55 protein-coding genes, 1 tRNA gene and 1 pseudogene (2 of these 57 running past the window's edge) are annotated in these 55,936 nt (G+C 56.2%); 20 read left to right on the top strand and 37 right to left on the bottom strand.

Going from position 1 to position 55,936, the window contains the following annotated elements; translation table 11 throughout:
• Positions 1 to 270, top strand: the 3' portion of a protein-coding gene (locus ACR0B0_RS02240) for a M56 family metallopeptidase (protein ID WP_480646239.1). The gene continues 828 nt to the left of window position 1, outside the view; the window shows 270 of its 1,098 coding nt (coding positions 829-1,098); its start codon lies off the left edge, out of view; it ends in the stop codon at positions 268 to 270.
• A 5-nt stretch (positions 271 to 275) separates the two neighbouring features.
• On the opposite strand, the gene ACR0B0_RS02235 is transcribed toward ACR0B0_RS02240, so the two are convergent.
• Complete coding sequence (locus ACR0B0_RS02235) at positions 276 to 1,679, bottom strand: MATE family efflux transporter (protein WP_480646237.1); 1,404 nt, start codon at positions 1,677 to 1,679, stop codon at positions 276 to 278.
• Positions 1,680 to 1,990: 311 nt separating this feature from the next.
• Between ACR0B0_RS02235 and ACR0B0_RS02230 the strand changes: the two genes are divergently transcribed.
• A complete protein-coding gene (locus ACR0B0_RS02230) occupies positions 1,991 to 2,455 on the top strand; it encodes a putative molybdenum carrier protein (RefSeq protein ID WP_480646235.1) in 465 nt (154 codons plus the stop codon).
• A gap of 29 nt (positions 2,456 to 2,484) precedes the next feature.
• Here ACR0B0_RS02230 and ACR0B0_RS02225 read toward each other — a convergent pair whose 3' ends face one another.
• Positions 2,485 to 4,020 (bottom strand): trimethylamine methyltransferase family protein, encoded by a 1,536-nt coding sequence (locus ACR0B0_RS02225; protein ID WP_480646233.1) that lies wholly within the window; start codon positions 4,018 to 4,020, stop codon positions 2,485 to 2,487.
• Positions 4,017 to 5,369: an MmgE/PrpD family protein gene (locus ACR0B0_RS02220; RefSeq protein WP_480646231.1), complete on the bottom strand. Its 1,353-nt coding sequence runs from the start codon at positions 5,367 to 5,369 to the stop codon at positions 4,017 to 4,019. The genes ACR0B0_RS02225 and ACR0B0_RS02220 overlap by 4 nt, the downstream gene beginning before the upstream one ends.
• 247 nt (positions 5,370 to 5,616) lie before the next feature.
• On the opposite strand from ACR0B0_RS02220, the gene ACR0B0_RS02215 reads away from it, so the two are divergent.
• Positions 5,617 to 6,495 (top strand): LysR substrate-binding domain-containing protein, encoded by an 879-nt coding sequence (locus ACR0B0_RS02215; RefSeq protein WP_480646229.1) that lies wholly within the window; start codon positions 5,617 to 5,619, stop codon positions 6,493 to 6,495.
• A 13-nt stretch (positions 6,496 to 6,508) separates the two neighbouring features.
• Here ACR0B0_RS02215 and ACR0B0_RS02210 read toward each other — a convergent pair whose 3' ends face one another.
• The 6 genes from ACR0B0_RS02210 to ACR0B0_RS02185 all read right to left on the bottom strand — a co-directional run bounded on the left by ACR0B0_RS02210 (position 6,509) and on the right by ACR0B0_RS02185 (position 13,705).
• Positions 6,509 to 7,528: a D-cysteine desulfhydrase family protein gene (locus ACR0B0_RS02210; protein ID WP_480646228.1), complete on the bottom strand. Its 1,020-nt coding sequence runs from the start codon at positions 7,526 to 7,528 to the stop codon at positions 6,509 to 6,511.
• A gap of 7 nt (positions 7,529 to 7,535) precedes the next feature.
• A complete protein-coding gene (locus ACR0B0_RS02205) occupies positions 7,536 to 8,270 on the bottom strand; it encodes a TSUP family transporter (RefSeq protein ID WP_170348220.1) in 735 nt (244 codons plus the stop codon).
• A 111-nt stretch (positions 8,271 to 8,381) separates the two neighbouring features.
• Positions 8,382 to 9,122: an aspartate/glutamate racemase family protein gene (locus ACR0B0_RS02200; RefSeq protein WP_480646226.1), complete on the bottom strand. Its 741-nt coding sequence runs from the start codon at positions 9,120 to 9,122 to the stop codon at positions 8,382 to 8,384.
• Between the two features lie 37 nt (positions 9,123 to 9,159).
• The gene (locus ACR0B0_RS02195) at positions 9,160 to 10,398 is read right to left on the bottom strand and encodes an NAD(P)/FAD-dependent oxidoreductase (protein WP_170348218.1); all 1,239 of its coding nucleotides are present in this window, start codon (positions 10,396 to 10,398) and stop codon (positions 9,160 to 9,162) included.
• Positions 10,399 to 10,402: 4 nt separating this feature from the next.
• Positions 10,403 to 12,616, bottom strand: coding sequence for a TRAP transporter permease (locus tag ACR0B0_RS02190; protein WP_170348217.1), 2,214 nt, complete (start codon positions 12,614 to 12,616; stop codon positions 10,403 to 10,405).
• An 81-nt stretch (positions 12,617 to 12,697) separates the two neighbouring features.
• Positions 12,698 to 13,705: a TAXI family TRAP transporter solute-binding subunit gene (locus tag ACR0B0_RS02185; RefSeq protein ID WP_170348216.1), complete on the bottom strand. Its 1,008-nt coding sequence runs from the start codon at positions 13,703 to 13,705 to the stop codon at positions 12,698 to 12,700.
• Positions 13,706 to 13,832: 127 nt separating this feature from the next.
• Between ACR0B0_RS02185 and ACR0B0_RS02180 the strand changes: the two genes are divergently transcribed.
• Positions 13,833 to 14,801 (top strand): LysR family transcriptional regulator, encoded by a 969-nt coding sequence (locus tag ACR0B0_RS02180; protein WP_480646224.1) that lies wholly within the window; start codon positions 13,833 to 13,835, stop codon positions 14,799 to 14,801.
• 110 nt (positions 14,802 to 14,911) lie between these two features.
• Here the strand turns inward: ACR0B0_RS02180 and ACR0B0_RS02175 are convergent, their stop codons facing one another.
• From ACR0B0_RS02175 to ACR0B0_RS02130, 10 genes are all read right to left on the bottom strand, one after another.
• Entirely contained in the window at positions 14,912 to 15,667 is a 756-nt protein-coding gene (locus tag ACR0B0_RS02175) for an ABC transporter ATP-binding protein (protein ID WP_480646222.1), read from the bottom strand.
• Positions 15,668 to 15,676: 9 nt separating this feature from the next.
• Positions 15,677 to 16,432, bottom strand: coding sequence for an ABC transporter ATP-binding protein (locus ACR0B0_RS02170; RefSeq protein WP_170348213.1), 756 nt, complete (start codon positions 16,430 to 16,432; stop codon positions 15,677 to 15,679).
• 10 nt (positions 16,433 to 16,442) lie between these two features.
• The gene (locus ACR0B0_RS02165; protein ID WP_480646220.1) at positions 16,443 to 17,648 is read right to left on the bottom strand and encodes a branched-chain amino acid ABC transporter permease; all 1,206 of its coding nucleotides are present in this window, start codon (positions 17,646 to 17,648) and stop codon (positions 16,443 to 16,445) included.
• A 4-nt stretch (positions 17,649 to 17,652) separates the two neighbouring features.
• Complete coding sequence (locus ACR0B0_RS02160; protein ID WP_425080889.1) at positions 17,653 to 18,684, bottom strand: branched-chain amino acid ABC transporter permease; 1,032 nt, start codon at positions 18,682 to 18,684, stop codon at positions 17,653 to 17,655.
• A 112-nt stretch (positions 18,685 to 18,796) separates the two neighbouring features.
• Positions 18,797 to 20,143: a substrate-binding protein gene (locus ACR0B0_RS02155; RefSeq protein WP_170348210.1), complete on the bottom strand. Its 1,347-nt coding sequence runs from the start codon at positions 20,141 to 20,143 to the stop codon at positions 18,797 to 18,799.
• Between the two features lie 512 nt (positions 20,144 to 20,655).
• Positions 20,656 to 21,030 (bottom strand): nuclear transport factor 2 family protein, encoded by a 375-nt coding sequence (locus ACR0B0_RS02150; RefSeq protein ID WP_170348209.1) that lies wholly within the window; start codon positions 21,028 to 21,030, stop codon positions 20,656 to 20,658.
• Positions 21,027 to 21,923, bottom strand: a complete 897-nt coding sequence (locus tag ACR0B0_RS02145; RefSeq protein ID WP_170374673.1) for an alpha/beta hydrolase — start codon at positions 21,921 to 21,923, stop codon at positions 21,027 to 21,029. The genes ACR0B0_RS02150 and ACR0B0_RS02145 overlap by 4 nt, the downstream gene beginning before the upstream one ends.
• Complete coding sequence (locus ACR0B0_RS02140; RefSeq protein ID WP_170348207.1) at positions 21,920 to 22,405, bottom strand: flavin reductase family protein; 486 nt, start codon at positions 22,403 to 22,405, stop codon at positions 21,920 to 21,922. The genes ACR0B0_RS02145 and ACR0B0_RS02140 overlap by 4 nt, the downstream gene beginning before the upstream one ends.
• Positions 22,402 to 23,079 carry a glutathione S-transferase family protein gene (locus ACR0B0_RS02135; protein ID WP_170348206.1) on the bottom strand — a complete coding sequence of 226 codons (678 nt, stop codon included), beginning with the start codon at positions 23,077 to 23,079 and terminating at the stop codon, positions 22,402 to 22,404. The genes ACR0B0_RS02140 and ACR0B0_RS02135 overlap by 4 nt, the downstream gene beginning before the upstream one ends.
• Complete coding sequence (locus tag ACR0B0_RS02130; protein ID WP_170348205.1) at positions 23,072 to 24,262, bottom strand: LLM class flavin-dependent oxidoreductase; 1,191 nt, start codon at positions 24,260 to 24,262, stop codon at positions 23,072 to 23,074. Before ACR0B0_RS02130 ends, ACR0B0_RS02135 begins: the two co-directional genes overlap by 8 nt.
• A 114-nt stretch (positions 24,263 to 24,376) precedes the next feature.
• Between ACR0B0_RS02130 and ACR0B0_RS02125 the strand changes: the two genes are divergently transcribed.
• Positions 24,377 to 24,982, top strand: coding sequence for a helix-turn-helix domain-containing protein (locus tag ACR0B0_RS02125; protein ID WP_170374670.1), 606 nt, complete (start codon positions 24,377 to 24,379; stop codon positions 24,980 to 24,982).
• A 166-nt stretch (positions 24,983 to 25,148) separates the two neighbouring features.
• Here ACR0B0_RS02125 and ACR0B0_RS02120 read toward each other — a convergent pair whose 3' ends face one another.
• Entirely contained in the window at positions 25,149 to 25,856 is a 708-nt protein-coding gene (locus tag ACR0B0_RS02120) for an IS6 family transposase (protein ID WP_480646218.1), read from the bottom strand.
• A 263-nt stretch (positions 25,857 to 26,119) separates the two neighbouring features.
• Positions 26,120 to 26,707, bottom strand: a complete 588-nt coding sequence (locus tag ACR0B0_RS02115) for a TetR/AcrR family transcriptional regulator (RefSeq protein WP_480646216.1) — start codon at positions 26,705 to 26,707, stop codon at positions 26,120 to 26,122.
• Positions 26,708 to 26,794: 87 nt separating this feature from the next.
• Here ACR0B0_RS02115 and ACR0B0_RS02110 point away from each other — a divergent pair, with 87 nt between their 5' ends.
• From ACR0B0_RS02110 to ACR0B0_RS02100, 3 genes are read left to right on the top strand one after another with little or no spacing between them, the layout of a single operon-like run.
• Positions 26,795 to 27,901, top strand: a complete 1,107-nt coding sequence (locus tag ACR0B0_RS02110) for an NmrA family NAD(P)-binding protein (protein ID WP_480646214.1) — start codon at positions 26,795 to 26,797, stop codon at positions 27,899 to 27,901.
• Between the two features lie 47 nt (positions 27,902 to 27,948).
• Positions 27,949 to 28,521 carry a carbonic anhydrase gene (locus tag ACR0B0_RS02105; protein WP_170415104.1) on the top strand — a complete coding sequence of 191 codons (573 nt, stop codon included), beginning with the start codon at positions 27,949 to 27,951 and terminating at the stop codon, positions 28,519 to 28,521.
• A 55-nt stretch (positions 28,522 to 28,576) separates the two neighbouring features.
• Positions 28,577 to 29,065, top strand: a complete 489-nt coding sequence (locus ACR0B0_RS02100) for a hypothetical protein (RefSeq protein WP_170357719.1) — start codon at positions 28,577 to 28,579, stop codon at positions 29,063 to 29,065.
• Positions 29,066 to 29,312: 247 nt separating this feature from the next.
• Here ACR0B0_RS02100 and ACR0B0_RS02095 read toward each other — a convergent pair whose 3' ends face one another.
• The 8 genes from ACR0B0_RS02095 to ACR0B0_RS02060 form a co-directional block, all read right to left on the bottom strand.
• Entirely contained in the window at positions 29,313 to 30,983 is a 1,671-nt protein-coding gene (locus tag ACR0B0_RS02095; RefSeq protein WP_480646211.1) for a GMC family oxidoreductase, read from the bottom strand.
• Positions 30,984 to 31,150: 167 nt separating this feature from the next.
• Positions 31,151 to 31,858 carry an IS6 family transposase gene (locus tag ACR0B0_RS02090; protein ID WP_480646209.1) on the bottom strand — a complete coding sequence of 236 codons (708 nt, stop codon included), beginning with the start codon at positions 31,856 to 31,858 and terminating at the stop codon, positions 31,151 to 31,153.
• 296 nt (positions 31,859 to 32,154) lie between these two features.
• Complete coding sequence (locus ACR0B0_RS02085) at positions 32,155 to 32,724, bottom strand: hypothetical protein (protein WP_480646207.1); 570 nt, start codon at positions 32,722 to 32,724, stop codon at positions 32,155 to 32,157.
• A gap of 153 nt (positions 32,725 to 32,877) precedes the next feature.
• Positions 32,878 to 32,979 (bottom strand): DUF2474 family protein, encoded by a 102-nt coding sequence (locus ACR0B0_RS02080; protein ID WP_170348197.1) that lies wholly within the window; start codon positions 32,977 to 32,979, stop codon positions 32,878 to 32,880.
• Entirely contained in the window at positions 32,976 to 33,977 is a 1,002-nt protein-coding gene (cydB, locus tag ACR0B0_RS02075) for a cytochrome d ubiquinol oxidase subunit II (protein WP_480646205.1), read from the bottom strand. The genes ACR0B0_RS02080 and cydB overlap by 4 nt, the downstream gene beginning before the upstream one ends.
• Positions 33,977 to 35,359, bottom strand: a complete 1,383-nt coding sequence (locus ACR0B0_RS02070; RefSeq protein WP_480646203.1) for a cytochrome ubiquinol oxidase subunit I — start codon at positions 35,357 to 35,359, stop codon at positions 33,977 to 33,979. Before ACR0B0_RS02070 ends, cydB begins: the two co-directional genes overlap by 1 nt.
• A gap of 403 nt (positions 35,360 to 35,762) precedes the next feature.
• Positions 35,763 to 36,053: a glycine zipper domain-containing protein gene (locus ACR0B0_RS02065; protein ID WP_058283947.1), complete on the bottom strand. Its 291-nt coding sequence runs from the start codon at positions 36,051 to 36,053 to the stop codon at positions 35,763 to 35,765.
• 143 nt (positions 36,054 to 36,196) lie between these two features.
• The gene (locus tag ACR0B0_RS02060; protein ID WP_480646201.1) at positions 36,197 to 37,204 is read right to left on the bottom strand and encodes a helix-turn-helix domain-containing protein; all 1,008 of its coding nucleotides are present in this window, start codon (positions 37,202 to 37,204) and stop codon (positions 36,197 to 36,199) included.
• Positions 37,205 to 37,600: 396 nt separating this feature from the next.
• On the opposite strand from ACR0B0_RS02060, the gene ACR0B0_RS02055 reads away from it, so the two are divergent.
• Both ACR0B0_RS02055 and ACR0B0_RS02050 read left to right on the top strand, forming a co-directional pair.
• Entirely contained in the window at positions 37,601 to 37,981 is a 381-nt protein-coding gene (locus tag ACR0B0_RS02055; protein WP_480646199.1) for a hypothetical protein, read from the top strand.
• Positions 37,978 to 39,195, top strand: coding sequence for an HlyD family secretion protein (locus ACR0B0_RS02050; RefSeq protein ID WP_170349366.1), 1,218 nt, complete (start codon positions 37,978 to 37,980; stop codon positions 39,193 to 39,195). The genes ACR0B0_RS02055 and ACR0B0_RS02050 overlap by 4 nt, the downstream gene beginning before the upstream one ends.
• Before the next feature lie 394 nt (positions 39,196 to 39,589).
• Here ACR0B0_RS02050 and ACR0B0_RS02045 read toward each other — a convergent pair whose 3' ends face one another.
• Together ACR0B0_RS02045 and ACR0B0_RS02040 are read right to left on the bottom strand one after the other, a co-directional pair.
• The gene (locus ACR0B0_RS02045; protein ID WP_480646197.1) at positions 39,590 to 41,329 is read right to left on the bottom strand and encodes an adenylate/guanylate cyclase domain-containing protein; all 1,740 of its coding nucleotides are present in this window, start codon (positions 41,327 to 41,329) and stop codon (positions 39,590 to 39,592) included.
• A 163-nt stretch (positions 41,330 to 41,492) separates the two neighbouring features.
• Positions 41,493 to 42,205: pseudogene (locus ACR0B0_RS02040) on the bottom strand (IS6 family transposase).
• Positions 42,206 to 42,315: 110 nt separating this feature from the next.
• Here ACR0B0_RS02040 and ACR0B0_RS02035 point away from each other — a divergent pair.
• Positions 42,316 to 42,549, top strand: a complete 234-nt coding sequence (locus ACR0B0_RS02035; protein ID WP_368039709.1) for a tyrosine-type recombinase/integrase — start codon at positions 42,316 to 42,318, stop codon at positions 42,547 to 42,549.
• A 65-nt stretch (positions 42,550 to 42,614) separates the two neighbouring features.
• On the opposite strand, the gene ACR0B0_RS02030 is transcribed toward ACR0B0_RS02035, so the two are convergent.
• Positions 42,615 to 42,704, bottom strand: a tRNA-Ser gene (locus ACR0B0_RS02030).
• 202 nt (positions 42,705 to 42,906) lie between these two features.
• On the opposite strand from ACR0B0_RS02030, the gene ACR0B0_RS02025 reads away from it, so the two are divergent.
• The 8 genes from ACR0B0_RS02025 (at position 42,907) to ACR0B0_RS01990 (ending at position 50,546) form a co-directional block, all read left to right on the top strand.
• On the top strand, positions 42,907 to 44,274 hold the full coding sequence (locus ACR0B0_RS02025) for an SPOR domain-containing protein (protein WP_480646195.1): 1,368 nt from the start codon (positions 42,907 to 42,909) through the stop codon (positions 44,272 to 44,274).
• Positions 44,275 to 44,291: 17 nt separating this feature from the next.
• Positions 44,292 to 45,458, top strand: coding sequence for a D-alanyl-D-alanine carboxypeptidase family protein (locus ACR0B0_RS02020; protein ID WP_480646192.1), 1,167 nt, complete (start codon positions 44,292 to 44,294; stop codon positions 45,456 to 45,458).
• Complete coding sequence (gene tmk / locus ACR0B0_RS02015) at positions 45,455 to 46,078, top strand: dTMP kinase (protein WP_480646190.1); 624 nt, start codon at positions 45,455 to 45,457, stop codon at positions 46,076 to 46,078. Before ACR0B0_RS02020 ends, tmk begins: the two co-directional genes overlap by 4 nt.
• A 10-nt stretch (positions 46,079 to 46,088) precedes the next feature.
• The gene (locus ACR0B0_RS02010) at positions 46,089 to 47,210 is read left to right on the top strand and encodes a DNA polymerase III subunit delta' (protein WP_480646188.1); all 1,122 of its coding nucleotides are present in this window, start codon (positions 46,089 to 46,091) and stop codon (positions 47,208 to 47,210) included.
• Positions 47,207 to 48,013: a TatD family hydrolase gene (locus ACR0B0_RS02005; protein ID WP_170348188.1), complete on the top strand. Its 807-nt coding sequence runs from the start codon at positions 47,207 to 47,209 to the stop codon at positions 48,011 to 48,013. The genes ACR0B0_RS02010 and ACR0B0_RS02005 overlap by 4 nt, the downstream gene beginning before the upstream one ends.
• The gene (locus ACR0B0_RS02000; protein ID WP_170348187.1) at positions 48,010 to 48,807 is read left to right on the top strand and encodes an MBL fold metallo-hydrolase; all 798 of its coding nucleotides are present in this window, start codon (positions 48,010 to 48,012) and stop codon (positions 48,805 to 48,807) included. Before ACR0B0_RS02005 ends, ACR0B0_RS02000 begins: the two co-directional genes overlap by 4 nt.
• A gap of 42 nt (positions 48,808 to 48,849) precedes the next feature.
• Entirely contained in the window at positions 48,850 to 49,782 is a 933-nt protein-coding gene (locus ACR0B0_RS01995) for an AEC family transporter (protein WP_170348186.1), read from the top strand.
• 71 nt (positions 49,783 to 49,853) lie between these two features.
• On the top strand, positions 49,854 to 50,546 hold the full coding sequence (locus tag ACR0B0_RS01990) for a CbiX/SirB N-terminal domain-containing protein (protein WP_170348185.1): 693 nt from the start codon (positions 49,854 to 49,856) through the stop codon (positions 50,544 to 50,546).
• A 33-nt stretch (positions 50,547 to 50,579) separates the two neighbouring features.
• Here the strand turns inward: ACR0B0_RS01990 and ACR0B0_RS01985 are convergent, their stop codons facing one another.
• From ACR0B0_RS01985 to ACR0B0_RS01965, 5 genes are all read right to left on the bottom strand, one after another.
• Positions 50,580 to 51,602, bottom strand: coding sequence for a GGDEF domain-containing protein (locus tag ACR0B0_RS01985; RefSeq protein WP_170348184.1), 1,023 nt, complete (start codon positions 51,600 to 51,602; stop codon positions 50,580 to 50,582).
• A complete protein-coding gene (locus tag ACR0B0_RS01980) occupies positions 51,599 to 52,186 on the bottom strand; it encodes a heme NO-binding domain-containing protein (RefSeq protein ID WP_480646186.1) in 588 nt (195 codons plus the stop codon). Before ACR0B0_RS01980 ends, ACR0B0_RS01985 begins: the two co-directional genes overlap by 4 nt.
• A gap of 121 nt (positions 52,187 to 52,307) precedes the next feature.
• Positions 52,308 to 53,867, bottom strand: a complete 1,560-nt coding sequence (locus ACR0B0_RS01975) for a trimethylamine methyltransferase family protein (RefSeq protein WP_480646184.1) — start codon at positions 53,865 to 53,867, stop codon at positions 52,308 to 52,310.
• Between the two features lie 120 nt (positions 53,868 to 53,987).
• Positions 53,988 to 54,680 (bottom strand): HAD family hydrolase, encoded by a 693-nt coding sequence (locus tag ACR0B0_RS01970; protein WP_480646182.1) that lies wholly within the window; start codon positions 54,678 to 54,680, stop codon positions 53,988 to 53,990.
• 24 nt (positions 54,681 to 54,704) lie between these two features.
• Positions 54,705 to 54,989, bottom strand: coding sequence for a DUF3572 domain-containing protein (locus ACR0B0_RS01965; RefSeq protein WP_480646180.1), 285 nt, complete (start codon positions 54,987 to 54,989; stop codon positions 54,705 to 54,707).
• Between the two features lie 87 nt (positions 54,990 to 55,076).
• Between ACR0B0_RS01965 and ACR0B0_RS01960 the strand changes: the two genes are divergently transcribed.
• On the top strand, positions 55,077 to 55,936 hold the 5' portion of the coding sequence (locus ACR0B0_RS01960; protein WP_480646178.1) for a diguanylate cyclase. It continues 541 nt past the right edge of the window; only the first 860 of its 1,401 coding nucleotides appear in the window; its start codon is at positions 55,077 to 55,079; the stop codon falls past the right edge of the window.

Here is a 55,936-nt window from a genome sequence, read left to right as displayed (position 1 = left end):
CGCGGCAGCCCGCGTGTGCTGAATGTTGCTCTGGTTACGGGAGGCAAAGCTAAGCGGGTTCTGCGGCAACGCGTAATCGCACTGGCCGATGCGCCTTCGGTTAACTCATCTATGCCGTTCATGTTCCTAGGCCTGACAATCTTGTTTGCACTGGTTCTAGGCCTCGGTGCCGCTTCGATCCAACAGACCGAGGATTGGAGCCACGATCGGCTGATGCTGTCGACTGTCGTCAACCTGGAACGGCTAGAGGCGCGCAATCAGGGCAACTGATTGATCTACCAACCTCGCCGCCCAAACAGCGCCTGCAATCGGGTCTGCCCGGCAAACGGGTCCATCGGTTGCGGCGTAGCCAGTTTTGATACGACCCGGCGGACCAGAACCCAGCAGACCCCCGCAAAGATCACGCCGCCCAGGGCCTGCCCCAGCAGAACGCCGGGTGCCCCCGCGATATAGGCGCCCGCTACAGCAAAGGGCCATGTGCCCAAGGTATGCCGCCCCCAGTTCACCCAGGTCGAATACACGGGGTGACCCAGATTGTTGAAACTGGCATTCGCAACAAAAACCACACCGTTAAAGAACGATGCCAAGGCCAGCGGCCCACAAAACAGGTAAATCAGTGCGCGCGTTTCCCCCTGCGCCTGAAACAGATCGGCAATCGGCGCGCGCAACAAGTATAAGGTGGCGGCCATCAGGCAGACATAAACAGCGGTGAATTTGACCCCGGCCAGAAAACTCTGCTTTACACGGTCGAACTGCCCCGCCCCGAAATTCTGCCCGACAATAGGTCCAATGGCCCCGGACAGGGCAAAAATGACCGAAAATGCCACGGGCAATAGCCGCCCGATCACGGCCATGCCAGCCACCGCATCCGTTCCGAACTGTGCAATCTCGCGAATGACGATGGCATTGCCGATGGGGGTGGCGATATTGGTCAGAACGGCAGGTACGGCAATTGCGCTGACCGGACGAATATCCGCCCCAAGCTGCTGCAAAGAGGGCCGACCAAACCCGCGGTGTACCCGCACCGCCGGTCTGACCGTCGCGATCAACATGCAAATACGCGCAATCACCGATGCGATGGCCGCCCCATCCAGCCCCAGCCCGACAGCAAAAATTAGGATCGGGTCCAGCACGGCGTTTGCCACACCGCCATAAATCGTGGCCAACATCGAACGCCGAGCATCTCCGTAAGCGCGCAGAACCGCCATACCGGTCATCGCCACAGCCATCACCCACATGGTTGGCAAAATGATCGAGGTATAGCGGGCAGCCAACCGCAGCACCTCGCCTTCTGCGCCCAGAAGCGACAGAAAGAACGTCAGATTGAACAGGACGATTACAGACACGATCAACCCGACGACGGCCCCCAGAACAGCCACACTGGTGCCGAATTGGCGGGCTTGTTCGTGCCGCCCGGCGCCAAGTTCCCTAGCGACCAGGGCCCCTGCCGCAATCGAAAGGCCAACATTGACCGAGTTGGTGAAGAACAAAAGCGTCCCGGCATAGCCAACAGCTGCGGCCAGCGCATCGTTTCCCAACATCGAGATGAAAATCATGTCGACGAAATCAACGGCGAAAATTGCCATAAGACCAATACTGGTGGTCAAGGACATCCGGGTCACGTGCCCCATCAGGCTGCCCGTCAGAAAGACCGCCTTGCTGTCAGATTGTGTCGCCATGCCTTATTAGCCTTTTTGAATGCGGGCACTTCTCTGGTTCTGTTGGGGGAACTGCCCGGTAAGCCCCCAGTTCCTCTTGCACTACCTGAGAGCCGTACAGGAACTACAGGACAAATTCGGACCACTCTGACCGTACGGCAATTGCGTCCAAGGCGACAAACCGACCTTCAGGTGACAGTTTGACGATCCCATGAACCGCTCAAAATCCGTTTCGCGCAAGGGGTGAATACCTCCAGCCCTTTGAATTTCGCCGGTTTGCGGTACCCCGGCAACCTGACTAATCTAGACCACAACAAATAGGGGCGTGAGTCATGAAAATTGTCTCAGGTGGACAGACTGGCGTAGATATGGCTGCTTTGGAGTTCGCACGCCAAAACGGTTTTGCATACGGTGGCTGGGTCCCCAAAGGGCGCATGAACGAGGATGGAAGGATTCCGGCCCAATTCGACGGTCTGACCGAAACGCAATCCGAAGACGTTGTGGAACGCACTCGCTGCAATGTCTTATCGAGCGATGCTACCTTGATCTTTGTGGATGGCTCAATCAGCCCCGGCACGCAGCAAACTATTGTTTTCGCAGAAGAAGCTGGAAAGTTACATCTGACCGTCGACGTCAGAAAAGGAATAGCGACCAGTGCCGCGCATGTCAGTGAGTGGCTGCAGGCAAACCCGGTGTCGGTTCTGAACATCGCCGGCCCTCGCGCCTCGGAAGCACCACAAATCGGGGCGCAGGTCCGGGCGGTGCTGGATCGGATTTTGAGTGAACTTAAGAAGTGAAATCCAAGGTTTAGTTTCGTCGCCCATTCTCATGGAAAATACCTGCCAATCTCGGGAAATCGCTGCGCGATGTCGGTTGCTGTTTTTGCCCCGAACACGGGCGTTGAATCACCGGCAAGAATCGCGTCGGTCCGGGCGCGTGCAGAAGCGATCAGACTGGGTGATCCTGCATCGGACCACGCCTGTGGTGTCGTCCGATCCGCAAGTGCGGGATAGTAATAGTCGCTTTGCATGCGGCCCAGGGTTTGACTCGCGCCCAGAAAATGCCCCGGACCGTTCAGGCACATGTCGCGGATCACATCGAAGGCGAGCGCATCCTCGGTGATCTCAAACCCGCGCGTCGCACGCATCACCGATCCAATTAGGTCGTTATCCAGGACAAAACTTTCCTTGCTCGCCGCCAGAAGCGAGCCGTACATGCCAGCGGCTTCGTAAATCAGATTGGCCCCGGCCAACGCGCTGAGCAATTCGGTGATGCCCTTTTCATACCCTGCCTGAAAGTCTGGCAGCTTGCTGTCCGTCATCCCCGCGCTCACCGCACAGGGAATGCCATAATATTGCGCCATCTGCGCACAGGCCGCCATCAGCACGCCCTGCTCGGCACTGCCACCGGACATCGCGCCGGTGCGTAGGTCGCTGACAAAGGGCAAGGCACCAAATAATGCCGGGTGCCCGGGATTCAGCAGGTTCAGATAGACCAACCCGGCCAGAACTTCGGCTGTTTGCTGAGCAACGGCGCCCGCCAAAGGCGCGGGGCTTGTCGCACCCGCCTGCCCTGCCGACACCAGTTTTAACGGTGTCCCGGTCTCGGCTGCGCATTCGATTATTCGCAGTGCTTCGGCAGCAAAAGTCAGGGGCGGCACGACAAAACACGTGGAAACACAGCAGAACGGCCTTGCCCGCCAAGCCGCTTCGCCGCCCGCAATCATATGGAACATCTCAATCGCCGCACGCATTGTTTCGACAGAGCTGAAGGACGTTCCGATTGGCTTGGCGGTACCCGCTGCGCAGGCGAAGGCCGTGCTCATCTCCATTGCATGCGTGTCAGGAATATCCCGGGCGACCACGGTGCGCTGAAACATGTGAATGTTGGGCAGCGCTTCGGCCAACCGCGCCATGTCGTGCAGGTCCTTCAGCGTGCTGTCGCGCACCTCACCTGTCGCGCTGTCGACGATATGGACCGCCGCGCCCGAGGTACCAAGGTGGATGCGCGTACCGCTTGGATCAAGGTCGTATTCCGGCCGTTGACCGTACAACGTGAAACCCCGGCCAACCGTTGTTAACACTTGCTCCACCAACTTGGACGGAAACAAAAGCCGACCAGCATCCGAAACCAATCCCCCGGCAGCAACGACGGTGTCGACACAGCGGGGCGTCGCGTTGGCCATGCCAATCTCGGCCAGAATGCGAAGTGTGGTTTTGTGGATGGCCGCAATCCCCTCAGTTGAGATTGGGCGATATCGCCCACCTTCGATGCCCGGCCAGATCGCGGTGGTTAAGCCAGTTCCCGCCCCACCCTTTCGCTGAGCCTTGCGGGCGGCCCGTCCTGATCTTACGCGGCTCATGCGTATTCTCCCTGACGGCAGAACAACGAGGACACGGCAGGTAGCTCGGGCCAAATCCGCAACTTTTCGACCCAGCTTTCGGGCACTGGCCCGGTATTGGCCGCAAACTTCTCCCAAAGCTGTGATTGTGACATCGGCGACTGCGGCGCACCTGTGGGAAAGCTGCAGCTTTCCTCGATGATCTGCCCATCTTGGAACGTCACCACAAGCCGGTCTGGGTCCTTGGCCGAATAGTTTTGACCGGACTGATTGGGCGCAAAAGCATGCACGCGAGACTTGCCAATCAGGCGTTCAATCATCGGTTTCTTCCACGCCTGCTGCGTGAGATCGGCAAGCGTCAAATTACCATTTACCAACCCCATAGCCGCTACAAATGGCAGGCTGAACAGAGCCTCTGGGATGGACCTGGGTTGCACGAATGGTAGCACGGCGGCGTGAAAATCGGGCACATAAAGGTCAATCGCGGTGATCTTCGTCGGATCAATCCGGTCACAAAGGCGACGTGCGCAGGTCATGATCCGATGGGTATACCCGCAGCTTGGCCAGGGTTTCAGAACCAGCCCGTATTCGACCAGAGCGTATCCCGTTCCCAGTTTGCCCAGCGCCGCCTGCAACCGATCAGGCACAAGCCCGCCCATCAAAACCGCCTGCCCCCGCTCATGATCCAGCACATGTGCTTGACCGGTGACACCGGCGCGAGCCAAACAGGCGGCCTCGACCCCTGCTCGCGCAGCGAACCCCGCCTGAACCGGCTTGGCATTAGAGCCGAACTGACAGGTATATCCACCAATCGCACTGATTGAGAGAGACATCGCATGGGTCGTTTCCGATGCGTCCAGCCCCATCAATCGCGCGCAAGCTGCAGCAGCGGCCGGAGCCCCAAAAGTCGCGGTAGAATGCCAGCCAGCGTCGTAATGTTCGAAATTCAACGCCTCACCCAGACGTGCGATGACTTCAAACCCCGCCAAATAAGCTTGCGTCAGATCACGACCCGTTGCCTTTGACCCCATAACAGCCAGCATCGCGGGAAGCAAAACAACGGTCGGATGCGTATTGCCGGGCAATTCCCAATCGTCAAAGTCCAGCGCGTGTCCCGCAACTGCATTCAGAAACGCGGCATGCGGGCGCGAGGTTTTCATTTTGGCACCCAGCACCTCAGCCCCGCCTTCCACTGACATAGCCTGCACTGCTGCGCGTGCTTTGAAGGCCACTTCGGTTCTTACACCTGCCAGAATGCAGCCCAGCGTATCGATCACCCCATCGCGCAGCACGGCCAGGGTATCCGGGTCGGGCGTAAGCGGATCGTCGACCACAAAGCGGGCCAACCGACAAAGGGCGGGTCGGGTCATGGCACACCTTTGTTTAACAGGATGATACCCGTGGTTTTCATTCAGAAAAACCTTCATCCGGCGCCTGGTACGGCGGATCCAATGCTTCGGCCCGCATCCGTGATTGCGGATCACAATGAACTGCTATTTGCACTTTCATAATGCACCTCATTCTTGGAATGCTGTTATTCTTCAAGAATGCTAATTCCGCTTGTTTTTTCCGGAAAGATCGAAAAACCTTATACTCGACATTCCATTGAGGAATGATATGGCCGCGCCAAATTGGAAACTACTTACCGCTTTTGAGGCAGCTGCACGACACCGCAGCTTTACGCGTGCCGCGCAAGAACTGAATGTTCAGCAACCGGCAATCAGCCGCCGCGTTGCCGCGCTTGAAACGGAACTTGGCGTCAGACTGTTAAATCGGACCCGCCCCAACGTCTCATTAACACGCGAAGGCGAAGTTCTGTTCCGCGCCGTTGCCAGCAGCATTCTACAAGTTAGCAGCGCGGCAGAACAGATTTGCCGCCGTCCGGACAAAGATGTTATCACCGTCAACACCACCATTGGCTTCGCCAGCTGTTACTTGATGCAGCGCCTGCCTGCCTTTCGTACCGCGCATCCCGAAATCTCAGTCGAGTTGATTTCCCGGGACCAAAACAACGCATATGGGTCTGGTGCCGACATCATCATTGCGTTTGACCACCCGGACAGGTTGCCGGGGATCAGGCACCGCCTGATCTTTCAGGAAACCATGGTTGCAGTGGCGCATCCTGAAGTCGCGAACACCATCCCTGACACCCTGGCGGCCCTGGCGCAAAGCCCGCTTCTCCACCTTACAATGGGCAATCACACCGACGACTGGAATACGTTCTTCGCAGATACTGGCCTTACACCGCCCCCGCCAGTGTCCGAGCGGAAATTTACCAGTTTCATGGTCTACCTGCAGGCTGCTTTGAACGGGGATGGTGTGATCCTGGGATGGCAAACACTGTTGCAGGACCATTTTGACCTTGGGCAATTGACGCCGGTGACCTCACGGCGCCTAAATACTGAACGGGGGTACTTCGTGTGCCTGACAGAGCGCGCGCAAAGCAATGCGGCTGCTTTGAATATTATGGATTGGCTTGCAGACGCCACCCCATAAGCAGCAGGCCGTCTTACTGCAGGCTGCCCAACAACTCGCTTTGGTAACCAAACAGCGCAGGCAATCCTCCGGTATGCAGCATGACAACCTTCTGTCCTTGTTGAATTTTCCCTGTTTCAACCAAATGCAACAACCCCGCAAAGGTCTTTGCGGTATAAACGGGATCAAGGAATATTCCTTCTGTCCGGGCCATCTTTTGCAATGCGGCTTGTGTCTTAGCGCTCAACTTGCCGTAACCCGGGGGCAAGGCCTCGTCCATAACCTCAATTCTGTCTTTCAGAGGGTCCGCTTCGATGCCCAGCAAATCTGCCAGCTTTTGCAGGACAGTTTCCATGCGCGCATGCTGTTGGGTTTTGCCGCGACGCACGCAGACACCGAAGACCGGCGCGGACACCTCTGACAGCGCGACGCCGGTTAGCAAGCCACCATGTGTCGCCCCACTGCCCGACGGCACGACAACCGCATCAAAATCACGCATCTGCTGGCACAGTTCCTGACCCGCTGCGACATACCCCAAAGCACCCAACGGAGGGTGATGTAGCCCCAGATGAATGACGTAAGGCTTGCGCCCCTGTGCCTTTAACTCATCCGCGCGCGCATGCAGGGCTGCATCTGCGCCGGCTTCGTCCTCACCCAGAGGATAGCTCATGTGTTCCGCGCCGAGTATTTTGGCCAACAGAACATTCCCCGAGGTGTAATAGTCGGGGGCCATGTCTGGCACACGCTCTTCCAGTTGCAGGACCGACTGCATGCCCAACCGTGCAGCTGCTGCGGCGGCGGAACGCACATAGTTGGATTGGACCGCACCTGTGATCAGAACAGTATCAGCGCCTTGCTGTATGGCGTCACCGAAATAGAATTCGAGCTGCCGTGTCTTGTTTCCCCCAAAACCAAGCCCCGTCAGGTCATCGCGTTTCAGCCACAGATCAATGCCCAGTTCGTTGGACATTTTGTTCAGGCGCTCCAGCGGCGTTGGGCCGGACATAAGCTTAGCGCGTGGGAATTGGGCCAGTATATCAGTGCGTGTCATCATTTGCCCCTCAGAGATAAGCCATCGCATAGGCACGTTGAAAGAGAACACAGCAGGCAATCAGCGAAACCAGCCGAATTGCAGCAGTGATAAGTGGTTGCGGCAAGTACGGGCCGATGGCGCGGCCGATCAGGCTACCGACCAAAGTAACCGAAGCGAACGCCCATAACTGCGGCCCGAACGGGTTTGTCTGCACCGAAGACAAACTATGCAGCAAAAACGCGGTGCCATAGGCGACCAGAGCAATGGGTTGGACCAGCTTCGCGACTTCCTTGGCCTGATGACCTTTCGCAATCAGACCGAACACCATCAGGGGCCCGGGCGTCGCTGCCCAAACGGTTGCAAGCCCGGATAACCCTGACACGGCTGAGAAACCCGCCGTACCAATGGCGCGGTGAAACGGGATAAGGGTTGTAATCAACCCGATCAGTAGCAAGCAGGCCGTCAGGGTCAGAACGAACACGTCGCTTAGAAACGGGTAGATTGCCAGGCCAGCGATCACACCGACAAGGCAACCGGCAATGCCGATGAGGGTTGTCTTTCGTTCGATCGCAAGGATGCGCCGGTCAGTGGCGACCACGGACACAATGGTGTTCAACAGCAATAAAACGGGCACAGCTGTCGATGTACCCAACATGATCATCATTGGCGGGCCTGCAATGATGCTGAACCCGATCCCTACCCCGACCTGAAGTACTGCGCCTAAGCAGATGGCGACCATCAGGATGGATAGTTCGACAGACACTTCCACACCCCCTTGGTCATTGTCACCCCTTGCAAGGATTGGCATATCCGCAATTGCGGACCGGGGTCCATGCCTTTCCGATATGGCACGAAGCGCCTGGCCTGCAGATTTTTACGTCCAGGGCATGATCCCGGAATACGCGCTGCGCGTGGCAACGGAATGCGCCATCTGAGCCAATGTCGTCAGATCAAATACTGGCAGCTGAAATTCTTGCTGAATCCGCGCGGCGTAGGGCGGCAGATCGGTGCATTCCAGAACGATGGACCGGATGTCAGGCGACTGCCGCTTCAGGTTGCGCACTGCATCCATCAATTCGGCCTCGATCAGATCGGTGTCCATACGGGTTCTTGTGTTGCGCAGGATCACTTCGGCGAATTCACTGGTGTGCTCCAACCCTTGTACGACCACGGGAATACCAGCCGCTCCGACGCCTTCGAAATGCCGGTCCGTCAGTGCCGATGCATCTGCGGTCACCACGCCCACCGGCGCCTTGGCTCCGGTCATGTGAAAGGCCAGAGGCACCTGGATCAGGCTGGACGCAAATACAGGAACAGACACTGCTGCTGCCAGTTCCTTCTGAAACAGGGCGAGAAAACCACAGCTGCCGGTAATGGCTCGTACGCCTTCAGCTTCTAGCCTCTGCGCACCTTTGATGAATGGGTCAAGCAGCTCGGGTGTGGGGTTGTTCAGCAGGGTCGGGACAGTAACGTCGTCGATCATTTCATAAAGGACCGGAAACGGCAGGCTGGACGGATTCTTGATATGCCCCGGAGGTTTGGGGAAATAGCTCTCAAGACAAAGAACGCCTATTGAGGCCCCACAGATATTCTGACCGCCTTCATAAATCGGCATGGTATTCAAATCCTTTCAAGGTGAGTGTGCCGCAGGTTCAAAACCGGGTCGGTGAAAATGGCGCCAGATCGACGTTGGGCTTGCGTCCCGACACAAGATCGGCAACCAGTTCGCCGGTTTTAGGGGCCATCATCAGGCCATAATGGGAATGCCCGAACGCCGTAAAAAGCCCGGCCTGCCCGTCAAGTTGCCCAATCGCAGGAAGGCTGTCTGGGAATGAAGGCCGCCGACCCATCCAGAACTGTGCCTGGCTGGTATCAAGATCCGGCACCATCGCCTTGGCTTGCTCTGTCAGAATTTTTTCTTTGCGCGGATCGGCCGGTGCGTCGACCTTTGCAAACTCGGCCGTTCCGGCAACCCTAAGCCCATCGACCATCGAGCTGGCAACGACCTTTGCATCCACATCCATGACCGAATTGTTCAGGCTGGCAGCAGGGTTCTGAAACTGAACATGGTATCCCCGCTCAGCGACAAGCGGAACGGTTAGACCCAGCGGTTTCAAAAATTCAGCAGACCATACGCCAGCCGCCAGAATAATGTTGCGCGCGAGCAGCGTTTCTTGCGGTGTGGACAGATGCCATCCGCCACCTTGGACAAAGGTCAGTCCAGTGACCTCGGTCTTTACGATCTCTGCCCCCTGCGTGCGGGCTTTTTCCGCCAGAACCGCGCCAACGCGCCCCGGCGAGGTTAAACGGGCCTGACCTTTGATCAGCACCGCCGCTTTGAATTCGGACGTCAGCGCAGGTTCAAGACGCAGTAGTTCGTGCCCGTCAACACGCTCAAGATCACCACCTTTTTCCTGACGGATAAGATAGTCGAGACCTTCCAAATCAGCCTGTTCGGGGCGACGGAACGCATGAACATAGTAGCTGTCGGTAATCAGATCTTCGCAGCCAGTGCCTTGCAGATGCCGACGGTACAGGTCAATTGACGGGCGACACAAAAGATCCATCGCATCCGACACTTCGCGAACGGTCTTTTCGCCGGAATTGCCCAGAAAACGTAAACCCCAGGGGATCATCTTTGGCCAGAAATTGGGCCGCACCGAAAGCGCGCTTTTCGGATCCAAAAGCATTTGGGGAAGCTTCTTCCAGATCCCCGGCATCGCCTGCGGGATAATCGACCAGGGCGACACCACACCCGCATTCCCGAACGAGGTTTCCTGACCCGGCTCGCCTCTATCGACAAGCCGGACCGGAATGCCACGCTCTTGCAGCGACAAGGCGCAGCAGATGCCGACGATGCCGGCACCGATAATGGTGACTTGTTCTGTCATTTCATCAGGCCGCCGAATGACTGCGATTGCGGGCGATCAACTGCGTGATGATGACTGGCGAAGCCACGGCCAGCGCGACCAGATCGGCAGTCAGGGTCGGCGCCACGAAAATGACCCCGGCGACCGCCATCAGGATACGCGACACCATGTTCAACGGGCTCAGCCAGTATCCCACGACGGCTGCGGACAGGGCGATAACCCCGGCGATACAGCTTGATGCCGTATAGGTGAATTCCCACAGGTCAAACCCGGTCGAAGACACAAACAGAAGAACCGGCGCATAGACAAAAGCCATCGGTGCAATCACCTTACCCAACCCGAGCGTAAAGGCAGATAGCCCGGTACGGAACGGGTTCGAGTTCGCAATGGCCGCCGCCGCATAGGCCGAGGTACAGACTGGCGGCGTGATTTCCGAGACCACCCCATAGTACAGCACAAACAGGTGGCTGGCGATCGGCGGGACGCCAAGCTGCGCCAGCGCGGGCTGCGCGACGGACACCAGCATGATGTACAGCGCCGTGGTGGGGATACCCGCGCCCATCAGGATGCAGACGATGGCGATGAAGACCAGCGAGATGAACAGTTGCAGGTCTTCCATCGCAAACAGTTGGAAGCTGCCAAACGAGATCATGTTGTACAGATCCGATGCCAGATTGCCTGCGCCCTGCGTCACCATAAACCCGATGCGGAACCCGATACCGGTAGTGTTGATCACTCCGACCACAATGCCCACTGCTGCGGCAGCGGCACCCACGGCCAGCGAATATTTCACGCCCAGCTCGACCGCCTGCAGCATTTCGGGCACTTCGATCCGTTTTTGCGGGTTGAGCGTTGCGACAACCGAAAGGCCGCACAGAATGGCCGTCATGGTCAGATCAAATCCGCCATCCGAGAATTTCCAAAGGACAAAGGCCAGGAAGGCGGCTGCGTAGATCAACGTTGGAGGTTGCTTGATCCGCGACATGCCCGCAATCACTGCCAGCGAAATACCACAGAAGGCCGACATGAACGGCGTGTAACCGGTGAACAGGACCACCAGCAGACCGATCAGAGGCACAATGTTCGCCCACCCTTCGGCCCACACAGCCTTGAGCTGCGGCAACTGCTCTTTGGCCAGACCCTGCAGGTTCAGTTTACGCGCCATCAGATGCACAACGGCGAAGACGCCGACATAGTGCAGGATCGCTGGGAAGATCGCCGCAATCACGATGGTGGTGTACGGAACCTCAAGGAACTCGGCCATGATAAACGCCGCAGCGCCCATGATCGGTGGTGTAATTTGACCACCAGCCGAAGACGCGGCCTCGACCCCGCCCGCAAAATGGCCGGGGTATCCTAGGCGCTTCATGTTTGGGATAGTCAGCGCGCCGGTTGATACGGTGTTGGCCACCGAAGAACCCGAGATCGTGCCGAAGAAGGCCGAGGATACCACCGACACTTTTGCCGGACCGCCAGTATAGCGGCCCGCCAAAATCGTCGCGTTATCGATGAAAAGCTGTCCCAGACCTGTACGCTGCGCAATCACGCCGAACAGGACAAAGTGAAACACGATTGTTGAGACAACCCACAGAGTGACGCCATAAATACCCTCTTGCGGGAAATACATCGACGACACGAAAGTTTTGAAGTTCACACCGGGATGTTGCAGCAGACCGGGGAAATACGGCCCCAGCAGCGCGTATGAAATGAATACACAGATGATCAGCGGCAGAACCCAACCCAGCGTGCGGCGCGCGATGTCCAGCACCAGCAGGATGATGACGACGCCCAGGAACACGTCATAGCCGTTTGGGTTGCCCATTCGGAACGTCTGCTCCTCGATCCCCAGAAAGGGAATGCCACGCCAGGCGAAGCCGACGTACAGCGCGGCAATGATACCCAGCGCCATGAAGACCAGATCGTAAAGGGGGATGTTGCCGATGCGGAACCGGCTGACTTTGAGCGCATACAGGCTTTGCGACCCGATAATCGGAATGGTCGCGTAAACCAGAATGAACAGCAGGGCCAGATAGATGCCCATATGCCAGTGGTCGGCAGGCAGGCCGAACCCGGCAGTAAAGAATTCATAGAAAGCAAAGATCAGGGCAACGACGCGCAGGACCTTACCGGTGGTTGGTGTGACCTGACGAACAGCGGCGCCTTCGTCGAACTGTTCTTCGATGGCCGCAAGTTCCTCGGCCGTCAGTTCGTGGTCATCAAGTTTCTGGGTCTCGGTCATGATGGCCCCCTGATTTCGCATAATTCAAGTGTGCGGTGCCCCGAAATGGGGCACCGGACGATAGGTTACGGTGGGATTTGATTACTGAAGAAGCCCAGCTTCTTTATAGAACTTCTCGGCACCCGGATGCAGCGGAACGCCCAGCGCTTCGACGCCGTCCAGCGCGGTATCTGGCGTGATCTGCTTGCCTTTGGCATGGCCATTGTCCAGCAGCTTGCGTGTGTTGTCGTTCCACATTGCCTTGGTCAGTTGATAGACCAGATCATCCGACAGGTCCGAGGACACAACCAGCATCGCGCTGACCGCCGGGGTCTTGGTTTCGCCATCGATACCTTCATAAACACCACCCGGAATGGCCGAGGGGATATAGGCCGGAATGATCTCGTTGATCTTGGCCAGATCTTCGTCGCTGAAGGAATGCAGGTTCATACCCTTGGTCGAGGACAGCTGTACCATCGCGGCAACCGGCCAGCCTGCGGCATAGAAGTAGGCGTCCAGCTGACCATCGGCCAAACGCTCGGCGCTTTGGCTGTTGTTCAGTTCGGCTTCGTCCATGTTGTCACGGTTAACACCCCAGGCGTCCAGCATCTGCAGCACGGCAACCTGCGTGCCGGAGCCAGCCTGCGCGATACCGACGCGCTTGCCTTCCAGATCACCCAGATCGTTGATCGTCGATCCGGCAGGCAGCACCAGGTGCAGGTCTTCGGGGAACAGATTGGCGACAATGCGCAGCTTGGGGTGCGGTTTGCCTTCGAACTTGCCCTCACCCAGATACATCGAGCGGGTGACATCCGCCGCCGCAAGGCCAGCTTCCAACTCACCGTTCTGAACAGCCGCGTTATTGAACACCGACGCGGTGGTCGATTGTGCAATCGCGATCAGACCAGGAACACCGCACTGGCCGCCTTCTTCACAGGGGCGCGAACCCGGAGGGGCCGAGATACCGTTTGCTATGGTGCCGCCGATGGGGAAGTAGGTTCCGCCAGCACCGCCGGTGCCGATGCGGAAAAAGGTCGGGTCCTGCGCCAACGCCGGTGCGGCCAGCGCGCCAGCCAAAGCCAGTCCAGTCAAGCATTTCACTAGTTTCATTGTCATCTCCCAAGTTGGAACGTCGGATTCGGTTCGCCCGACTTCGATCCTGCAAGCGTAAAGGCAATTCTCATAAATACAAATTTGTTATATTTCACAAAATTAAATTTTAACTTATATATTGAGCATGAACCTCACCCAACTCACCGTTTTTCGCGAGGTGATGGAGTCCGGCTCCATCTCTCAGACTGCCAAGAAATTGCATCGGACGCAGCCTGCTATCAGCCTTGCCCTCAAGAACCTCGAAAAATCTTTGGGCCTGACATTGTTTGAACGCAAAGGACGTCGGCTGGTTCCGGTCCCCGAGGCGCATTACCTTCTGGCCGAGACCGCGGGCATTCTGGATCGCCTGTCAACGATCTCAAACACCATGGAGGGTTTGATCAAAGGGCATTCCGGCAGCCTGAATATCGCAACGATGCCGGGCCCTTCGGCCTTTTTGTTCCCGCGGTTTATCAGTCAGTCGGTGGGTGAAAACCCGGACATTCAAATCACGTTGTCCTCGCGGAGTTCTCCGCAAATTATGGAACTTGCGGGAACGCAGAATATCGATTTCGGCTTTGCTGATTTCGAGCATTCAGCCGGACGAAAAGCACAATATTCGGTCGAACTGATTCAGGCAGACTGTTTCTGCGCGATAGATTGCGATCATCCGCTTGCGTCCCAGGACAGCATTACGATTTCCGATTTGGACGGAACGCCGATGGGCGGGCTATACGCAACCCATCCGTTTCAGCGCAAAGTCCGGCGAGAGTTTCAGAACATATCCGCCAACTATAACCCTACCGTGACCTGTCAGTATTTCCTACCGCTCATTCCGTTTGTAAGTTCGGGCCAGTGCTGCACGATAGTTGATCCGCTGACCGTCGCAACGGAACGTGAGATGAACCTGTCCAACGACAAGGTTGTGTTCGTGCCTTTGGACAATCCGCTCAGGTATGAATATGCGATCCTTGAACCCGCTCACCGCCCGCCGTCTCAGTTGGCCTTAAAGATCAAGGCTGGTTGGAAAGCCGAAGTTCTAAAAATGCTCGAGGAAGTGAAGGCCAACCCCCACACAGAATGGGTTGGTGACGTGCGTGGCCAGCAGGTTTGACTGTCTTTGAAAGACGGGCAATGGTTTATCCGAAACCGCCCAAATCAGCGAATTTCAAGCACCTGAAAAGCCTAATATTTTTAGACTTTTCATGCGGCTAAACAGGATACTTATATCGCCAGATACTCTTCCCGAAGATTGGTATCTTCCAGCACCTCGTTCGCAGTCCCGTCAAACACAATGCTCCCAGTATCCAGAATAATCGCCCGGTCCGCCAGTTCCAAAGCACGAACGGCGTTCTGTTCGACGATGATCGTGGTCATGCCCTGTTGCTTGACATGAATAAGCGTTTTTTCGATCTCGTCGACGATGACAGGGGCCAAACCTTCATAAGGCTCATCCAAAAGCAAGACCTTGATGTCTCTGGCCAGTGCTCTGGCGATTGACAGCATCTGTTGTTCGCCGCCGGACAACGTAGTTCCCTCTTGTTTGCGGCGCTCGCCCAAGCGCGGGAACAACTCGTATAACCTTTCCAACGACCATCCAATCGGCGGCGCGATTTGCGCAAGCTGCAGGTTTTCTTCGACAGTTAGGCCCGGAATAATTCGCCTATCTTCCGGGACAAGACCAAGACCCGCAGCAGCCGCTTCGTAGCTTGTCATATTGTGCAGCGGTTGGTGATCCAGCCAGATTTCGCCATGCCTTACTTCCGGCTCTCCGACCCTTGCGATGGAACGGAGCGTCGAGGTCTTGCCAGCGCCGTTTCGCCCAAGAAGAGCTAGAATCTCACCTTCATGTACATTGAAGCTGACGCCCTGAACTATGTAGCTTTCTCCATAGTATGAATGCATATCCCACACCGAAAGAAACGCAGGTGCGGTACTGGCCCTGTTCGCGTTTTTCGAAAAGTCAGGTTTCTCGTTCATAGCTTTTCCTTACGCTGCTTCGCCCAAATAGGCCTCTCGGACCTTTGGGTTGCCACGAATGTTTTCAGGCGTGTCTTCAACCAGGGGAGTGCCTTGCGCCAAGACCGTGATGCGTTCGGCCAGGCTGAAGACCACGTGCATGTCATGTTCAATGATCGCGATGGTGATGTCGCGCTCGTCCTTGATTTGCTTCAGCAGATCAATGGTATTGTTGGTATCAGCCCGCGCCATGCCCGCCGTGGGTTCGTCCAACAGCAGCAAGCGCGGGTTCTGACTGAGGCACATGCCGATCTCTAGCCGCCGCTTGTCACCACGAGACAGCGAAGCGGCGTGCATTTCGCGTTTGTCAGCCATGTTCATCTCTTCCAGCATCGCCTCGGCCTGTTCCACAACCGCCTTTTCATTGGCGATGGTCTCATAGGCGTGCATCCGAAAAGCCCCATCCCGCATTGCGAAGATCGGGATCAACATGTTTTCCATCACCGTCAGCTCGCCAAATATCTCGGGCGTCTGAAACACGCGGCTGATGCCCATCTGGTTAATCTGGAACGGCTCCAACCCAAGTACCGAATTGTTGTTGAACAAAACGGACCCGGTGTCCGGCATCAGCTTGCCCACCAAACAATTCAACAGCGTCGACTTACCTGCACCGTTGGGACCGATGATGGCGTGGACCGAGTTCTCTTCGACATTGAGGTTTACATCCGTCAGCGCCTTGAGACCACCGAAGCGCTTGCTGACATCTTTGACTCTTAGAATTGCCATGGTTCGCCCCCTACTCGGCCGGTTCTGTTTTGCCCGACGTTGCATCGTCGGTATTAGATTTCTTGCGCTTAAAGCGGTTGAGCAATCGTTGGCCACCTTCGACAAGACCGCCTGGCAGATAGATGACGACCAGCATGAACAGGATGCCCAGCGTCAAATGCCAACCTTTTCCGATGAACGGATGGATTACGAAGACAACCGCATCCTCCAGCCCATCAGGCAGGAATGCGAACCAGCTGTGCAGGACGTTATCGTTGATCTTCGAGAAGATGTTCTCAAAATACTTGATAAATCCAGCACCCAGAACCGGACCTATCAGTGTTCCGGTGCCGCCAAGGATAGTCATCAGGACCACCTCTCCCGAGGCTGTCCATTGCATCCGTTCAGCACCAGCCAGCGGGTCCATCGCGGCCATCAGACCACCGGCCAGACCGGCATACATGCCCGAGATTACAAAGGCCGCCAGCGTGTAAGGCTTCGAGTTCAAACCCGTGTAATTCATCCGCTGTTGGTTTGATTTCACCGCCCGCAACATCATGCCAAAGGGCGACCGGAAGATGCGGATAGACAGGTAGAACACCACCATCAGAACAACCGCGCACAGGTAATAGCCCGCGTTGAAATCAAAGCTCCACGCGCCTACGTCCATTGTGTAGGTCGCACGCATCGGCAAGCCGAACAGGTGCGGCAGGTCCGGCGCATTGGCGCCCTGCAGGATCTGCGGATCATCTGCATAGACTTGCAGGCCGGTTTCCCCGTTCGTCAGGTTAAACTTGGGGTTCGATAGCACCGAATAAGCCAGCGCAAAACTCATCTGCGCGAAGGCCAGTGTCAGGATTGAAAAGTAAATTCCTGACCGGCGCAGGCTGACAAAGCCGATCAGCAGCGAAAACAATCCGGCGACGACCACACTTAGCGCAATGGCCGGAATGATGTTGTAGCTGAGTAGCTTGAACATCCAAACGGCGGAATAAGACCCCACCCCCAGAAAGGCCGCGTGACCGAAAGACAGGTATCCCGTCAAACCGAACAGGATGTTGAAGCCGATGGCGAAGATGCCAAAGATCACGAACCTTTGCATCAGATCCGGGTAACCCGCATTGAACTGCGCCATGGCGCTGCCTTCGGGGAACGGGTTCAGGATGAAGGGGGCCAGCAATGTCAGGATTGCAACGATGACCAGCAGGCCGGTGTCTTTTTTGTTTAGTCCCAGCATGGGCTTATTCCTCCATCACGCCCTTGCGGCCCATTAGACCGCGTGGACGTGTCAGCAGCACGATGATGGCGACAAGGTAGATGATGATCTGATTGATGCCCGGGATCGTAGTGGTTGCCCAGGTTGTCGAGGCAAAGCTCTCCAAAATACCCAGCAAGAACCCGGCCAGCACCGCGCCTGGCAATGAACCCATGCCGCCCACAACGACCACAACAAAGCTGAGAACCAGAAAGTCCATGCCCATATGGTAATTTGGCGGATTAAGCGGGCCGTACATCACCCCGGCAAGGCCGGCCACGGCAGCGGCGATGCCGAACATGATGGTGAACCGGCGGTCGATGTTGATACCCAGCAGACCGACAGTTTCGCGATCCGCCATCCCGGCACGCACGACCATACCAAACGTAGTGAATTGCAGGAATGAGAACACCGCACCGATGATGCCCACCGCAAATCCGAAATAGACCAAACGCCAGATCGGATAGATGATCGCGTTGGGGTCGAACCCAACCATGATGCCCAAATCGACCGACCCGCTCAGCGCATCTGGCGGCGGGGTCTGGATCGGATTAGCGCCGAAGAAATACTTGACGATTTCCTGCAGCACGATAGCCAGTCCAAAGGTCACAAGGATCTGATCCGCATGAGGGCGCTTGTAGAAATGCTTGATCAGCCCACGCTCCATCACATAGCCAACCAGCAACATGATGGGGATCGCAAAAAGGATCGCCAGCGGAACGGACCAGTCAATGATGGTGGCTCCAACCTCGGGGCCGAACCAGGCCTCGACATAAGGCGTTTCAACTTTCAGCGGGTTGCCCAGAAAGTCCTTCTGGGTTTCGTCAAGCGTTTCGAAACTCAGGTTAAGAAGCTTCTGTAAGGTCACCGCACAGAACGCTCCGATCATGAACAGCGCCCCGTGGGCAAAGTTCACAACACCCAGCGTTCCGAAAATCAGCGTCAGGCCCAGCGCGATCAGCGCATAGGCCGAGCCCTTGTCCAGCCCGTTGAGAATTTGCAGTAGGATGGCGTCCATCGGCCCCACCTCAAGATTGGTCAGTGTAATTGAGTGGTCGTGACCGGGTTTTAGCGCCCGGCCACAAGGGGTCTGGCCGCCGAGACCGGCGGTCAGACATCAGCCAAAGGCCTTAAGCGCCCGGGTTGCACTTACCCAGTTCACCACCGGCGAACATCGGGTGTTCCGGATCGTACTCGACCTGCGCACGCGGCGTGATCTCGACGATTTCCAGCGTGTCGTACTCGTTGGTCGGGTTCTCGTTGCCCCGCACGACCAGCACGTCCTTGAAACACTGGTGATCCGCACCGCGATACCAAGTCGGACCATTGCCCAGCCCGTCGAACTCAAAGTCTTCCAGAGCTTCGACAATACCGCATGGATTGAAGGTTCCTGCCCGCTCACACGCATCCGCATAAAGCAGAACTTGCGCATAGCAGGTCTGGGCCGAGTTGGACGGAGGCTTGCCGTACTTCTCGCCAAAGGATTTCACGAAGGCTTTGGTGCCCTCATCCTGCAGCTGCCAGTTCCAGTTCATCGACCCCAAGACGCCTTTGATGTTTTCACCCGCACCAGCGGCCATCAACTCGGAATACAGCGGCACGACGATCTTGAAGTCCTTGCCATTGGCGACCTTGTCCAGCAGGCCGAATTGAATTGCGTTGGTCAGCGAATTCACCATGTTCCCGCCGTAATGGTTCAGAACTAGAACATCCGCGCCCGAGTTCAGAACCGGGGCGATATAGGACGAAAAGTCCGTTGACGCGAGTGGTGTCTTAACCGTGTTGACCGTTTCCCATCCCAAGGCTTCGGTCGAGGCAACGATCGACTCTTCCTGGGTCCAACCCCAGTTATAGTCGGCCGTTAGGTGATACGCGCGACGTTCCTTGCCCATCTCAGCTGCCAACACCGGTGCAAGCGCTGCACCCGACATATAGGCGTTGAAGAAATGACGGAACCCGTTGGCTTTTTTATCCTTGCCCGTGGTGTCGTTCGCGTGGGTCAGACCCGCCATAAAGATCACGCCGGCCTCTTGGCACAGGCCCTGAACCGCGACAGCCACGCCTGAAGACGAGCCACCGTTGATCATGATCGCGCCGTCTTTTTCAATCATCGATTTGGCAGAGGCACGCGCGGCGTCCGATTTGGTCTGCGTGTCACCCGTAACAAATTCGACTTTCTTGCCAAGGATGCCGTTCCCCTGAAGCGCCTTGGATGTGAAGGTATTAAGGCAACCCCCGTCCCCTTCGCCGTTCAGATGTTCGACGGCCAGTTGCTGAGCAAGCAGTTCGTCATTGCCTTCTTCGGCGTAAGGTCCGGTTTGCGGAACATTGAAACCCAAAGTGACAGATGCCCCTGTCGGTTCGTTGGTGAAAGCAGCAGCCGACGAAGCCGTAAAGATTGTAGGCAGGGCCAGACCGGTACCTGCAACGGCACCAGACTTCAGCACGCCGCGGCGTGTGACAGATTTGTTGGTCATTCATTCCTCCCATTTTCGTTCTTTCGCCCTCTGGCTCCTCTTCCAGCGGACAAAAGCGCACTTTTGTGCATCTCAATAATGGAAAGCGGAATGAAAATTCCTCAATAAATTCCTATTTTTGAAACATAATTTTGTAAAAAAATTCACGAATAATAATATTTTTTGTAAATAATATGGTGCGCCACCATTTAGCATTGCCGATTTTCATATGCTTAGGTGTGAATTTCAATGGCAACAATTTTCGGCCTTCACCACCCGATAGATCCGCAATCTTACATCTCGGCTGAACGTCCAAACCGGCCTCGCCCTAAGATTGCATCCAGTGGACACATGACGTTCAAAGATCGGGATTTCAACACCTGAATTTCTACGCCAGAAGCGCTTAGCCCCAATCTGGAAATGAAACCTGGCTTTAGAAGTCACAGCCGCTCGGGCCAGCAACCCCAGCGGCACCAAACTGGGAAAGGTTCGGTAAAACGACTGCGTGTCTGGCTGCGTCCGAGACTGTCGGATCAGCTTGTGCGTTGCTTATAATACGTGTCTTTGTGAACGATCAGCCCATCGCGGTAGGTCAAGATGTCGACGCTTAGAAACTCTTCCTTGGTGCCATCCTTGTGCGTGGCCGTGCGGCGATATTCACAACAGGCTTTGTTTCCAGAAATGGTGCAGTCAAGTGTTTCCCAATGCACGTTCGCAACCTTTTCAAACAGGGTTGAAAAGGCGTTGCGAATGGCCTCGGCACCTTCCAGACGTATGCCATGTTCTTCGGGGCCAACGGCATGGTCAAATGTCGCGTCGTCTGCAAAATGCTTCATCACAGCGTCAATGTCGTTCGCGTTAAAAGCGTCGCCGACCGAGTCGACAAGGTCACGGGTCAAAGCGGTCATGATTGCAGTCCTTTTCCTTGAAGCATGTCGCAAGTGTGTTTGAAGAAGGGGCTTGCCGGGTCGACAAGCACATTCAGTTCGTCAAAGTGATCCACGCCCGGCACGAAATAGAGACCCACCTTGCGATCTGCTGTTTCGTATTTTTCGACATACATGCGTGCCTGTCGGTGGAATTCCTCGGTTTCCGCACCGCCGACCACAACCAGTTGAGGCGCATTGGTGACCGGGGGGTGGTTGGTCATCGGGCTTTCAGCCTCGGCTTCTGTTGGATCCATGCGGATGCCCGCATTCAGCGCTTCGGTCAGACGGACCGGTTCGAGATAGCTGAGCGGTGACACCGGGATACCGGATTTTATCAAGTCCGCGGGAAGATCATCACCAAACGCAGGCCAATCAGTCGCCATCATCATCTGGGTGATATGTCCGCCAGCGGAATGACCCATCACGGTGATGCGGTCTGGATTGATGCCCAGATCGCGCGCGTTGCGCCAGATATAGGCCATGGCCTCACGCGCTTCTTCTGAAATACGCGTAATGGTCACGGATGGGCAAAGATCGTAGCCAACGACGACAACATTGAACCCCGCGGCAACAAAGGGTGGCGCTATGAAACTGTAAATCGATTTGTCACCACGCTGCCAATAGCCGCCGTGGAAATAGACCAATGTCGGCGCAGCCGCGTCCAAGCAGCGGAAGACATCCAACCTTTGCTTCTCGCCTTCCCCATAGCGGAGGTCCAGGCTGCAATCGCAGGTGGCGCGCGCTGTCTCGCTATCGCTGCTCCAACCGGGAATGACGGTCACTTCATAGTCCGGTCGCCCTGCCCTTAGATTATATTGAGCGTCGAATTCATCAGGGCCGAAGCGTGTGTGAAAGGTCAGATGATCGCTCATGATGAAGCCTCGGGTTGGGGCGCGGAGAAGAACGCGCCGCGGCAAAAGACAAGGGGCGGAGCGGGCGCGTGGGCGTAGTTGATGACGCGGCCCAAGAGGATCTCGTGATCGTCTGCGTCGACCCTGCTGTGAACCGTACACTCCAATTGCGTCGAGGCACCGGGGATCAAGGGGGTCGCGGTTCCGGGGATCCAATCGGTGTCGGTAAATCGGTTTTCGACATCGCTTGCAAAGTGCATAGCAAGGTCTTTCTGCTCGGCCGACAGGATATTGACCGCAAAATGATCCGATTGCGACAGCGTTGGGAAGACCCGGCCTGACTTTGCAACACAGACCGAGATCACCGGCGGCTGCAATGAGACCGAAGTGAATGAGTTGGCGGTCAGGCCCCACGGTTCTCTGTCCGCGTTATAGGTGGCTACAATGGTAACACCCGTCGGAAAGGCGCCAAGTGCGCGGCGATATTCTCGGACGTCCATCATAGCACCCCTTCGCTGGCACAGGCTTTTTCCAAGGCAGCCCATTCATCGGGGTTGGTCCCGAACGGGCGCATGACGTGATCCTGATAGGCGGGGCGTTCCGCCAGTCGCTGATACCAGGCCTCGACATTCTGCAAGGACGGGCGGTCGACCTCGACGTTAAAATAACGATAGGCCACACATCCCAAGGGAATATCCGCCATGGTGAAGCTGTCGCCGCAGACATAGGTGCGCTCCGCAAGGTGCCGGTCCAGAAGGGTCAGGGCCTCGTGCGCCTCATCGCGCAGCTTGGCGATCTTTTCAGGGTCACGCTTGCCCGGTTGCGTGCGCACCGTTGCGAAGAACAGATAGATCACCGGCCCAAAGGCGCGGCTTGCCGACCACTCCATCCATTGATCCGCAATCGCGCGGGTCTGAATATCGGACGGGCTCAGCGTTCCTGCCCCGTATCGATCACAGAGGTAGCGTACGATGGCAAGGCTTTCCCACAGCGCAAAATCCCCGTCGCGGATCGCCGGGATCATCTTGTTGGGATTGATCTGCGCATACATCTCGGTGTCGAGCTTGCCAAAGCTGCCCCCGGCAAGTTGCAGCGCGTAGTCCAACCCCAGTTCATTCGCTGTCCAGATCACCGGAATGACGTTCGACGAATAGGGTCGCCCCCAAATCTCAAGCATGTTCCAGCATCCTTTTTTGCGCGATGGACTGCGTGCCGAACCTGGGAACGACATGCTCAAACAGACGATGCCAGCTGGCCAGAATTTTCTCGTAAGGAACGCCGGTATATTGCTGCATCAGCATGAGGTGATCGAGGCCGATGGTTTCCTGCCGTTCTGCAAACCGATCCGCAACATATTCGGCATCTCCCACCACAATGATCCCGCGTTTATTGAGGAAATCAAACCAGTCCATGTCCTCATCTTCGGGGGTCATCTCTTCGCCGACATCCAGATAGCCGTGCTTGGTCCATTCCCCCTTGGGGCGCGACCCGCCGAGAAATTCGTAATAGGCATTGATCGGACCACGGATTGTGTTCACCGCTTCTTCCATGCTTTCACCGACATAAAACGCTGTGCAGACACCAACGCCCTCGCCAAGACTTACCTCGCGCCCTTCGCGTTGCGACAGGGCCTGGCGGTAGGGCTCCCAACAGGCCAGCGTCACCTTGGGGCCAGCCGCCATCGAGATCACGCCCCAACCGCGTTCCCCGGCCAGTTTGAATGTGGGCGGTGCATTTGACATCAGCCAGACCGGAGGGTGAGGGTTGGAATAGGGGCGCGGATGCACATACATCGCTTTGTATTCGCCATCTTTATCGTGATAACGCGGATCCAGAGGGTCAAAGAACCGGTTGCTCTCTTTCCAGCCGGGAACAGGGAATTGATAGAACTCACCATGATGGGTGAACGCTTCGTTGGTCCAGGCTTTCAGGATAATCTCAAGGCTCTCCTGATACAGCCGCATAACCTTGGCATTGTCGCGCCGGTCCGCATCTTTATTGAACTGGAGGGTCGAGCGTTCATTGATGCCCTTGGCGACGCCGAAATCAAAACGGCCCAGCGTCATATTATCCAGCATCGCGGCATCTTCAGCCACGCGCAAAGGATGCCAGTCAGGCAAAATGATGGGCGCTGTTCCAACCCGCAGCGTCTTGCAATGCGCGGCAACGTGGGTCCCCATCTGGATCGGGTTGGGCGGCGCATTCATGTAACCGTTATGGGCAAAATGATGCTCGGTGAACCATGCGGTCGTGAACCCTGCCTGCTCGGCCAGCGAACACTGTTCGAGGATCATCTCCAGCGTGCGCGTCCATGGAATCGTCTCACCGGGGCTAAAATTGGCAATCAAATCAAAGCGCATAACTTTCTCCCAGCCGATGGAAAATCAGTTGATTTTTCCCCTTCTTTTCAACTAAGTTGATTTGAGCTCGAAAAGTCAACTAAAATCATTTATTCTGAAGTCATGAATAGTGACGTGTCTCAGACCGACGCCCAAAGGCTCGGCAGTGAAATTCGCGAAGTGCGCAAAGCGCGTGGATTGACCCTACAACACCTGTCCGAGGTGGTGTCGTGCTCCAAAGCCTATCTCAGCCGAATTGAACTTGGGGCGGCCAAGGTGTCGAACGACCTGCTTGGCGAAATCAGCGATGCGCTTGCAGTAGAACCCAATTGGTTCTTTCCCAAACAGGAAGGCAACGGGCCTCTTGAGCGAAAGCACGTCGTGCGACGCGAAAACCGTAGGGCGCTGTCCGCGATGTACACGCGCTCAACTGATGAATTAGGTTTTGAGGACGAGTTGCTTTCAAGCACATTGTCCGGCCATTGTTACTTGATCCTATCACGGTTCCGCCCCGGCGCAGGAGAACCACCCGAGCCACTCAAAGGCTATTCTTTTGAAGGTGAGCAACACGCCATAGTTCTTAGCGGTGAAGTTGAGCTACGTCTCGGGGACGAAATCATTTCATTGCGCGAAGGAGACAGCTTTTCCTACCCATCCATGATCGCGCATCGCTTTCGCAACAAGACGGAGAAAGAGGCAACAATGGTTTGGGCGATGTCACCGATACGCATCACGTGGTGACTGTTGGCCGGAGGTTGCCAAAGCCAGAAATTTTCAATTGTATTGTGAAAAGTCGGCACACTGGCCGGTTCAAAAGGCAGTCAGAAGGTGGTCGATTTCGCCTTTTTTATGGCGGTGCTGTCAGATGAATTCTAACCAGTCTCAGTTTGCCGTGGAAACCGCGAACCTATCCGGAACAAAGTTGACGCCACTCTCTAAGAGCGGCGGTGCGTGTCAGCTTGAAGGTATCTCTGCTGGCTAGCGATCTTTCCTGGTTGAAGTGGTTGTAGACGGAGGAATGGACGGAGGCGAATTTTTGCAAACTTCGCATGCGCCTGAAACGTTGCATCGCGCGTTCGTGTCGTCGGAACGGCAGGTGCGAGTTCTCAACCCGGATATTGAGCCACCTGCCCGTCTGCTGTTTTTCGGTAGCACCAAGCTCTCTGAGAGCAGCCCGATACGATGCGAAGCGATCCGTGACGACGTTTTCCGCTTTACCGTGTCGCTTCATCAATTTCTTGAGGAATTTCAGTGCTGCAGCTTTGTTTCGGCGTTTTGTGACAACGGCTTCCAGCACCTCACCTTCGTGATCAACAGCCCGCCAAAGATAATGCCGTTTGCCATTCACCTTCACGAAAACCTCGTCCACGCGCCACTTCCATTTGGAGAATGCGCGCAGTTGCTGAACACGCTTTTTTCGGATCTCAGCAGCAAACATCGGGCCAAACCTGTTCCACCAATACCGGACAGTTTCGTGACTCACGTCGATGCCTCGCTCGTGCAACAAGTCTTCGACATTCCGAAGCGAGAGCGGGAAACGGATGTACAGCATCACCGCAAGGCGGATGATCTCAGGACTGGTTTTGAAATACTTGAAAGAGGCAGGATTGGTCATGGGCAAAAGCTACGAAAGCCCCCTGCCCGCCTCAAGCCAAGTTCTTCTGACAAGACCTTACTTTGGGCTCCTTCGCAGTCATTGGCGGACCTGCAGCATTACGCCAGCCGACGTCGGCCCAGAGCCGACTTTGACTACAGGTTCTGATTGCGGCTGTGCGGCCCTTCGAAGCTGCCATTCGCTGCCGCTGCATGATCAACGACAGAACGAATTCACACAACGCACAACATAGCCGCCAATCTCGCGGAATACCCTGCCGCAGTTTAAGACCTGCCTTTCGGCCAATGATCCTGCAGCAAAACTATGGCAGTGCGTCCGGCCTCCAGAGCTCGGTCCGCCTCGTCTTCAGTTCCTGCCAAACGAGCCAGAGTGATCGTACCCATCAGGAGTGCCATCGCAGCCAGGCCCTGGTCCGAGCCGGTTTCCGGCGTGTCCCGCAAAAGGGCCGCCATGCGATCCGAAGCTTGAGCGCCCGCGTGCCTAGATGCGCCCTTGGTGCGGGCAAGCTCGGTTCCCATCGCCGCCAACGGGCATCCATGCCGACTGTCTTGAACATGAGCTTGGGACAGGTACTTGGCTATGTAGTCCTGACGTTCCTTCCCTCGCCCTTCGCTGGATTCCTCGCGTTCCATGCCTGAAACAACATCGTCGATCGCGTGCCGGAAGGCTGTCGCGATCAAATCCTCTTTCGACTCGAAGTGCCGGTAGAAACCACCATGTGTCATTCCGGCTGCCTTCATGACGTCAGCGACGCTTGTCGCTTCGACCCCGCGTTCGCGGAACAACTGTGCTGCAGCATCCAGTATCCTGTTGTGACTGCGCTTTTTTTCCGCTTCCGACATTCTCGGCATTTTCGCACTCCTAGGCGGGGTTGACAATTAAGATTATATGTATCATCTAAATTATAGATTGCAAGCATCATCTAAAGGAGTGCGCCCGTGCCTGCCAAGCCTAAGATCCTCGTCACCAGCGCAAGCGGTAAGACCGGGCTGCAAGTCGCGCTTCAGCTCAGAGCCAAAGCCTATCCTGTCCGCGCTTTCATACGGCAGAGGGATCATCGCTCTGATATTCTCGAACGCGCGGGCGCTGAACTATTCGTGGGTGACCAGTATTCCCTGAGCGACATGCGCTCGGCGATGAAAGGCGTGCAGCGGGCGTATCAATGCGCTCCCACAGCACCCAATGGGCTGCACTTCAGTGCGGTCTTCACCGCTGCGACTTACGAAGCAAAGGTCGAACACGTCGTTACACTTAGCCAATGGCTTTCGAGCGTAGATCACCCATCACTGTTTACACGTGAAGTATACCTGGGCGATATCCTGATCGGCATGCGTCCCGAGATGTCTGTGACCACGGTGAATGTCGGCTGGTTTGCCGAAAACTACCTGATGGTACTGGGCATGGCGGCCCATCTTGGGAAGTTCACGATGCCGCTCGGCGACGGCGACGTGAAGAAGAATGCCGCCCCCTCAAACGAAGACATTGCCCGCGTGGTTGTCGGTGCCTTGACGGATCCGGCACACCATGCAGGCAAGACTTATCGTCCCACGGGTCCAACGCTGCTGTCGCCCATCGAGATCGCCGAAGCAATGGGCCGCGCGCTGGGGCGGCGGGTACGCTATGCCGATATTTCCGAACGAATGATGGTCAAGGCGCTGAAAGCCCTTCGCCCTGCAAACTATTCGGAAGCGGCAGTCACCCAGCTTGCAATCTATTCAGAAGAGTACCGGCGAGGCGCCTTCGCGGTGAATGCCCCAACCGAAGATGTGTTCCAAGTCAGCGGACACGAACCTGAAGCCTTCGAAAGCATTGTACGACGCAAGGTCGCTGAACAACCCGACCTGGTGCGCAGCCTGTCCCGCAGCATAGGCGCGATCGGCATTTTCCTGAAGATTCTCACGACGCGCCCGTTCGATCTTGATCACGCTCAGAAGCAGCGAGACTACGTGCAGCTCTCATCCGCTTCGTACTGTCAGGACAATGCGGCCTGGACAGAAAAGCACCAACCCAAGGACGTACAAACCGAACCGAAGCGTGTTGCCTGAGACCGCAAACGACGAAGGATTGCCCCCCAAGACGAAAGGACCTCTTCATGAACGTTCAGGACGAACTCATCACCCGAAACCAGGAATTCGCGGCGGGCTTTGACAGTGCTGACCTGCCGATCCTGCCAAAGTTGCGAACGGTTGTTCTGACCTGCGGTGATGCCCGGGTCGATCCCGCGCACATCCTCGGACTGGAGCTTGGCGACGCGGTTGTGATCCGAAACAATGGCGGACGGGTTACGCGCGCCGCAATCGAAGAAATCGCCACCCTCGCCTTTCTTGTGAGCGCTATGACGGAGGGCCGCGAACAGGGGTTCAACGTCATCCTGATGCAGCACACACAATGTGGAGCCGAGCGGCTGTCCAATCCGGACCTTCAGGACGCGCTGTTGAAAAAGCTTGGGATTGACGTATCCGAATACGCGATCACGGATCAGGAAAGCGACCTTTCGGCAGACATCAAGCGTCTAGCGGCAGCACCGGAGGTACCGGACGCGATCACCGTCTCGGCCTTGCTTTACGATGTCGCCACTGGAAAAGCCCAAGAGATTACTCCTGCCGCTTCACTGGAGACGATCCGGGCCGAGGCGAGCGTATCGCAAACTGCGGCTCGAGCATGACGGTCTGCCCACCCCCAATTCACGTAAAAAGACGCATATCGAAAGGATCGATCAGATGACCCCCACAGTGATATTCCTTCTTCAATTCGCGATGAGTCTCTTTGTCTTTGCTCTGATCGCGGCATGGTACGTTGCACCTTGGCTTGCACGGCTGTCGGTGGCTGCGGCGCTCTCAATGCTGCTGCTGCCGCATGCTTTCCGACACATCGGAATGAGCTTCATGGTACCAAATCTCAACAACGGAGGTTTGCCCGAGGTGTTCGCAACCAGCGCCAGCTATGGCGATCTACTCTCGGCGTTTCTAGCAATCGCCGCGCTTATCGCTTTGCGATGGAGATCAGTGGTTGCCCTTCCGTTGGTGTGGGGTTTCAACATCCTTGGTACTGTCGATCTGGTGAACGCCTTGCGCCAGGCCGAGGCAATTAACTACTTTGGCCCCACTTGGTTCATTCCAACATTCTTTGTGCCGGTACTTTTGGTCACGCATGTGATGATCTTTGCACGGCTGTTGAAGGCAGTTGGCCCCAAGACAGCCTCGGCATGAGAGGACAGTATTGTTCCAGGGCAGGCAGCGCGGCTGCCCGCCCCAACTGAGTGTCACGGCCCTTTCCGGACCTTCGTCCCACCCTCACGATGTTGCAGCCGCAATCCGCTTACCGGTCTTTCGCTGCGATTGCGCGCTATGGTGCTGTCCGAACTCACAGTTTGGGGGACGAAGCGTAAATTCGCTACAGTTGACGCAAAAGTCAGCTTAGATGCCCATTGTGCTGTCAGCGACCAGAAAGCCTGTGTCAACATTCAACAGAATTGTATCGCGCGCGCTCCTTACCTGTGCGGACCGCCTCTTCGTGCATCGGTTTCAACTGTGGTGCATTCCGCATGAAATCCACAGCTCTGGCCGCGATCATCATCGTAGGTGCATTGAGATTGGCGCTCGTAATCTCTGGCAAAACCGAAGCATCCACTACGCGCAAGGCTTCAATTCCGTGCACACGAAATTTGTTATCAACCACCGCCAGTCCATCATGGCCCATCCGACAGGTGCACGACGGATGAAAAGCGGTTTCCACTCTCTCGCGCAGCATGGCCTCGATATCCTCACTTGTTCGACAATCGGCACCCGGAGTCATTTCCGCGCCGCGAAACTCGTCAAAGGCCGGTTGCGCCACAAGCTCGCGCGCGCGGAGCACACCTTCTCCCATTTCGCGCAGGTCGTCGGGGTCGGCAAGATAATTGAAATGCAACCTTGGTGGTCCCCGAGGCGTGGTGCGGTTAAGTTCGATGTAGCCTTTCGTTCGTGGTCTTGCATGATCTACGTTGACTGAGAACGCCTGATTGATCGTGATACGATCCCCTTGAACCGTAAATCCCAAGGGGCCGAAATGGTACTGAAGATTGGGATGGGAAACATCATCGTTGCTGCGTATGAGGCCACCCGCTTCCCATATGTTGGACGTAGCGATGCCCTGGCCGGTCAGGGCCCATTGCACCCCTGCGGTCGCCCTGACCAAAGGATTGCCGATGCGGTGAAATGCAAGCCGTTTGCGGCAGGCAAACTGCAGCTTTATCTTGGCATGATCCCGAAGATTTTGGCCAACGCCAGGCAAATCAGCAAGAACTTGGATGCCGCAATCACGCAAATGATCCGCCGGACCTATACCGGACAACATGAGCAATTGAGGCGAGTTGATCGCTCCGCCACACAAGACAACTTCTCGTTTCGCCCTTACAGTCTTATGCTCCCCAGCCAGCTGGAACGTCACACCCTCAACGCGGTGACGGCGAATTTCCAGTTTTTCGACATGGGCTCCAGTTTGCATTTTAAGGTTCGGGCGCCGTAATGCCGGGGTCAGGTAAGCTGTTGCAGCGCTGCACCTGCGATTGCGGCTTTTCGTAGCGTCATAGCGCGCCACGCCCTCAGGATGCTGACCGTTCAGATCATCACTTGCTCCCTGTCCGGCTTGTGCGCCAGCCTCAAGAAAAACGTCGATTAGTGGGTCAGTGTTATCTGTGCGTGTTACTTTTAGAAGGCCCGAGTTTCCTCGCCAATCATTGGCTCCTTGATCATAGCTTTCGGCTGCCTTGAAATAAGGAAGGCAGTCGGCATACCCCCAACCCGCAAGTCCATGATCGCGCTCCCAGCGGTTAAAATCGTCTGGATGACCACGCATATAGACCATTGAATTGATCGAAGAAGACCCTCCCACAACTCGCCCTCGCGGGGTTGGTATCCGGCGGCCATTCAACCCGGCTTCGGGTTCCGATACGTAATTCCAATTGATCCGTTTGTTTCGGAAGGCCCGATAAACTCCGGCGGGAATTTGTATCATGACGTTACGGTCAATTGGCCCGGCTTCGAGAAGTAAGACAGAAACTGACGAATCGCGACTCAATCCTTCGGCAACGACACAGCCGGCCGAACCGGCGCCAACAATGACAAAATCGTATTCGTCTATCTTCATGCAATCCTCGAAACATGCTCATGCACAATGCATTAACTCTGTCAGAGAAGAAAGAAGTCCATACACAGCCTGAAGTTTAGACCAGTGTCTGCTTTAGGTCAGATTGCAGCAGTTGGTGCTGTCAGACTAATTCGAACCAGTCTCAGTTTGCCGCGGAAACCGCAAACCTATCCGGAACAAAGTTGACGCCACTCGCTAAGAGCGGCGGCGCGGGTCAGCTTGAAGGTATCTCGGCTTGCGAGCGATCCTTCCTGGTTTAAGTGGTTGTAGACAGAGGAGTGGACCGAGACGAATTTCTGCAAATTTCGCATGCGCCTGAACCGTTGCATCGCGCGTTCGCGTCGTCGGAAAGGAAGGTGTGAATTCTCGACGCGGTTGTTGAGCCACCTGCCCGTCTTTTGTGTTTCGAGCGCGCCCAGCTCTCTGAGCGCGGTTCTGTATGAGGCGAAGCGATCCGTGACGACGTTTTCCGCTTTACCGTATCGCTTCATCAATTTCCTGAGGAATTTCAGTGCAGCCTGCTTGTTTCGGCGTTTGGTGACGATTGCTTCCAGCACCTCGCCTTCGTGATCAACGGCCCGCCAAAGATAATGCCGCTTACCATTTACCTTCACGAAAACCTCGTCCAGGTGCCACTTCCATTTAGAGACTGCGCGCAGCTGCTGAACACGCTTTCTTCGGATCTCAGCAGCAAACGTCGGGCCAAACCTGTTCCACCAATACCGGATAGTTTCGTGGCTCACGTCGATCCCGCGTTCGTGCAGCAGATCTTCGACATTCCTAAGCGAGAGCGGGAAACGGATGTACAGCATCAGCGCCAAGCGGATAATCTCGGGATTGGTTTTGAAGTACTTGAAAGAGGCAGGTCTGGTCATGAGAAAAAGCTGCGCAACACCCCTGCCCCGCTCAACCCAAGTTCTTCTGACAAGACCTTTTGAATGATCCACACGAGCGTGAAAGCGTACTCTTCCCGCACACATGGGCAGCCGAAAAGGCGCTGCCGCAGTTGCAGGAGCACATTGCAACCTTCGAGGAACACCCTCCAATCCCACCGGGAACGCCTGATCCGTACGAACCACCCAAAAACTGAACGGCGGCTTTGTCCGCAAAGCCGTCATCCGACATTTTTTGTCAGATGACCGCGTTGAGCCCAAAACGAAAGTTTACTCGCCTAAGGCGAAGCGAGTGGTTTTGGACGATTTTGCATTAGCCTGATCCCAAGTAGCAGAGACAAACATCCAAACGCCAATCCCATAGCGAGGGCATTGGCAACGAAGATACCGCCAAACAGGGATATCGCTGTTCTTCCCGCCTGCTCGATAGACGTGTCTACTACGATCGATACCCAGTCTTTCAGGTATAATGCGAACAGGATCGAAAGCCCTACGGGCGAAATGATAAGCGCTGCACCGAGAGAGGCCAATCCTCGCCCAAGGACGGCTCGCAGTGTTGATCCTTTCAGTACTATTGCGGCTGTGGAAGCAAAGACGACAAGCGCAAAGAGCAGGACGAGCAATATGTGGACAATTGGGAAGAGGTCTTTCGTAACAGTTCCTGTAAGGGCCGAAGTGAATGGCAATAGAACGAAGGTCGCAAACCCTGCTGCAAGGAGCCCTGTGAATAGCTTTGGCAACATGCCAGACGAGCGGCTATCGCCCAGCTTTTGTTGCTTAGGTAGAGTGGGCAGAGCCGGGTCAATCTGATCCCACTTCACAGACATTTGTTTTTGACGAGAAAGCATTACAGCCCCCTTGCATTGTTAAGTTTGAGACGACCCAGCCAGCCGCGTGTTATTGAAAGTCTGGTGAGCTGGAACGGGGTTTCTTTCGGCGCTTGGACTAATGTTTGCGCGAGCTGGACATGCCGACGCGCGAGCATTGGTATCTTTGCAATTTTAGGTGATGAACAACCTGATAACGTAAGCGACATTGGCTAGGCACAAGACGCTGCCGAACCATATCGCGCCGAACCAGAAAACTTGCTTTATCAGTTTCAATGGAAGCTCTCCTCTGGATCGATCTTTCCGCGGAATACCCAGTACGTGTAGGCGGTGTAAGCAAGGATCACAGGCAGCAGAATGACGGCTCCGACCAGAGCGAAAGCCAAACTGCTGTCAGGTGCTGCGGCTTCGGCAATCGTGAGGCTTGGGGGTAGCATATAGGGATAGAAACTGATCCCAATGCCAATGAAGCACACGACAAACAAGGCAATGGCGCAGAAGAAGGGCTGATAGTCGCGCTGTGTCTTCAGGCCGCGATGAAGCATCCAAGTAATGAGAGCAACAACAGCCGGCACACACACAGAGAAAACTACACCGGGCCACGAAAACCATCTGATCAGATAGATCGGATCTTGGAACGGGGTCAAAAGACTGACGAGGCCAATCAACCCGAGCGTCATGAGCATCAGTGGACGTGCATAGGAACGCATCTGGTGCTGTATTCCGCCCGTTGTTTTCATATTGAGCCAGGTCGCGCCCAGCAAGGCATACCCGATCACCAAGGCCACACCCGATAGGACAGAGAACGGCGTCAGCCAATCCCACTGTGCACCTGCGTACAGCCGATCTTCGACCGGGATGCCCTGAACCAGCGCGCCAAGCGTGATGCCTTGGCAGAAGGCAGCCACGGTTGAACCGCCGTGAAACGCGACATCCCACAGCCAGCGCCCACGCACCGTTCGCCACCGGTATTCGAAGGCGACACCGCGGAAAACAAGCGCAAGAAGCATGATGATAACGGGCAAATAGATCGCGGGCATCACCACGGAATAAGCCAGCGGGAAAACAGCGAACAAACCTCCGCCGCCCATGACCAGCCAGGTTTCGTTCCCGTCCCATACCGGAGTGACTGAGTTCATCATAACATCCCGATCTTTGTCGGTTTTCGCGAATGGAAAGAGGATTCCAATTCCAAGATCGAAACCGTCCAGGATCACGTAGGTTAAAACGGCAAATGCTATTATGCCTGCCCAGATTGTCGAGAGTTCAAGCATTACGCCGCCTCCGCCATAGTCGGGATTTCAATAGTTCTGTAATTTTCCCGAGGACCTTCGGCGGGTGCTTTGCCCATGAGGCGCAGCATGTAGAACGTGCCCGCTCCGAACACGGCGAAATACACTACGATGAACGCTATCAAAGACGCGGCAACAGAAGGTGCATCCACTTGTGAGAGTGAGTCCGATGTCCGCATCAGCCCGTAAACTGTGTACGGCTGGCGCCCCACTTCGGTGGTGATCCAACCGGCCAGTACCGCGACAAACCCGCTGGGTGCCAATAGAACGGATGTCCTCTGCAACCAGCGATCGTCGTTGAGACGGCCGCGAACCCGCTGAACAAGCGACCACAAGCCGATACCCAGCATGGCAAAGCCGATGGCGAGCATGATGCGGAAGCTGTAGAATACGATCGCGACCGGGGGTTCTTCGTCATCGGGGATAGTGTCCAGCCCGTCAAGCGGCGCGTTGGGGTCATGTTTCAGGATCAGCGATGATAGTTTCGGGATTTCGATGGCGTAGTCCACGCGCTTTTCATCTTCGTTTGGAATGCCGAACAGGATTAGCGGTGCACCTTCGGGGTGGCTGTCAAAGTGACCTTCCATCGCCATCACTTTCTGCGGCTGATGCTCCAGCGTATTCAAACCATGAAGGTCGCCGGCAACGATCTGCAGAGGGGTGATTAGAACGGCCATCCACATTGCCATCGAGAACATTCGGGTGATCTCAGCCGTGCGATTGCGCCGCAGCAAATGCCACGCCGCAACCCCGGCCACCACAAAAGCAGTGGTGAGATAGGCGGCAAGAACCATGTGCGTCAGGCGGTAGGGGAAGGACGGATTGAAGACAATCGACCACCAGTCATCGGGAATGAACTGCCCCAGTTCGTTGATGTCAAATCCAGCTGGGGTTTGCATCCAAGAATTGACTGACAAGATCCACGTAGCCGATATCAGAGTGCCAAGAGCGACCATCGCTGTGGCCATCATGTACAAGCTCGGACCGACGCGTTCGCGACCGAAAAGCATAATGCCGAGGAAGCCTGCCTCCAGGAAAAAGGCTGACATGACCTCGTAAGCCATCAAGGGCCCGATTACAGGGCCTGCGGTGTCCGAGAATGTGCTCCAGTTCGTACCGAATTGGTACGACATCACGATGCCGGATACGACACCCATCGCAAAACCAACTGCGAAGATCTTTTTCCAGTAGTTGAACAGGTTGAGGTAAACCTTGTCCTTGCGCCACAACCAGAGGCCATTGAGGACGGCCAAGAAGCTTGCCAAGCCGATGGAAAAGGCCGGGAAGATGATGTGAAACGACACAGTAAAGGCAAACTGGATGCGTGCCAGGGTCTCTGCGTCAAAGTTTGCGAATAAGTTCATTGCCGTTTCCTTTGGCATTGGGTTGCAAAGTGCGGCAGTGAACAGAAGTACCTCGGCTGCCAGCTCATCGATGTCATTCAGATGAGCCGGATTTGGGTTGTTGCCTGTTTCAGTTCATTTGGGTTCTGGACGGTTGTTTTTGGGTTTTGGACAAAACCCAGTTCCCCTTGGCTGGGACTGAGGCTGAAAGTCAAAACCGCGTCTTCAGGAAACAATTGCGTTCGAGGGCTCAAAACAAAGTTGCCACCCGGCTCGTTTGTGAGCTGGATGGCAACCTATCAGAAACTGTGCGAGTTCTGTGCGGGATGGTCAGTCAAACTGCGTCTGGATGCTAACAGCGCATGCTGACCGGTCGGGTTTGTTCGGCTGTGTTTCTCCTTGTTTGCTTCACTGGGGTGGTGTCTTAGTCGTTCCAGTCTTTGTGTTCTTCTTTAAAGTCGTCGCGACGCTCCTGGGCTTCGTCCTGCGCGTCTTCGAAATTGTCCTTTTGGATCGCGCCGCCTACGGCTCCGACTGCGGCACCAGCGGCCGCGCCACCTACGATGCTTTCGCCTGCGATACCGGCGACAGTGGCGCCGACAACTGCACCCTTGATCGCCTTGTCGGTGACGTAGTCAGCATGAGCTGTTGCCGCCATGGTGATCAGAAGTGCGCCTGAGATCGGGGCGATAATGAATTTCTTCGAGGTCTTCATAGGGTTCATCCTTGTTCTGGGTTAGCAACCACCGTGGCTGCTGTGTGCCATTGAACTAGGTGACCCGATGGCCCGCTTTCTTTTGGAGACGGGACAAGGTTTTGTGGATCTTGGACATCTTTCGATCCCCGGTGCCAGTCCCTCTAGCGGCCAGCTTTACGGAATCTGGCAGGCGTTTCACCTGTCCAGCGCTTGAACGCCACCGAAAAGGCGGCCTGATCCGCAAATCCAAGCATGAAGGCAACACGGGCAACACCCTCACCGCTACGCAGCATGCGTTTGGACAGGTCGCACAGCACACCTTCCAGAAGAGCCTTAAAGCTTGTTCCCTCGGCCGACAGGTGCCGTGTCATGGTCCGACGCGTCAGGCCAAGTTCTCCGGCTATATCGTCGCCGTTTGGTATCGGTCCGGGAAGACGTTCGCCGAGCATATCCATTATGCGGTCGGACAGACTACGGACTGCATCAGGCTGCGCCTTCAGTTGCTCTTCTCCGTGCCTTTGTAAATGTCCCAATAAGGTGGGGTCTGCCGTTGGTATCCGAAAGCTCATGCCGTTAGCGGGCAGAGCCAAGGCGTATCCGGACTTGAAGCCTACGACATCACATCCCGCCAAATCCGCCAGCTGCCGACAGTGCTCGTCGTCGTCCGTTTCCAACTCGATAGAGATCGGGGCAAGCCCGCCAGCGGTGATTTGTTGAACACGCTTATAAAGACCGAATATCAGCATTTCACGGTGGCGAGGGTATTGATGCGCCGGGATAACACTGCTCTCCAGAGTGATCTTTGGCTTTTCGCCCCCCCCCACTACGTCAAGACGCAAGTCAGGATCCTGCATTGCATAAAAGCGCTGCGTCAATACCAGCGCGTCTTCCACCGTTTCGGCTGCCCGCACGATGTAGGCCAGAAGTGTTCCGGGACCTTGCGCCGAAAGCCCAACGCGCGCGGCAAAAGTTTTGTCTTCCAAAACCCGGCAGGCAGTTTCAACTGCGCCCGCCTCATGTAGCAGCTCGACAGTTGCGTCGGGGCTATCGCCGATATCAACGGGTGCCCCCGCCATTTCCAGGACTTCGGGAAACGGAATGCGCGCGCCGGGTTCTTGAGAATAACGCAGCCCGACGTTTCGCAGTCTGTAAGCGCTGATGCGTGGCACTTTCGCGTCCTCCCCTGAATGGCACGCAACTCCCTGCAGTCACAGCAATTGTCCAGAAGCCAACAACAAATGTCCAGAACCCTCAGGATTGCAGGCGCGACGACGGTTAGGTCCGGGTCATCAGAAAGGAAACGACCATGATCTACTTCGCAAGGTACTACCGCGTACTGAAGGCAATCCAAAACTCCGCCAAGCAAGAGTGGGCCGGGGGTAACATCCGCGGTCTGAACACTTCGCCACTTGGCGAGAAAACACCGAACGGACGTCGTTGGGATCCACCCTACGCCCCGCAGGAACAGCCCTCAGAACCCGCACAACAACCAACCGAGAATTGACGTTCTCCAAACACTGAAAATCTACATGCGCAGCGTGGCTGCGTAACAAAAGGACTGAAACATGAAACCACCCGCGTTCCTAATGGCGCCCTTAGTTGGCGTCATTTCAACTCCGGCCTTCGCCGCTGGCGGCGATCCTAGATGGTGGGTCGCGCCCAACCAAACCGACACCTATGCATGGGTAGGCTTGGTCGTTCTCGCCCTTGCGATCCTGCTGGTCGTACATCTGTACGCGCGCTTTGAACGCTACACCGAACACAAGTCAATCGGCACTCCGCTGCGCACAACTATTCCGACAATGCTCACTGTCGCCTTGGCGTATGAGCTGATGCCTGCCCTGAGCCACTTCAGCAGTCTACTGCCGGGTGCCTTAATCCTGACCGCAATCGCTCGCGACTTCATGTTGTGGTGGCGTCCATCGAAAGAGGAGTTGTCAAAATGATTGAGCTTCTAGTAACCTCTTTTCCGTTTGTCCTGCGCGTGATTTATCTGAAATGGCGCGGGCTACCGGTCACCCTCTACAATGTTCACCGAGCGCTCTTCATGTGGTTCGTTCTCGCCCTGATCGTGTTCTTTGCTGTATTCTACTACTATCCCAAGTCCTACACCGGCCTCGTGCCATTCAGAACTGTTCCGGTCGTCGCCGAGAACGGCGGAACCGTTACGGACATCTATGTAAAGGGCGGCGATCGTGTCGAACCGGGCGATCCGCTGTTTGCAGTCGAGAATGCGTCGGAGCAAGCCGCTGTAGATTTTGCGATGCGCAAAGTTGAAGAGATTGAAAGCGCGAAACTGGCCGCTGAGTTGCAGGTCCAGACCGCGCAGGCCGTGGTGGATGCAGCAGTTACCGCTAGAGAACAGGCTGAGTTGGTGCTGATGGATCACGAGGCACTTCAAGCAAAGGGCTCTGCAGCATTTCAAGTGAGCCAGCTGGAGCGCGCTCAAGCAACTTTGAGCACTCGGGAAGCTGAGGTTGAGGCTGCTGAAACGCAACTTGGTGTGGCGCAAGTTCAGGCAACGGCTGTTCTGCCCGCCCAACTTGCATCGGCGCGTGCATCGTTACAGCAGGCTCAGGTGGAACTCTCAAAGACCCTGACGCGCAGCTCTGTCGATGGTGTAGTTGAACAAGTTACCCTGAATGTTGGTTCACGCGCAGCGCAAGCCGCAATGAGCCCCGCCATGCTGATTGTACCCGACCGAAAAGATGTAGAGAAAGGACGCGTCGTAGCCGGCTTCTCACAGGTTTCTCGCACCGAACTGTACGAAGGTATGGCCGCAGAGGTGGCATGCGAAAGCAACTTCAACATCTCAATGCGCAACACCGTTCTTCCTGCAAGGATCGTACGTATTCAGGAGCAGATTTCTTCGGGTCAGCTCGCGCCTAGCGGTCGCCTGATTGAGCCGAGTGAAAAGGCGAAACGGGGTCAGATCGTTGTGCATCTCGATCTGGTGCACCCAGAACACCGCGAACTTTTGGTGCCAGGTAGTGGTTGCATCGTCCAATCCTACACCACCAAATTTGAAGGTGACATGGAGGGAACACTTGTTGCCCACGGGATCCAGGCTATGGGTATCATCAAGGCAGTCGGTCTGCGGGTTAAAGCTTGGTTCGGTCTGACTTCGGGTATCGGCTTGATCGGTGGTGGACACGCCTGATTTTCCGAAGACCCTCCTATTCAGTAAATGCGGCTCCCGATAAACGTTGGGAGTCGTTTCTTCTGTTTTGTGAACAGATCACATGCCAAAAAAATGTGAGTTCTGTTTCGGCTTTCTGATACCCGGCGAACGGTAGGTAGGTCCGCTCAGGTAATCTTTTGCAAGAAAATGACGACCACATTCAGTAGACCGGAATGTTAGTTTTGACCGCGTAGCCGCCGTCGGTTGATCGCGCAGCAGCAGTCACTATGGGCTCGGAAGCGGCCATTCGCTGCTAGTTGCTCGTACGACTGCTTTGCGGACAAAATGGTCGTTAGACTCCGGCGATCCAAGACCTTTTCTTACACAGAGAAGACGCATTAATCCTCAATTTTTAAGTTAGCAAATTGTGTACTCAACCAGCGAGGCGAAGTGAGGTTGTCGCCATAGCGCTCCTCAATTCGGCTTTCAATCTCTTAGATATCTCGCGATCTTTGAAGTATTCAGTTTGAATGAATGTAGAAGGTCTAAAGTCCGGATCGTGAAGCAACAAATCGCGAACTGCTCGTTCAAGCTTGCAGTCATTATTCAAGTGAGTTGCGGCCGCAGTCCGATAAGCTGCCGCCCGCCGAGTGAGCCTCGCAAATTCATCCACGGTGTTAAAACAAGCCTCAAAATCATGCATGACATAGTAGGCAATTGCCTCTAGTTCGCGGCAATATTCGGGCAAAAAGGGATCAAGCATCTTTGCACGCTTTTGGTACTCAAGAGCAGTCTTTCCATCTCCGAGAAAGTTATGGAGTTCACCGGTTCGTCCGACAATGAACGCGTGATTGGGGTTTAACTCCAGAGCGCGATTGAAGTGGAACTTAGCCCGTTCAAAGTCACGAACATAGAGCGCCAAGGAACCGGCAATTCGATGGCTTTCAGCGTCCGTTTCATCCAGCTCGACAGCTAGGTTCCCCGCTTCGACCAACTCATTCCATACATCTTCACCGGTCCATTCTGCTACTGTAGCGACAGCGCACGCCCTCCACGCATGAACTCGACCATATCCTGGATCTCGTTTCAGCGCTTCGTCAAACCAATGAACTGCTTCCTGTGCATTCTCCTTTGTGACTCCACCAATCCGGTGATAGTACAAACCGCGGATTAAACATTCATAGGCTTCCAGGTCACCCGGACGTTTGCGCTGTGCCGTGGCTTCCATTTGCCGTTCGATCTGGCCAGCCACACTAGCGACGATTTTGGCAACAAGGTCATCTTGGAAATCGAAAAGATCCTCCAGATTGCAATCCGCCCGCTCTGCCCAAAGCTGTTCGCCTGACACTGCATCCGTCAGATACGCGTTGATCCGTATGCGATTTCCAAGCTTGCGAACCCCGCCCTCAAGACAGAAACCCACGCCGAGTTTCTGTCCAAGTTCACGAGCGTCCGCCGCAACCCCTTTTAACCCAAAACTAGTATTCCTGGAGATCGTGAGAATGTCAGGGAACCGGGACAACTCTGTAATGATGTCTTCCGTCAGGCCATCGGAAAAATACTCCTGCTCGGGATCATTGCTCATGTTCTTGAAGGGAAGCACAACAATTGAGTTGGTGGACTTTTGAAGTTCCGCCACGTAGGGAAGGCTACTGTCCTCGATAAGGGCGGTTCCGCAACTGTGCGTGCCAAGCTCGCCTGCAACAGCGTAGACCGTAATTGGTTCGGAAATATTTTTAAGCTTTCGGGTGCCCTTGTTCTCAAATTTTAGCTGGGCCGACCGCTTGGCGTGATCGAACACAGCATTGCTTACGAGGACCGTACCCGGCTCGGCTTCAGACTCAATACGACTCGCTACATTTACCCCATCGCCAAGCAAATCGTCGCCATCTACTACGACATCGGCAAGATGGACCCCAACCCTGATTTCTAGTCCAATCTCTCGCTTGGTTACTGGTGCAGCGAGTTGAAGTTGTAAGTTGTAAGCACAGCGAACAGCCGCCACCGGGCTAGAAAACTCCAAAAGAAAGCCATCACCCGCGCGGTTGAAGACCCGCCCATTGTGCGTGGACGCAACAGTTCCGATTAACTCGTTTAACAGGGTAACACGATTTATCGTGTCGACTTCATCTTCACGCATTCGAGTGGAATAACCGACAACATCAGCGGCCAAGATCGTAGACAATCTCCTATTCATATTGAAGGTTCCTATTGCGCATAAATTTTAAGCCCTAATGCACGATTGCCCCATAGTAAGCCATTTGACTTCAAGAGTCTGCAAGGGGTGCTGTCAGACGAATTCTAACCAGTCTCAGTTTGCCGCGGAAACCGCAAACCTATCCGGAACAAAGTTGACGCCACTCGCTAAAAGCGGCGGCGCGGGTCAGCTTGAAGGTATCTCGGCTTGCGAGCGATCCTTCTTGGTTGAAGTGGATGTAGACAGAGGAGTGGACCGAGACGAATTTCTGTAGACTTCGCATGCGCCTGAACCGTTGCATGGCGCGTTCGCGTCGTCGGAAAGGAAGGTGGGAATTCTCAACGCGGTTGTTGAGCCACCTGCCCGTCTGTTGTTTTTTGAGCGCGCCCAGCTCTCTGTGCGCGGTTCTGTATGAGGCGAAGCGATCCGTGACGACGTTTTCCGCTTTACCGTATCGCTTCATCAATTTCTTGAGGAATTTCAGTGCTGTCTGCTTGTTTCGGCGTTTGGTGACAACGGCTTCGAGTACCTCGCCTTCGTGATCGACGGCCGCCAGAGGTAGTGTCTCTTGCCATTCACCTTCACGAAAACCTCGTCCACGTGCCACTTCCATTTGGAGAACGCGCGCAGTTGCTGAACACGCTTCCGTCTGATCTCAGCAGCAAACATTGGGCCAAACCTGTTCCACCAATACCGGACAGTTTCGTGCCTCACGTCGATGCCTCGCTCGTGCAACAGATCTTCGACATTCCTAAGCGAGAGCGGGAAACGGATGTACAGCATCACCGCCAAGCGGATAATCTCGGGATTGGTTTTGAAGTATTTGAAAGAGGCGGGTCTGGTGATGGGCAAAAGCTACGCAACACCCCTACCCCGCTCACGCAAAGTTCTTCTGACAAGACCGGGCCGACAACGGATTCGTTTTCTGCAACCCTACGGGTGAGATTCTGGTATTAGAAAACGTGACCAAAATTGCAGGGTCGATCCGTGACGCTGCTGGGGTATCGCAGGACGTTTCGCCCTTCCACGGTACACGGCACTATGCGTTGACCCAGTTGCACAAGGCTGGTGTTGATGGCCTGACTATCCGTGCGCGGGCCGGTCATGCCGACATCAGATCAACGCAAGGATACATCACTGTTGACGATGATGATGACCGCAAAGCAGCCGCTGCGGTCCGTGATTCACTGCTGTAATGCAAATGAAACGCAAATGGTGACTAGCTGGAAGTGGTGTGGCCGACCTGTAAATCGTTGATAAGTGGCGGGGAGACAGGGATTCGAACCCTGGGAACGCTCTCACGTTCAACGGTTTTCAAGACCGCCGCATTCGACCACTCTGCCACCTCCCCGCGTGGGGCTGGGTCTAAGGCCAACTGAAATCGGTGGCAAGAGCAAATAGGGAATTCTCGCCTAAGCATGTGCAGTGGTCTTTCCATGACACCTCACCCACGTTATGCTTTGCAGGAAAGACCGTAACAGACCGGCAAGACAGAACCGGCAATTGGCGGCGGGGTTCAGGAAACGAGACCCCTTCAGGCAAGGGATGACAAAATGAAGCGAGCGACTGAGACACGCGTAAAACCGCGATCGTGGGCGGTGCTGGCGGTGACATTGGCAATTCTGGCGGGGTGTGACGAGACACTGTCGACCGAGGAAGCATTGTCGGACGCACCAAGTGACGGCACCCAGACCAGCGGTACCGTCGAACTGTTTCCCGGTCATTCAGACAAATCAGGCGCAACGGTCGAAGCGCCAGAGGCCTTCAATGTGACCGAGGCCGCTCTGTGGGATGGGCGTCCGTCCTTGGGCGGTATCTGGGTTGCCCACCCGGATGTGACTCAACCCGAACGCGTTGTAATCAAGAATCCGAAAAACAACAAATCTGTGAATGGCGCCTTGTTCCGGCGGGAAAGAAACCTGCCCGGCCCGGCTTTACAACTGTCCTCTGCGGCCGCTGGCAAGCTGGGTATCCTTGCAGGTGCGCCGACCAAGGTTCAGGTTACTGCCCTGCGGCGCAAACCCGTAGAAAAAGAAGAACCCAAGCCCGAAGAAACCGCGACAACCGAGAATAAATCGGTCACCGATGAAGCAAAATCAAAAGACGCAGCCATAGAAACGGCTACGGCAGATGCCGAAAAGCCCACAAAGCGGAAATGGTGGCAAAAGAAGGAAACGGTTGCCGCAGCAGGTGCAGCCGGAGCCGCTGCAGCGGCAACAGACGACGCCGCAGCTGAAGCAACCGCCGATGCCGCAGAAGACGTGGTTGAAACCGCAGCTCAGGCCACACCGTCCTCTACTCAATCTGAACCCAAAGTCAGCCCGTCCGAGGAAAAGCCAGCCAAACGGAAGTGGTGGCAAAAGAAGGAACCGGTTGCCGCAGCAGGCGCAGCCGGAGCTACCGCGGCGGCAACAAGCGACACCGCAGCTGAGGCAACCGCTGATGCGGTGGGAGAAGTGGTAGAAACCGCAACTCAGCCCACCGCGGCCCCCTCTCTGTCTGACCCCAAAGTCACCCCACCCGAGGACAAACCGGCCAAGCGGAAGTGGTGGCAAAAGAAAGATCCTAACGAGATCACTGAAACGCCGCTTGACCCCGTTGCAGGTGCTGCAGCCGCGATTGAAGCGGCCGACCCCACCCCGGTAAGCGCGCCTGCTCCCGCGGCTCAGGATCCAGCACCACGATCTCTGACCAAGCCGTTTGTTCAGGTTGGAACCTTCAATGTCGAAGCCAATGCCAAAAGCGCGGCGCAAAAAATTGAGCGAAACGGAATGACTGCCAATGTTCGCGAGCTGAAGACCGACGACAAAACGGTCTGGCGCGTGCTGGTTGGCCCGGCAAAAACCCGCTCGGAACGCAACGCATTGCAAAGCGACGTCAGAGACCTTGGGTTTTCCGACGCGTTCTCTGTCAAGAATTGAAACAAAGGAGGCCCCTCGTGCTGTCCTCACTGCGACCATCCGTTTTGACCCTTGGGCTGGCTGTGTTTGCCCTGCCCGCCCAAGCCTTTGATACAACAGCCCGCGCGGCATATGTGGTAGATCAGACTACAGGTACGGTTCTACTGTCCAAAGAGGCCGATCTGCCCCTACCGCCTGCCTCTATGTCCAAGCTTATGACGCTTTACGTGGCGTTCGAGGCACTGCGCGATGGCCGCCTGACACTGGATGAAACACTGCCGGTTTCGGAACACGCCATGAGCTATGGCGGCTCAACCATGTTCCTGAACACGCAGGACCGCGTCCGGGTCGAGGACCTGTTGCGCGGCATTATCGTATTGTCGGGCAACGACGCTTGCGTGGTGATCGCCGAGGCGCTCAGCCCTGACGGAACCGAGGCTGGGTTTGCCCGATACATGACGCAACGTGCGCAGCAAATGGGCATGAACAATTCCAACTTTGCTAACTCGAACGGCTGGCCCGCTGCTGGTCATATGATGTCCACCCATGACCTGGCTGTGTTGGCAAATCATCTGATTTCGGATTTCCCGGAATACTACCCCCTGTTCGCCGAGGAAGAGTTTGAATTCGATGGCCGCGCGCCGTCGAACAAACGCAATCGCAACCCGCTGCTCAAGCTGGGGATCGGCGCCGACGGTCTGAAGACCGGCCACACGCAAGAGGCCGGGTATGGCCTTGTCGGGTCGGCCAAACAGGGTGACCGTCGGGTGATTTTTGTACTCTCAGGTCTCGACAGCACTGGCAAACGGGCAGAGGAGGCTGAGGCCGTGGTTAACTGGTCGTTTCGAAATTTTGTCGAGAGGACAGTTGCCAACGCGGACACGCCAATAGCCGAGGCCAAGATCTGGATGGGCGCGCAAAAGACCGTGGGTCTGGTCCCGGAAGAGGACCTGTCGCTGCTGTTCCCAGTTCTGGGTGACAAGAATATCGAGGCCGAGGTTGTCTATGACGGGCCGGTCAACGCGCCAATTGAAAAGGGCCAACAACTGGCTGAGCTGGTTATCAAACCGGAAGGATTGCCGGAAATCCGACGCCCATTGGTGGCGTCTGAAAGCGTCCCGGCCGGAGGCTTCGTGGTGCGCATGATGACCGTGGGCGGTATCTTTCTGACCGATGTAATCGGCAATCCACTGGATGCATTGTGACAAATCCTGGGTTGTTTCTGACCTTCGAAGGCATTGACGGATCAGGCAAATCTTCGCAGGCGCGCATGCTTGCCGAGCGTTTGCGCGACCTTGGTCATGAGGTCGTGCTGACGCGCGAACCCGGTGGCTCGGTCGGGGCCGAAGAAATCCGCCGCCTGGTTTTGGAAGGCGACCCCGACCGCTGGTCGGCCGAAACGGAATTGCTGTTGTTCACTGCCGCGCGGCGGGATCATTTGGAACGCACAATCGAGCCCGCCCTTGCCGCTGGCAAAGTGGTTATCTGTGACCGATTTGCCGATAGCACTCGCATGTATCAGGGCCTGTCGCGTGGCGATTTGCGCGGGGTGGTTGATCAATTGCACAGCTTGGTGATTGAGCGCGAACCCGATCTGACACTGCTGATCGACATGGACCCACAAACCGGTCTGGCCCGCGCCAAGGGGCGACAGGGCACAGAAGAACGGTTCGAAGATTTCGGCATCGATCTGCAGCAAAAGATGCGCGCCGGATTTCTGGCGCTGGCCGATGAGTTTCCGGACCGCTTTCGCGTGATTGACGGCAATCGCGACATGGACAGCGTTGCACAGGATGTGACAGATATCGTTCTGCAAGCTTTGTGACTGACGATAGATGAGCGACGATACCCCAACCCCGGATCAGGCCCCCGGTGCCCCGCACCCGCGCGAAACCCAGCAACTGTTTGGGCAAGCTGCGGCTGAACAGGCATTTCTGCGCGCCTACACCTCGGACCGGCTGCACCACGGCTGGCTTTTGACTGGCCCGCGCGGGGTGGGCAAGGCAACCCTGGCCTGGCGGATTGCACGGTTTTTACTGGCAACGCCGCCGGTAGAAGAGGATGGGCTGTTCGGTGCCCCTCCGCCACCTGAAACCCTTGCGATTGATCCCGAACATCCGGTCGCGCACCGCATTCTGGCCGGGGCCGAGCCGGGGCTGGCCGCCATCACCCGATCCGTGAATGATCAGGGGCGGTTGCGGAACGAAATCGTCGTTGATGATATTCGCAAGCTGGGGAAATTCTTCGGACTGTCCTCGGCCGATGGCGGGCGGCGTGTCGTAATCGTCGATTCAGCGGATGAGATGAATGTCAGCGCGGCTAACGCCCTGCTGAAAATGCTCGAAGAGCCACCTGCGCGCACGACATTACTGTTGGTTTCGCACCAGCCGTCACGCCTGTTGCCAACGATCCGATCCCGTTGTCGAACCCTGCGCCTTTCTCCACTTGGACCTGAGGATATGCAAGCCGCCCTCGTGCAAACGGGTGCGGACCTGCCCGCGCAGAACGACCATTTGGCGGCGCTGGCCGCCGGGTCGGTCGGCGATGCGGTGCGGTTGATCAATCTGGGTGGGTTAGAGATCTATGCTGAACTGATCGCCATTCTCGGCACTCTGCCGCGCATGGATCGCCAGCGCGCGCTGGCCCTGGCCGAAGCCGCTGCCCAACGCGGTGCGGCAGAGCGGTTCGAACTGCTGCTGACCCTGATCGACGTCGTCCTGTCGCGCCTGGCGCTGACCGGCGCAACCGGTGCGCCGCCACTACCCGCGGCTGCGCCGAATGAGGCGGAAACGCTGTCACGTTTGTCCCCATCTCCGCATCAGGCCCGTCAATGGGCCGAGGTTGCGGCGACAATCACGGCCCGCGCGCGCCATGGTCAGGCGGTGAACCTTGACCCTGCCGCTCTGGTCCTAGATACGGTGTTCAAGATACAGGAAACCGCCGGTCAGAGCAGATGAGCGACACCCCCCAGATCACCGACAGCCATTGCCATCTGGACTTCCCCGATTTTGAGGGGCAGCTGGACCAGATCATCGCCAATGCCGCCGAAGCAGGCGTGACCCGCATGGTCACGATCTGCACCCGCTTGCGCAACGAACCCACCATTCGTGCCATTGCCGAGGCACACGCGCCGATCTTCTATGCCGCAGGCACCCATCCCATGAGCGCCGCGGATGAGCCGATGGCCACGGTCGACGAACTGATCGCGCTGTCCCGGCACCCGAAATTTGTCGGCATCGGCGAAACCGGTCTGGATTACCACTACACCGCTGACTCAGCCTCGGTACAAAAGCAATCGCTGCGCGTTCATATCGAGGCCGCCCAGCACACCGGTCTGCCGCTGATTATCCACGCCCGCGCAGCTGATGATGACATGGCGCGCATTCTGGCTGAGGAACACCGCAATGCGCCCTATTCCTGCGTAATGCACTGTTTCTCATCCTCGGCGGAACTGGCCCGCGCCGCGCTGGATCTGGGTTTCTACCTGTCCATGTCCGGCATCGCCGCCTTCCCCAAAAGCCAGGAATTGCGCGATATCTTCGCTGCCGCGCCCGTCGACCGCGTTCTGGTGGAAACTGACGCCCCCTATCTGGCCCCACCGCCTTATCGCGGTAAACGTAACGAACCGGCCTATACCGCCCACACCGCCCATAAAGGGGCCGAAGTGTTCGGGTTGGACTATGCCGATTTCGCGGCCCAGACGCAGGCCAATTTCGACCGTCTGTTCACCAAGGCCGCAACCTACAAGGCGGCTGCATGACCCAGCTGCGCTGCACCATCCTTGGCTGCGGCTCGTCCGGCGGCGTACCGCGACTGGGCGGGCATTGGGGGGATTGCGATCCGCAGAACCCCAAGAATATTCGCCGCCGCTGTTCGATGCTGGTTGAACGTGACGGGCCAGATGGCACGACCACGGTGCTGATCGACACCACCCCCGACATGCGCAGCCAATTGCTGAGTACTGGAACAGGGCGTTTGGATGGCGTGGTTTATACTCATTCCCATGCCGATCACGTCCACGGCATCGATGACCTGCGCATGATCGTCTATAACATGCGCGAGAGAGTATCGGTCTGGGCCGACGGTGATACGCAGAACGCCCTGCTGGGGCGGTTTGGGTATGCCTTCATCCAACCCGAAGGCTCTCCCTATCCGCCGATCCTTGACTTGAAGTCCATCGACGGCCCGTTCGAAATCGACGGCCCCGGCGGTTCGATCCCGTTTCACCCCTTCAAGGTCAATCATGGCTCGATCGATTCTTTGGGTTTTCGGATGGGTAAGCTGGTGTATCTGCCGGACGTCGCCGAACTTTATGACGACGCATGGCCTATGATGGAAGGGCTGGACTGTCTGGTCATTGACGCCCTGCGCCGTAGCCCTCATCCCACACACGCCCATCTGGATAAAACGTTGGAATGGATTGAGCAGCTGAAACCCAAACGAGCGGTTCTGACCAACATGCATATCGACCTCGACTATGTCACGGTTGACGCCGAAACCGCCGATCACATCACCCCTGCCTATGACGGTATGGTGATCCATCAGGATTTATAGGGCACTGCCGTTGCAGCCCGCGAAACACTCTGGGACGGCTGGATGCTGCAAACTCTGATCGAAGTTATCCTGCCGGTATTTCTTGTGATCGGTGCCGGATACGCCGCGACCCGCCTGGGGTATTTCAAAGAAGCCCATGTCGAAGGGTTGATGAAATTCACCCAGGGCTTCGCGATTCCCTGCCTGCTGTTTCTGGCCATCGCACATCTGGATCTAAGTGCAAGTTTCGATCCCCGGCTACTTGGCAGCTTTTATGCCGCGGCAACCCTGTGTTTCACCGCCGGTTTTTTCGGCGCCCGCCTGATCTTTCACCGCGAGTGGGAAGATTGCGTCGCCATCGGCTTTTGCTGTTTGTTCTCGAACTCGGTTTTGCTGGGCCTTCCGATCACGGAACGCGCCTTTGGGTCCGAGAATTTGGACGGGAACTACGCCATCATCGCCTTCCATGCGCCATTTTGCTATGCCATCGGCATCACGGTGATGGAAGTTGTCCGAAACCGGGGGAATGGCGGCAGGCGCATGATCCGGTCGGTGATGTCGGCAATGTTCCGCAATGCGCTGATCCTCGGTATCGCGCTGGGATTTATCGTTAACCTTTCAGGAATTGGCGTACCTTCAGTTTTGGACGAAGCGCTTGGCCTTATTACTCGTGCCGCCCTGCCCGGCGCCCTGTTTGCGCTGGGCGGGGTTCTAGTCAAATACAAGCCCGAGGGCGATCTGCGCGCGATTGCCTATGTCTGCTGCATTTCATTAATCCTGCACCCCGCCCTGGTTTGGCTGTTTGGGACCTCTGCTGGTCTGCCTCAGGATTTGTTCCGCTCGGGCGTTCTCACAGCGGCGATGGCGCCCGGCTTCAACGCTTATATATTTGCCAACATGTACGGACACGCAAAACGGGTGGCAGCCTCATCCGTTTTGATTGGAACGGCGACCTCGATTCTGACGGTCTGGTTCTGGCTGACACTTTTAGGTTGATGGCTCCTTAGTTTGGATTGACTCTGGCGCGGCGGGACGCACCTATCGGTAAAGCTAACAGGACAATTCGAATGCACCACGCCCTTATCGTCGCCCATGGCCAACCGTCGGACCCGACCCCGGCCGAACAGGTCTTAGCCGAGTATGCCGCCGAGGTCGACGTACTGTGCGCAAAGGTGACTGTGCGGTCGGCAACGCTGGCGGCACCGGGTATATTCGAAGAGCGCGTTTCAAAGCTGACAGATGACGCAGTGATTTACCCGCTGTTCATGGCAAAAGGGTGGTTTGTCACCAGCGCCCTACCCAAACGCCTTGCCGGGCGAAATCTACGCATTCTGGACCCGCTTGGTGTCGACCCTGACCTACCAGAACTTGTGGCCGGGGCGCTGCGCGACAGGTTGGTGGAAAACCAGTGGACGGCGCAGGAAACGGATCTGGTTGTGGCCGCTCATGGCTCAGGTCGCAGTCGCAACCCATCTTCCGTTGCCCTTGCATTTGCCGGCACGTTAGAAAAACATCTGGTATTCAGGTCTATTCGTGTGGGTTTTGTCGAAGAACCCCCTTCCATCTCCGAGGCCGCGTCAGGTTTGTCGGAGCAAGCTATTTGCCTGCCCTATTTTGCCTGCACCGGCGGTCACGTTCTTGAGGACCTGCCGCAAGAGTTGGCTGAAGCCACGTTCAAAGGACAACTCATGCCAGTTGTCGGAGAGCTACCACCGATCAAGCGCCATATTGCAAACACTCTGAGCCGTGTGTTCGATTAGGCTTGATCGCATCTAAGCCGGGTCCGCGCGATTTTAATCCAAACGAACCCCGGATGCCGGGTCGCCTTGCCGACGCCCCACCAGTGTCGAGTATAAGCAATGCCGAGATCTGCCTTTCCTCTTCGCCTCATACAGCGCCAAATCAGCCGCGTTCAGAATTTCCGCAGATTTGGGGGGCGAAAACTGCGTGGACAACGCGGTCCCGATACTGGCTGATATCCGACAGGGGTTTTTCTCGAACACCATTGGTTTTTGCAGCCGGTCAATAAGACGTGACGCAATTGCTGAGAGGACAGATTCATCCATCAAACCCTTGATGATAATAACGAACTCATCCCCGCCAATGCGAGCCACTGTGTCATCGTTGCGGGTTTCCTCTACCATGATCCGGGCGGCCTGCTGCAACACGTGATCCCCCGCTGCGTGCCCATATTGATCATTGACCGACTTGAAGAAATCCAAATCCAGATGCATCAGGGCGAAAGGCGAATTCCCGGATATCAGATGGCCCAGAACCACGTCCATGGCCCGACGGTTCTTTAACCCGGTCAGCATATCGGTAAAGGCTTGTTCTTCGGCGGCCAACATCGCCCCTTGCAGCCGCAGGTTAAGCGACCGCGAAGCCTCCATCGCGGCCGATTTAGCCTCGACCAGGTACAGCAGTTCGATTGCAAGGTCGGTGCCAGAAAAGTCCGCACTGGTCAGCGCATAATCGCGTACAGCATCCAAAATCGAAATGCCGAAGGACAGGTTAATTACTGCGCCTTTTCCGTTGGGCAGTGGCGCAACCAATCCCTTCAACACCGTTCGTGGCGTATCATGGAGTTTCAGGTGCAGTTTTGCGCCAGCCAATGACATCAGAGCCGAAAGGGTTGTGACAGCGCGCGGGCGTATCAACTCGAATACATCCAGAAATTCTTTCCCCTCCATCGGTTGATCCGGGCGAAGTTTCTGCAACGTCGGCCCTACGCGTGTTATCCGCCCAGTTTCGCTCACCAGAACGAACATTGGACATAGTGTTTCCAGCAAAGAACCCAGATCGCCAGTATCCATCATGATTTGCGCGCCCCAAGATCGAAATGACGCCCTTCGGCAAAAGCGCTTTCCACAAGTACGACTGAGATGACTTCGGCCTCGCCCTCTTGCCCGTCATGGGACAACATGGCCAAGGCACCGTAATCGTCGGCCATGGCGCGCAAAACCCCGACCATAACGCTGGAATATCCGGCCAATCCGGGATGACAATACAATTGATATTCTGTTGGGCTCACCTCAATAAGCTCCAACATTGGCAGACAAAGGTCGGAAACTGCCAAACGGACGCGGTCGGACAAGTCATCCAGGGAATGCAGGAACTCTACATAAGTGACGCCGCCAAAGCGCAGCAGACGGCGCAGATCCTCCATATTCGGGTGAGACACCAGATATGTTCCCAAGTCCTCGAGTATTTCGGCACGTGGGCGCATTAGTTCGCCGCACAGTGCGTCCAAAACCCGGGCAGTCATGTCGTCATCGTAGACGAGCATGGCCTCGAACTCGGTAAATCCCAGCTCAGCCATCTCGGTCACGTGCAACCAGCACGTCTGCCCGTAGGTCGCGCATACGAAGGATTGTACCGCCCGATTGATCAGACCATGCATAAAATGCCCCAGATTGGTTACTTCTCCAATCTGGCCCGAGATTCCTTAACAAACCCCCAAGATAGGACGTTGGATTCCAACAATCTGAACAAATATCACAGTGGAAGTCTTTGACAGAGAACTAGAAATCCGTCGGCGCCCCACCTTCGGCCTTGCGACGGGCGACAAAGTCGGCAAGCTCATCCCGGATCGCATCATCCAGCGCCGGTGGTTCAAAGCTGGTGATGATCTCTTTGAACATGTGATGGGCCCGCTCCGCCGTCCAAATGCCACCCGCAACATTCCACCCCTCGAAGTTCTTCCAATCACTCAGAAAGGGTTGATAGAATGCGGTGGTGTAGCGGTCCTGAGTGTGCTGAATACCAAAGAAATGTCCGTCATTGCCCACCGACCGGATCGCATCCAACGCGATTTCATCTGGACCGGTCGCGGTAATTTCAGGCTGCATATAGCGCTGAATTTGCTGTAATATTTCACAGTCCATGATGAATTTCTCGGGGCTGGCGATCAACCCTCCCTCAAGCCAACCTGCTGCGTGGTATACCATATTGGTACCCGACTGAACGGACGCCCACAGAGAGTTCGAGGTCTCCCAAACTGATTGGCCATCGGGCACGTTTGCGGCACACACCCCCGACGACCGCATCGGCAGGTTGTAGAACCGTGCCATTTGCCCAGTCATCTGGGTGGAACGCATGTACTCCGGTGTACCAAAGGCAGGTGCGCCTGACTTCATATCCACATTGGATGTGAACGTCCCGATTACGCAGGGAATCCCCGGGCGCACGTATTGGAACAGAGCGATTGCGCACAAGGCTTCGGCCAGCGATTGCGCCACAGCCCCCGCCATCGTTACCGGAGCCATTGCACCAGCCAACGTGAACGGCGTCACAACAATCGCCTGCCCCCGCCGCGCCAAACGCAAGCAACCGTCAATCATCGGGTGGTCGTGTTTCAGCGGTGAGGTCGAGTTGATGTTGGAATACATCCGAGGCGTTGCCTCGAACTCCTCGTGGCTCAGCCCGCCAGCGATGCGGACCATCTCCATCACATCTTCGACCCGTTCCTTCCCGAGGCAATAGGCATGCATCGCCTTGTCGGTCAGGGTCAGCTTGTCATAAAGCACATCTAGGTGCCGGACACTGGCATGTATATCGACGGGTTCAACCGGATACCCGCCCGCAAAGTGAATGCAATTGAAATATTGCGTCAGTTTCAACAGGTTGCGGCACATATCTCGACTGCCGGGAACCTTGGTACCGATCTCCATATCCCAGTAATTCGGCGGCGATGATACGTTGCCGAACACCATGTTCTTTCCGCCGATCTCAATCGTGCGGTCCGTATTTCGTGGAGTAATCGTAAAGCTTGAAGGGGCTTTGCCCACCATCTCCATGACAAAGTCCCGGCCCATGCGAACATTGTCGCCCTCGACCGTACACCCTGCCTCGCGCAGAATGCCTTTGGCTTCTTCGTTGTAGAACTCGATCCCGATCTCTTCGAGGATGCGCATGGCCCCTTCATGGATCGCCTCGATCCCGTCCTGATCCAACGGTTCAGTCGGGCGGTCGATATTGATTGGCGGGCTCCACGGCATCTGGTCGATTACCGCAGTACCTCTGCGTTCAGCAGCCCCGGCACGTCCACCACCACGACGCCTACGAGTTTTTGTGTCTGCCATCTGATCCTCCGGAGCTTGCTCTATCACAAGCAAGCCCCGAAGGTCGGGGGCTGGCCGCTCTGTCTGCGACAGACTTTGTCGGTTTTTTATCCCGAAGCGACGAAATTGGCTGGAGCGTGATCAGTTTTTCGCCAACCAGTCGGGAATGTGCCCGATATCCGGCAACACGACATCCGCCATGGGCGCCAGTGCTTCGGCCGGGGCCATGCCCGTGAGAACGGCAATTGTCGTCATCCCGGCAGCGCGACCTGCTTGCAGGTCGTGCAGGCTGTCGCCCACCATGGCCACCTGTTCAGGTGCCACGCCTACATGTGTCGCAAAGGCAAGCAACTGCCCGGGCCCTGGTTTGTACCCGTGGCCGCTGTCATAGCCCGCGACAAAGTCGAAATGATCGCGAATCCCGACCGAGGATAAATGCTGTTTCGCTGGCCTCTCACCGTCATTTGTGGCCACGCCCAGCTTTAGCCCAGCCTGTTTCAAACCTTCCAGAAAGGGGGCCAATGGCACGGCCTGCGCCTGCGGAGCCGACGCCGATTCGGTGTTCAGAACATCGACCAGATCTTCCTGCGTCATGTCGGGAAGATGCGGAACCAAGGCTTCGGCTATTTCATCAACCGTACCGGCGATGACGATGCTGTCCTCGGAATAGGTGGCCTTTTCCAGGTCAAAGCCGATAACACGCCCCAATTCTGAAGCGCGTGCAGGGTCTCCGTCGGCCAGGCGCGACACGACATTGCGCCCGAAAGCCCCCCAGGTGTTGGCAAAGTCAAACAAGGTGCCGTCCTTGTCGAACAGGATCGCGTCGATAGGCATTGCATGCTCCTGCAAAGTTGTGGGTCAGGTCCAGTGGACGTCAGCGCCACCGGACAAAACCGCGCGGGCCTGTCCAGGCAGGTCATAGGGCACGGAATTCGCGTCACAGAAGGCGATTACCCACGAGTCGTCAAGCATAAGAAACTCCAGCACCGACCCCAGAAACTCGGGCTCGCCTGCTCTTTCGCGCAGGTCCTGTGTCGATGCACCGGTTGAGCCAAGGAAAATTGGCAGCAATTCTTCATTGCCCACCAGCCAACCCAGAACATTGAGCGCCAGCGTTTCGGCAGATTGGGCGTTCATTGACATAAAATAGCCCCGGATCAGGTCTTGGAAAGGGTTTGTTAACCAGACTCATAAACACTTTAGCAACGCATGCAATCAATGGTGACCGATATGTCCGTGCAGGGAACCATCCTTGTCCTCGACGAGGCCTCAACCAATCGCATCATGCTGAAGGTTCAGCTAACTGCGGCTTGGTATCACGTTGTTCAGGGTGAACGGCTTCAGGGTCTGCCCGGGCTTTTACGGCGTGCCAGGCCCGACCTGGTACTGACCTCGCAAACCTTGCCGGACGGCACTGCCGCTGACGTAAAGAAGCTTGTCATGGCAGACCCGGATTTGACCGATGTGCCGGTGGTTGCGATCGCACAGCAAAACGACAAGGCCGCGCGGTTGAAGGCGCTGGCTGACGGCTTGGACGATGTTCTGGCCCACCCGTTCAAGGATACGTTCCTGCTTGCGCGGGTTCGCAGCCTGTTGCGCGCGCGCGCCGATACCCAAGAATTGCAGGTTGGAACCAGTTCGCACCCCATCGGATTTGCCGAACCCAGCTCTGCGCTGATCATGCCTGCGAAAACCGGTCGAGTCGCTATTCTGACACAATCGTCATGCACCAGCGCTTTGTGGAAAAAGGCTCTATTCAAACAAACACCGCACAACCTATCCGCTCATACAACATCCAACCTTCGGGGTATTCTGTCGGGACCTGTCCCTGATGCCATCGTGTTCGAGGTCAGTGCAAACCCGTCGGACCTCAAACTGCTGGCCGATCTGAAATCGCGAAGCACTACGCGGCATACGGTTCTGATTGGTGTTCTTGAGGAAGAGAATACCGAATTGGCATCCGAAGCGCTTGATCGGGGTGCCGACGCGATTTGCATGGGTAGTTTCTGCCCCGAAGAAACGCTGTTGCGCCTGGAAAACCAGATTGCGCGAAAGGCCCGGCTGGACCAGATGCGCGCGTCGCTCAGGCG

It is taken from the genome of Ruegeria sp. BA12 (assembly GCF_056539625.1).
Note: the sequence above shows the minus strand (reverse complement) of the source record. Positions and strands in the feature narration are given on the sequence as shown.

What these genes read in the sequence shown, in the direction of transcription:
- ACR0B0_RS02235 (WP_480646237.1), bottom strand. Translation starts at nt 1,679, where the DNA reads ATGGCGACACAATCTGACAGCAAGGCGGTCTTTCTGACGGGCAGCCTG.
- ACR0B0_RS02230 (WP_480646235.1), top strand. Translation starts at nt 1,991, where the DNA reads ATGAAAATTGTCTCAGGTGGACAGACTGGCGTAGATATGGCTGCTTTG.
- ACR0B0_RS02225 (WP_480646233.1), bottom strand. Translation starts at nt 4,020, where the DNA reads ATGAGCCGCGTAAGATCAGGACGGGCCGCCCGCAAGGCTCAGCGAAAG.
- ACR0B0_RS02220 (WP_480646231.1), bottom strand. Translation starts at nt 5,369, where the DNA reads ATGACCCGACCCGCCCTTTGTCGGTTGGCCCGCTTTGTGGTCGACGAT.
- ACR0B0_RS02215 (WP_480646229.1), top strand. Translation starts at nt 5,617, where the DNA reads ATGGCCGCGCCAAATTGGAAACTACTTACCGCTTTTGAGGCAGCTGCA.
- ACR0B0_RS02210 (WP_480646228.1), bottom strand. Translation starts at nt 7,528, where the DNA reads ATGATGACACGCACTGATATACTGGCCCAATTCCCACGCGCTAAGCTT.
- ACR0B0_RS02200 (WP_480646226.1), bottom strand. Translation starts at nt 9,122, where the DNA reads ATGCCGATTTATGAAGGCGGTCAGAATATCTGTGGGGCCTCAATAGGC.
- ACR0B0_RS02195 (WP_170348218.1), bottom strand. Translation starts at nt 10,398, where the DNA reads ATGACAGAACAAGTCACCATTATCGGTGCCGGCATCGTCGGCATCTGC.
- ACR0B0_RS02190 (WP_170348217.1), bottom strand. Translation starts at nt 12,616, where the DNA reads ATGACCGAGACCCAGAAACTTGATGACCACGAACTGACGGCCGAGGAA.
- ACR0B0_RS02185 (WP_170348216.1), bottom strand. Translation starts at nt 13,705, where the DNA reads ATGAAACTAGTGAAATGCTTGACTGGACTGGCTTTGGCTGGCGCGCTG.
- ACR0B0_RS02180 (WP_480646224.1), top strand. Translation starts at nt 13,833, where the DNA reads ATGAACCTCACCCAACTCACCGTTTTTCGCGAGGTGATGGAGTCCGGC.
- ACR0B0_RS02175 (WP_480646222.1), bottom strand. Translation starts at nt 15,667, where the DNA reads ATGAACGAGAAACCTGACTTTTCGAAAAACGCGAACAGGGCCAGTACC.
- ACR0B0_RS02170 (WP_170348213.1), bottom strand. Translation starts at nt 16,432, where the DNA reads ATGGCAATTCTAAGAGTCAAAGATGTCAGCAAGCGCTTCGGTGGTCTC.
- ACR0B0_RS02165 (WP_480646220.1), bottom strand. Translation starts at nt 17,648, where the DNA reads ATGCTGGGACTAAACAAAAAAGACACCGGCCTGCTGGTCATCGTTGCA.
- ACR0B0_RS02160 (WP_425080889.1), bottom strand. Translation starts at nt 18,684, where the DNA reads ATGGACGCCATCCTACTGCAAATTCTCAACGGGCTGGACAAGGGCTCG.
- ACR0B0_RS02155 (WP_170348210.1), bottom strand. Translation starts at nt 20,143, where the DNA reads ATGACCAACAAATCTGTCACACGCCGCGGCGTGCTGAAGTCTGGTGCC.
- ACR0B0_RS02150 (WP_170348209.1), bottom strand. Translation starts at nt 21,030, where the DNA reads ATGACCGCTTTGACCCGTGACCTTGTCGACTCGGTCGGCGACGCTTTT.
- ACR0B0_RS02145 (WP_170374673.1), bottom strand. Translation starts at nt 21,923, where the DNA reads ATGAGCGATCATCTGACCTTTCACACACGCTTCGGCCCTGATGAATTC.
- ACR0B0_RS02140 (WP_170348207.1), bottom strand. Translation starts at nt 22,405, where the DNA reads ATGATGGACGTCCGAGAATATCGCCGCGCACTTGGCGCCTTTCCGACG.
- ACR0B0_RS02135 (WP_170348206.1), bottom strand. Translation starts at nt 23,079, where the DNA reads ATGCTTGAGATTTGGGGGCGACCCTATTCGTCGAACGTCATTCCGGTG.
- ACR0B0_RS02130 (WP_170348205.1), bottom strand. Translation starts at nt 24,262, where the DNA reads ATGCGCTTTGATTTGATTGCCAATTTTAGCCCCGGTGAGACGATTCCA.
- ACR0B0_RS02120 (WP_480646218.1), bottom strand. Translation starts at nt 25,856, where the DNA reads ATGACCAATCCTGCCTCTTTCAAGTATTTCAAAACCAGTCCTGAGATC.
- ACR0B0_RS02115 (WP_480646216.1), bottom strand. Translation starts at nt 26,707, where the DNA reads ATGCCGAGAATGTCGGAAGCGGAAAAAAAGCGCAGTCACAACAGGATA.
- ACR0B0_RS02105 (WP_170415104.1), top strand. Translation starts at nt 27,949, where the DNA reads ATGAACGTTCAGGACGAACTCATCACCCGAAACCAGGAATTCGCGGCG.
- ACR0B0_RS02100 (WP_170357719.1), top strand. Translation starts at nt 28,577, where the DNA reads ATGACCCCCACAGTGATATTCCTTCTTCAATTCGCGATGAGTCTCTTT.
- ACR0B0_RS02095 (WP_480646211.1), bottom strand. Translation starts at nt 30,983, where the DNA reads ATGAAGATAGACGAATACGATTTTGTCATTGTTGGCGCCGGTTCGGCC.
- ACR0B0_RS02090 (WP_480646209.1), bottom strand. Translation starts at nt 31,858, where the DNA reads ATGACCAGACCTGCCTCTTTCAAGTACTTCAAAACCAATCCCGAGATT.
- ACR0B0_RS02085 (WP_480646207.1), bottom strand. Translation starts at nt 32,724, where the DNA reads ATGCTTTCTCGTCAAAAACAAATGTCTGTGAAGTGGGATCAGATTGAC.
- cydB (WP_480646205.1), bottom strand. Translation starts at nt 33,977, where the DNA reads ATGCTTGAACTCTCGACAATCTGGGCAGGCATAATAGCATTTGCCGTT.
- ACR0B0_RS02070 (WP_480646203.1), bottom strand. Translation starts at nt 35,359, where the DNA reads ATGAACTTATTCGCAAACTTTGACGCAGAGACCCTGGCACGCATCCAG.
- ACR0B0_RS02065 (WP_058283947.1), bottom strand. Translation starts at nt 36,053, where the DNA reads ATGAAGACCTCGAAGAAATTCATTATCGCCCCGATCTCAGGCGCACTT.
- ACR0B0_RS02055 (WP_480646199.1), top strand. Translation starts at nt 37,601, where the DNA reads ATGAAACCACCCGCGTTCCTAATGGCGCCCTTAGTTGGCGTCATTTCA.
- ACR0B0_RS02050 (WP_170349366.1), top strand. Translation starts at nt 37,978, where the DNA reads ATGATTGAGCTTCTAGTAACCTCTTTTCCGTTTGTCCTGCGCGTGATT.
- ACR0B0_RS02025 (WP_480646195.1), top strand. Translation starts at nt 42,907, where the DNA reads ATGAAGCGAGCGACTGAGACACGCGTAAAACCGCGATCGTGGGCGGTG.
- ACR0B0_RS02010 (WP_480646188.1), top strand. Translation starts at nt 46,089, where the DNA reads ATGAGCGACGATACCCCAACCCCGGATCAGGCCCCCGGTGCCCCGCAC.
- ACR0B0_RS02005 (WP_170348188.1), top strand. Translation starts at nt 47,207, where the DNA reads ATGAGCGACACCCCCCAGATCACCGACAGCCATTGCCATCTGGACTTC.
- ACR0B0_RS02000 (WP_170348187.1), top strand. Translation starts at nt 48,010, where the DNA reads ATGACCCAGCTGCGCTGCACCATCCTTGGCTGCGGCTCGTCCGGCGGC.
- ACR0B0_RS01995 (WP_170348186.1), top strand. Translation starts at nt 48,850, where the DNA reads ATGCTGCAAACTCTGATCGAAGTTATCCTGCCGGTATTTCTTGTGATC.
- ACR0B0_RS01990 (WP_170348185.1), top strand. Translation starts at nt 49,854, where the DNA reads ATGCACCACGCCCTTATCGTCGCCCATGGCCAACCGTCGGACCCGACC.
- ACR0B0_RS01985 (WP_170348184.1), bottom strand. Translation starts at nt 51,602, where the DNA reads ATGATGGATACTGGCGATCTGGGTTCTTTGCTGGAAACACTATGTCCA.
- ACR0B0_RS01980 (WP_480646186.1), bottom strand. Translation starts at nt 52,186, where the DNA reads ATGCATGGTCTGATCAATCGGGCGGTACAATCCTTCGTATGCGCGACC.
- ACR0B0_RS01975 (WP_480646184.1), bottom strand. Translation starts at nt 53,867, where the DNA reads ATGGCAGACACAAAAACTCGTAGGCGTCGTGGTGGTGGACGTGCCGGG.
- ACR0B0_RS01970 (WP_480646182.1), bottom strand. Translation starts at nt 54,680, where the DNA reads ATGCCTATCGACGCGATCCTGTTCGACAAGGACGGCACCTTGTTTGAC.
- ACR0B0_RS01965 (WP_480646180.1), bottom strand. Translation starts at nt 54,989, where the DNA reads ATGTCAATGAACGCCCAATCTGCCGAAACGCTGGCGCTCAATGTTCTG.